At 37.5% G+C, this 57671-nt stretch carries 51 protein-coding genes and 2 pseudogenes (2 of these 53 running past the window's edge); 28 read left to right on the forward strand and 25 right to left on the reverse strand.

Translation table 11 applies throughout. From position 1 onward, the window contains the following. The 3 genes from KP713_RS02280 to KP713_RS02290 form a co-directional block, all read left to right on the forward strand. Positions 1-1058: the 3' portion of a hypothetical protein gene (locus KP713_RS02280; protein ID WP_215769738.1), read on the forward strand. The gene continues 181 nt to the left of window position 1, outside the view; only the last 1058 of its 1239 coding nucleotides appear in the window; the start codon falls outside the window, past its left edge; it ends in the stop codon at positions 1056-1058. 55 nt (positions 1059-1113) lie between these two features. Continuing rightward, positions 1114-1368, forward strand: coding sequence for a hypothetical protein (locus tag KP713_RS02285; protein WP_215769739.1), 255 nt, complete (start codon positions 1114-1116; stop codon positions 1366-1368). A gap of 257 nt (positions 1369-1625) precedes the next feature. Beyond that, on the forward strand, positions 1626-3095 hold the full coding sequence (locus KP713_RS02290) for a surface lipoprotein assembly modifier (RefSeq protein WP_215769740.1): 1470 nt from the start codon (positions 1626-1628) through the stop codon (positions 3093-3095). Positions 3096-3136: 41 nt separating this feature from the next. Here the strand turns inward: KP713_RS02290 and KP713_RS02295 are convergent, their stop codons facing one another. Next, on the reverse strand, positions 3137-4579 hold the full coding sequence (locus KP713_RS02295) for a YdgA family protein (protein WP_215769741.1): 1443 nt from the start codon (positions 4577-4579) through the stop codon (positions 3137-3139). 313 nt (positions 4580-4892) lie between these two features. Here KP713_RS02295 and dnaK point away from each other — a divergent pair, with 313 nt between their 5' ends. From dnaK to hda, 6 genes are all read left to right on the forward strand, one after another. After that, positions 4893-6800 (forward strand): molecular chaperone DnaK, encoded by a 1908-nt coding sequence (gene dnaK / locus KP713_RS02300; protein ID WP_215769742.1) that lies wholly within the window; start codon positions 4893-4895, stop codon positions 6798-6800. Positions 6801-7033: 233 nt separating this feature from the next. Continuing rightward, positions 7034-7438 carry a GyrI-like domain-containing protein gene (locus KP713_RS02305; protein WP_215769743.1) on the forward strand — a complete coding sequence of 135 codons (405 nt, stop codon included), beginning with the start codon at positions 7034-7036 and terminating at the stop codon, positions 7436-7438. Positions 7439-7500: 62 nt separating this feature from the next. After that, complete coding sequence (gene dnaJ, locus KP713_RS02310) at positions 7501-8649, forward strand: molecular chaperone DnaJ (RefSeq protein WP_215769744.1); 1149 nt, start codon at positions 7501-7503, stop codon at positions 8647-8649. Positions 8650-8827: 178 nt separating this feature from the next. Further along, on the forward strand, positions 8828-9454 hold the full coding sequence (gene upp, locus KP713_RS02315) for a uracil phosphoribosyltransferase (RefSeq protein WP_215769745.1): 627 nt from the start codon (positions 8828-8830) through the stop codon (positions 9452-9454). Between the two features lie 105 nt (positions 9455-9559). Then, positions 9560-10801 carry a nucleobase:cation symporter-2 family protein gene (locus tag KP713_RS02320; protein ID WP_215769746.1) on the forward strand — a complete coding sequence of 414 codons (1242 nt, stop codon included), beginning with the start codon at positions 9560-9562 and terminating at the stop codon, positions 10799-10801. Between the two features lie 69 nt (positions 10802-10870). Beyond that, a complete protein-coding gene (gene hda, locus KP713_RS02325; protein ID WP_140583761.1) occupies positions 10871-11566 on the forward strand; it encodes a DnaA regulatory inactivator Hda in 696 nt (231 codons plus the stop codon). 29 nt (positions 11567-11595) lie between these two features. Here hda and yciH read toward each other — a convergent pair whose 3' ends face one another. From yciH to purB, 14 genes are all read right to left on the reverse strand, one after another. After that, positions 11596-11916: a stress response translation initiation inhibitor YciH gene (yciH, locus tag KP713_RS02330; RefSeq protein WP_048954308.1), complete on the reverse strand. Its 321-nt coding sequence runs from the start codon at positions 11914-11916 to the stop codon at positions 11596-11598. Positions 11917-11921: 5 nt separating this feature from the next. Further along, complete coding sequence (gene pyrF / locus KP713_RS02335; protein ID WP_215769747.1) at positions 11922-12614, reverse strand: orotidine-5'-phosphate decarboxylase; 693 nt, start codon at positions 12612-12614, stop codon at positions 11922-11924. A 23-nt stretch (positions 12615-12637) separates the two neighbouring features. Further along, positions 12638-13828 (reverse strand): lipopolysaccharide assembly protein LapB, encoded by a 1191-nt coding sequence (lapB, locus tag KP713_RS02340; RefSeq protein WP_215769748.1) that lies wholly within the window; start codon positions 13826-13828, stop codon positions 12638-12640. Then, positions 13828-14121 carry a LapA family protein gene (locus tag KP713_RS02345; RefSeq protein ID WP_215769749.1) on the reverse strand — a complete coding sequence of 98 codons (294 nt, stop codon included), beginning with the start codon at positions 14119-14121 and terminating at the stop codon, positions 13828-13830. The genes lapB and KP713_RS02345 overlap by 1 nt, the downstream gene beginning before the upstream one ends. Before the next feature lie 81 nt (positions 14122-14202). Further along, positions 14203-14484, reverse strand: coding sequence for an integration host factor subunit beta (locus tag KP713_RS02350; RefSeq protein ID WP_065264606.1), 282 nt, complete (start codon positions 14482-14484; stop codon positions 14203-14205). A 121-nt stretch (positions 14485-14605) separates the two neighbouring features. Beyond that, complete coding sequence (gene rpsA, locus KP713_RS02355; RefSeq protein WP_005630739.1) at positions 14606-16255, reverse strand: 30S ribosomal protein S1; 1650 nt, start codon at positions 16253-16255, stop codon at positions 14606-14608. Between the two features lie 96 nt (positions 16256-16351). Beyond that, positions 16352-17029, reverse strand: a complete 678-nt coding sequence (cmk, locus tag KP713_RS02360; RefSeq protein WP_215769750.1) for a (d)CMP kinase — start codon at positions 17027-17029, stop codon at positions 16352-16354. A 55-nt stretch (positions 17030-17084) separates the two neighbouring features. Then, complete coding sequence (locus tag KP713_RS02365; protein ID WP_215769751.1) at positions 17085-18242, reverse strand: amidohydrolase; 1158 nt, start codon at positions 18240-18242, stop codon at positions 17085-17087. A gap of 8 nt (positions 18243-18250) precedes the next feature. Continuing rightward, entirely contained in the window at positions 18251-19573 is a 1323-nt protein-coding gene (locus tag KP713_RS02370; RefSeq protein WP_215769752.1) for an MmgE/PrpD family protein, read from the reverse strand. A gap of 10 nt (positions 19574-19583) precedes the next feature. After that, a complete protein-coding gene (locus tag KP713_RS02375; RefSeq protein ID WP_215769897.1) occupies positions 19584-20336 on the reverse strand; it encodes an amino acid ABC transporter ATP-binding protein in 753 nt (250 codons plus the stop codon). Between the two features lie 18 nt (positions 20337-20354). Beyond that, entirely contained in the window at positions 20355-21026 is a 672-nt protein-coding gene (locus KP713_RS02380; protein ID WP_215769753.1) for an amino acid ABC transporter permease, read from the reverse strand. A gap of 66 nt (positions 21027-21092) precedes the next feature. Continuing rightward, the gene (locus KP713_RS02385; RefSeq protein WP_139990288.1) at positions 21093-21890 is read right to left on the reverse strand and encodes an amino acid ABC transporter substrate-binding protein; all 798 of its coding nucleotides are present in this window, start codon (positions 21888-21890) and stop codon (positions 21093-21095) included. A gap of 18 nt (positions 21891-21908) precedes the next feature. After that, complete coding sequence (locus tag KP713_RS02390; RefSeq protein WP_048954075.1) at positions 21909-22427, reverse strand: GNAT family N-acetyltransferase; 519 nt, start codon at positions 22425-22427, stop codon at positions 21909-21911. Next, positions 22427-23788 (reverse strand): adenylosuccinate lyase, encoded by a 1362-nt coding sequence (gene purB / locus KP713_RS02395; protein WP_139990287.1) that lies wholly within the window; start codon positions 23786-23788, stop codon positions 22427-22429. Before purB ends, KP713_RS02390 begins: the two co-directional genes overlap by 1 nt. 276 nt (positions 23789-24064) lie before the next feature. Between purB and KP713_RS02400 the strand changes: the two genes are divergently transcribed. The 5 genes from KP713_RS02400 (at position 24065) to KP713_RS02420 (ending at position 31603) form a co-directional block, all read left to right on the forward strand. After that, positions 24065-25660 carry a lactate permease LctP family transporter gene (locus KP713_RS02400; protein WP_215769754.1) on the forward strand — a complete coding sequence of 532 codons (1596 nt, stop codon included), beginning with the start codon at positions 24065-24067 and terminating at the stop codon, positions 25658-25660. A 68-nt stretch (positions 25661-25728) separates the two neighbouring features. After that, the gene (locus KP713_RS02405; protein WP_106013375.1) at positions 25729-26460 is read left to right on the forward strand and encodes a (Fe-S)-binding protein; all 732 of its coding nucleotides are present in this window, start codon (positions 25729-25731) and stop codon (positions 26458-26460) included. Position 26461: 1 nt separating this feature from the next. Next, positions 26462-27874, forward strand: a complete 1413-nt coding sequence (locus tag KP713_RS02410; protein WP_048954079.1) for a LutB/LldF family L-lactate oxidation iron-sulfur protein — start codon at positions 26462-26464, stop codon at positions 27872-27874. Between the two features lie 5 nt (positions 27875-27879). Further along, complete coding sequence (locus tag KP713_RS02415; protein WP_048954080.1) at positions 27880-28578, forward strand: LutC/YkgG family protein; 699 nt, start codon at positions 27880-27882, stop codon at positions 28576-28578. A gap of 178 nt (positions 28579-28756) precedes the next feature. Further along, positions 28757-31603 (forward strand): TonB-dependent receptor domain-containing protein, encoded by a 2847-nt coding sequence (locus KP713_RS02420; protein ID WP_215769755.1) that lies wholly within the window; start codon positions 28757-28759, stop codon positions 31601-31603. Positions 31604-31699: 96 nt separating this feature from the next. Here the strand turns inward: KP713_RS02420 and KP713_RS02425 are convergent, their stop codons facing one another. From KP713_RS02425 to dsbC, 4 genes are all read right to left on the reverse strand, one after another. Continuing rightward, positions 31700-32389 carry a 5'-methylthioadenosine/adenosylhomocysteine nucleosidase gene (locus KP713_RS02425; protein ID WP_215769756.1) on the reverse strand — a complete coding sequence of 230 codons (690 nt, stop codon included), beginning with the start codon at positions 32387-32389 and terminating at the stop codon, positions 31700-31702. Next, positions 32389-33093 (reverse strand): thiol:disulfide interchange protein DsbA/DsbL, encoded by a 705-nt coding sequence (locus tag KP713_RS02430; protein ID WP_215769757.1) that lies wholly within the window; start codon positions 33091-33093, stop codon positions 32389-32391. Before KP713_RS02430 ends, KP713_RS02425 begins: the two co-directional genes overlap by 1 nt. Next, the gene (gene recJ / locus KP713_RS02435) at positions 33086-34813 is read right to left on the reverse strand and encodes a single-stranded-DNA-specific exonuclease RecJ (RefSeq protein ID WP_215769758.1); all 1728 of its coding nucleotides are present in this window, start codon (positions 34811-34813) and stop codon (positions 33086-33088) included. The genes KP713_RS02430 and recJ overlap by 8 nt, the downstream gene beginning before the upstream one ends. A 286-nt stretch (positions 34814-35099) precedes the next feature. Then, entirely contained in the window at positions 35100-35789 is a 690-nt protein-coding gene (gene dsbC / locus KP713_RS02440) for a bifunctional protein-disulfide isomerase/oxidoreductase DsbC (protein ID WP_215769759.1), read from the reverse strand. A gap of 132 nt (positions 35790-35921) precedes the next feature. Between dsbC and prfB the strand changes: the two genes are divergently transcribed. Both prfB and lysS read left to right on the forward strand, forming a co-directional pair. Continuing rightward, a protein-coding gene (prfB, locus tag KP713_RS02445; RefSeq protein ID WP_252346289.1) for a peptide chain release factor 2 occupies positions 35922-37020 on the forward strand; the annotation gives its coding sequence in 2 pieces (ribosomal slippage) (positions 35922-35996 and positions 35998-37020; 1098 coding nt in all). A 112-nt stretch (positions 37021-37132) separates the two neighbouring features. Further along, positions 37133-38641, forward strand: coding sequence for a lysine--tRNA ligase (gene lysS / locus KP713_RS02450; RefSeq protein ID WP_050838325.1), 1509 nt, complete (start codon positions 37133-37135; stop codon positions 38639-38641). Positions 38642-38726: 85 nt separating this feature from the next. Here the strand turns inward: lysS and mdh are convergent, their stop codons facing one another. Further along, positions 38727-39662 carry a malate dehydrogenase gene (gene mdh / locus KP713_RS02455; RefSeq protein ID WP_005634845.1) on the reverse strand — a complete coding sequence of 312 codons (936 nt, stop codon included), beginning with the start codon at positions 39660-39662 and terminating at the stop codon, positions 38727-38729. A 207-nt stretch (positions 39663-39869) separates the two neighbouring features. Between mdh and argR the strand changes: the two genes are divergently transcribed. Beyond that, on the forward strand, positions 39870-40325 hold the full coding sequence (gene argR / locus KP713_RS02460; RefSeq protein ID WP_005638679.1) for a transcriptional regulator ArgR: 456 nt from the start codon (positions 39870-39872) through the stop codon (positions 40323-40325). Next, the gene (locus tag KP713_RS02465; protein WP_048954089.1) at positions 40325-41215 is read left to right on the forward strand and encodes a TIGR01777 family oxidoreductase; all 891 of its coding nucleotides are present in this window, start codon (positions 40325-40327) and stop codon (positions 41213-41215) included. The genes argR and KP713_RS02465 overlap by 1 nt, the downstream gene beginning before the upstream one ends. A 66-nt stretch (positions 41216-41281) precedes the next feature. Here the strand turns inward: KP713_RS02465 and purF are convergent, their stop codons facing one another. From purF to yfbV, 3 genes are all read right to left on the reverse strand, one after another. Then, positions 41282-42799 (reverse strand): amidophosphoribosyltransferase, encoded by a 1518-nt coding sequence (gene purF, locus KP713_RS02470; RefSeq protein WP_139990278.1) that lies wholly within the window; start codon positions 42797-42799, stop codon positions 41282-41284. Positions 42800-42809: 10 nt separating this feature from the next. Beyond that, entirely contained in the window at positions 42810-43301 is a 492-nt protein-coding gene (locus tag KP713_RS02475) for a CvpA family protein (protein WP_005626270.1), read from the reverse strand. A gap of 86 nt (positions 43302-43387) precedes the next feature. Then, positions 43388-43831, reverse strand: a complete 444-nt coding sequence (gene yfbV / locus KP713_RS02480; RefSeq protein WP_048954091.1) for a terminus macrodomain insulation protein YfbV — start codon at positions 43829-43831, stop codon at positions 43388-43390. Between the two features lie 220 nt (positions 43832-44051). Between yfbV and KP713_RS02485 the strand changes: the two genes are divergently transcribed. From KP713_RS02485 to pta, 3 genes and pseudogenes are all read left to right on the forward strand, one after another. After that, complete coding sequence (locus KP713_RS02485) at positions 44052-45257, forward strand: acetate kinase (protein WP_048954092.1); 1206 nt, start codon at positions 44052-44054, stop codon at positions 45255-45257. 65 nt (positions 45258-45322) lie between these two features. Beyond that, positions 45323-45649: pseudogene (locus KP713_RS09085) on the forward strand (AAA family ATPase); the annotation flags it as partial. Positions 45650-45721: 72 nt separating this feature from the next. Further along, positions 45722-46771: pseudogene (pta, locus tag KP713_RS02490) on the forward strand (phosphate acetyltransferase); the annotation flags it as partial. A 60-nt stretch (positions 46772-46831) separates the two neighbouring features. On the opposite strand, the gene grxD reads toward pta, so the two are convergent. After that, the gene (gene grxD, locus KP713_RS02495; protein ID WP_048954094.1) at positions 46832-47161 is read right to left on the reverse strand and encodes a Grx4 family monothiol glutaredoxin; all 330 of its coding nucleotides are present in this window, start codon (positions 47159-47161) and stop codon (positions 46832-46834) included. 152 nt (positions 47162-47313) lie between these two features. Continuing rightward, positions 47314-48396, reverse strand: coding sequence for a porin OmpA (gene ompA / locus KP713_RS02500; RefSeq protein WP_048954095.1), 1083 nt, complete (start codon positions 48394-48396; stop codon positions 47314-47316). 379 nt (positions 48397-48775) lie between these two features. On the opposite strand from ompA, the gene ydiJ reads away from it, so the two are divergent. The 7 genes from ydiJ to cydC all read left to right on the forward strand — a co-directional run. Further along, positions 48776-51859 (forward strand): D-2-hydroxyglutarate dehydrogenase YdiJ, encoded by a 3084-nt coding sequence (gene ydiJ, locus KP713_RS02505; RefSeq protein WP_140523123.1) that lies wholly within the window; start codon positions 48776-48778, stop codon positions 51857-51859. A 13-nt stretch (positions 51860-51872) separates the two neighbouring features. Continuing rightward, the gene (locus tag KP713_RS02510) at positions 51873-52289 is read left to right on the forward strand and encodes a hotdog fold thioesterase (protein WP_048954097.1); all 417 of its coding nucleotides are present in this window, start codon (positions 51873-51875) and stop codon (positions 52287-52289) included. Next, entirely contained in the window at positions 52286-53272 is a 987-nt protein-coding gene (hemH, locus tag KP713_RS02515; protein ID WP_139990276.1) for a ferrochelatase, read from the forward strand. Before KP713_RS02510 ends, hemH begins: the two co-directional genes overlap by 4 nt. Positions 53273-53335: 63 nt before the next feature. Beyond that, positions 53336-54193 (forward strand): co-chaperone YbbN, encoded by an 858-nt coding sequence (locus KP713_RS02520; RefSeq protein WP_215769761.1) that lies wholly within the window; start codon positions 53336-53338, stop codon positions 54191-54193. A 109-nt stretch (positions 54194-54302) separates the two neighbouring features. Further along, entirely contained in the window at positions 54303-55259 is a 957-nt protein-coding gene (gene trxB, locus KP713_RS02525) for a thioredoxin-disulfide reductase (protein WP_215769762.1), read from the forward strand. Between the two features lie 62 nt (positions 55260-55321). Next, on the forward strand, positions 55322-57082 hold the full coding sequence (gene cydD, locus KP713_RS02530; protein WP_215769763.1) for a heme ABC transporter permease/ATP-binding protein CydD: 1761 nt from the start codon (positions 55322-55324) through the stop codon (positions 57080-57082). After that, positions 57082-57671 carry the 5' end (the start) of a heme ABC transporter ATP-binding protein/permease CydC gene (gene cydC, locus KP713_RS02535; RefSeq protein WP_215769764.1) on the forward strand. 1141 nt of this gene lie beyond the right edge of the window, so the window shows 590 of its 1731 coding nt (coding positions 1-590); its start codon is at positions 57082-57084; the stop codon falls past the right edge of the window. Before cydD ends, cydC begins: the two co-directional genes overlap by 1 nt.

Raw genomic sequence — 57671 nt, forward strand, 5'->3', positions numbered from 1 at the left:
AAAAAGCAAAAGATTTGGAAGAAAAAGCCCGCTTAGAACGTGAAGCCAAAGAAAGAGCGGAAGAAGCAAAACGCCTAGAAGAAGCACGTATTCAAGCCGAGCTGAATAAAATGCCAAAAACAACGCGTGATATAAAAAATACGGGATGGCTTTCGAACATCTATTTTCCGGATAGATATTCTACATATGCAAAAGTGCCAGAACTTATAATACCAAGAGAGGCTGAGGAAGATACAGATATAGATATAAAAGAAGCTATAAAAAATGATATTCAAGAAGCTATAAAAAATGATATTCAAAAAGGAGGGAAATATGCTGGGCTACATAAAGGATCCTATAAAAGTACGACAGGCTTAGATTACCCTAAAGTTATTGAGCTTGATGATAAGTCTTTTGAGCATGGTAGTCAGAAGGTAATTGCTAAAAAAATAGACTATAAGAACAAAGATATAAATTATCTTTTTATCAATAATCCTTATTCTAGCTATGGCGCATTATTTGTTGATCGACTCAATTCAAATTTATTCGTCGAATCCTTTACTGATCAGAATTCTAATTTTAAAGCTGGTTACTATATTAAAGATGGTGTTGAGTACAATATGGAATCGTTGCAAGGAAAAACATTTGCATATAAAGGAAACATTATTGCTATAGCAAAGAGGGCTATTCCAAATACAAACGTAACAGTAAGTGATGAGCCAACAGTAGATGGTGATATTACATTTAAAATTAAATTTAAAGAAAAAGTTGATTCTAATGAATTATCTGATGTTGTTATTAATAGCAAACTTCTCGGAAATGACATAAAGCTTAAAATTACCGACTGGGAAGAGAAAAGAGATTGTTCTTTCAATACTATTTGTAGGGGTGACAATGGTGACGAGTCTATTATTTATCAAACTATGTCACTAGATATTGTAGATAAAGATGCTAATGATGTTGTTGGTAATGTTTTTTTTGGTTTTAACCAGGAATATGAGAATGGCCTCTATTCTAACAAATTGCCTAAAAATGGTTTGGTGAGTTATTTCGGTACGTTTGGTGCAACTAAGCAATAATAGTTGTGTTTGATTCAAATTGCCCATCGGGTGATAAATTTTATTAGGTGATTTTATGTTAGAAATTTTTAATTTAATTAATAATGATCTCTTCTTGTCCTTTAGTAGTTTAATTATTGGGCTTGTACTATTCTTCATATCAAGAAATAAAAATAATTCTATTAGTTTTATGTTAGGTATTGCGTTCTATATTTCAGGGATATTTATGCTAATAAATACTAAATTTATGATTGAAGAAAGCTTTGGACGTTGGTTATTAACATTTGTGGGAACAGTTTTACCATTAATGATAGGAAAAAATGATAAGTAAAATAGTTATCAAACCAATGCTTAGATTAATTAAATTTAAATAGCTAGTTATTAATCATATTAAGTTTAATTTTTAGTGAGTCAAGGATTTTATCTCATTGAGATAATATATGGTAGGAAGTCCTTTGATGTTTTAAACTGAATAGATTATTCATAGATGATTTTTGACTAGTTTATACCACTTGCATACAAGGGAAACTTTGGTTCGTTATTTTTATGACGGACTAAAGTTTTTCTTACCATGAAATATTAACTATAATGAAAAAGACAAATCTATTTTTTATCGCACTTCTCCCCACTCTTGCTTTGGCAGAAACAACAACTCCAGATATTCGTCAAACTCAAATCAAAACAGAACTTGAACCACAAATTAATGTCGCCAAACTTGAAAAACGTGAACAAAATTTACCGCACTTGGGTACAGAACAAGCCGAACAAATTCAAATTACCCTTGAGCAACTTAAACAAAACCCCGCTTTAACCCATGAATTATTAAGCCGTGCCATTTATGCCCGAAATCCAGAAATGATTAAAAATTTGCTGGAAATTTACCGCACTTTTCCAAATCGTGACCCGATTATGGAACACTTTGCGGAAGGAAAATTGGCTGCAATAACGGAAAACTATACTGTAGCCATTGATAAATATCGCGAAATTTTAGCCAAAAATCCAAATTTAAACCCTGTACGAATTGAACTGGCTATCGCTTTATTCAATCAAAAACAAGATGGGGCTGCTAAAGACCAATTTGAAAAAGCGCAAACCGCAGAGGATTTACCGCCTCAAGTTAAGCGTTTAATGGAGGCTTATTTAGAGGCTTTAAAAGAACGTGACAGCTGGAATGTGGATTTTTCTTTTAATTATGTGCGTGATACCAATGTCAACAATGTCGGCGAGGGCAAAACGGTCGTATTAAATAATGGTGGCACCTTAACGCGTTCCGAATCAATGATGCCACAAACAGCCCACGGTTTGGCATATTCACTGGATATTTCCAGAGATTTCAATTTATGGCGTTCTCATTACCTCACGGTGGGAAATGAGTTCGGGGGCAAGAACTATTGGGATAATCATGAATTTGATGATATTTCTAACCGCACTTTTGTTGGCTATGCACATAAAACCGCAAAGCAAAATTTCCGTATCAAACCTTTTTATGAAAAACGTTGGTATGGCGGCGAAAGTTATCGTTGGTCTAACGGGGCAAGGGTGGAATTTTCTCGTTGGTTAAGCACAAACTGGCAACTTTCTACTGCGGGAGAATTTTCCAAACAACGTTATTTAGACAGTACATCACAAAACGGCAATAACAAACTGATTTCCGCAACCTTACTTTGGGCAAGAACACCGAAACAGTTTTTCTATCTCGGTTCTGATTTCATGGCAGAAAGAACGAAGGTTCGTCAATATGGTTCAGACAGTAAAAGCCTACGTTTAGGTTGGGGACAAGAATGGAATTGGGGAATTTCCTCACGTCTCGGCTTATCCATAATGAAACGTGAATTTAAAGATATTGCCAAACTCGGTAATCTCAATTTGTTTTCTTTTGGAAAACGCCGAGAAGATAAAATTTACGGCGTGAATTTATCCCTATGGAAACGCGACTGGCATATTTGGGGAATTACACCAAAACTCCAACTAAGCTGGCGTAAACAAGATAGTAATATTCCAGAAATGTATTCTTACACACAGAAGAATGTGAATATGTTGTTTGAGAAAACCTTTTAATTAAATACAAAACAGGGCGATAATTTATCGCCCTGTTTTAGTTATCTCCCAAATCCCCCCATTGCAAGCATAAAGAGTACCATTTTTAGTTGCTCTTCTGGAATTGGCTTACCGTTGAGTTTCAATTCGTTATTTTCTAAAGCAAGCGTTAATGTGACGGTTTTATCTGAGTTTACGATAATGCCATTCACTTCACCATCAACAACTAATTCATTTAATCGGTGAACTAAATCTTGCTTTTGGTTTTCTGGTACAAATTTAGATAACAATGAAATCGCAGTTTCTTTATTCACATCAAAATTGATCGAAAAATCTTTGAATTGTTTGTATAAGCCGCTGCGCATTAAATCAAATTTAGGGTTCGGCACTAAAGCAATATTCAGATCCAATGCCACTTTACCTTTTTCGTCAGAAATAGAAAGAGGGGCAAATTTAATTTGAGGCTGATTATTCGCAATGGCCATGCCGGCTTGTTGTAATTTTTGCACCAATGGTTTAGGTAACGGCATATCTGAATCAGCCTTGCCTATTGCCACTAAAATGTTTAAAAGTTCTTGTAATGCATTGCCATCAATATGGTTGAATTCTACATTGTTGGTCACTTTGCCTAAGTTGTTACCGTTAATATGTAATTCATCCAGATTTGTTTTATTGATGATATTTACTGTATCACCCTCAACTTGTGTAGTTAAATTTGCTTGGCTGTTTTTCTGAATCAGAGAGAATTTTTCGCCAGTCTCTGCAGATTCGGTATTTTGCTCAAAATAGCCTATTTTGCTATTGAGGTTTCCACTATAAATAAATGGCCATTTTGTGCTTTGTAGTGAGCCTTGTACGACAAGATCTTTTATTTTAATTGATGAAGCGGTTGAAACTGCATGATTTGGGTCATTTGAATTAAATGCATCTACAGATAGCGTATAATTGCTTGGTTCATTTTTCTCTAAATCTACATTTAATACGACATTTGACCAATCAAAATCTGCCTTGGATTGCTCATTGTGATATTGCCCCGATGCAAGTTTTAATTCCGCATTACCGCTTAATGAATAATTCATTGCGACATTTAGTTGTAACGGTTTCTCTGATTTTGTGATATCAAAGAGTGCCTGAGTTGTTGCATTTTTTCCTAACAAGGTTTGGCTTGAAAAAATGGTTGGAACGAAATTCAGTTTCGCCACACGATCAAGCGGCAAAGGCCCGTGATAAAGCGTTGATGATAAAGGAATAATGATCGTTTCATTTGCCTTGTGGATTTCTATTTGATCTTGAATATGAGAGGCAAATAATCCTCTATCAAATTTTATATTTTTATAAAAAATTTTACTTTCTTCTAATATATCTGTTTTGGCAAATAGTTGATTTAACTGTTTTAGCTGATGTAAATATTCGTCCTCAGCTTTTTTCCCTGTAAACCATGCACCTGTACACCAAACGGCAGCAAGAACAACGACTACGCCTGCAGCAATTTTTGATTTTTTCATTTATTTCTTTCCTATTTTAAAGTAAAAATTTTCGCCAAATTTATCACAAATCCCTTTTTCTTGCCTGAAAATTTTTGTTTTCCCCTTGAAGTTCATCATTTGAGACTTATCTTGAAAACAAGAACGGAAATCACCGCACTTTAAGAAATAAAAAATTTTTAAAATTTTCTCTTGAAATGCGAAAGAATATCCACATCTTACAATTCGTAACAAATAGGGCTTGTAGATGTTTCAAAAATATTTGTGATAGAGGCTATTTTGAGACGTTTATAAGTTCAACCCCGAATTTTAAAATTTTTACTAGGAGTACAAAATGGGAAAAATTATTGGTATTGACTTAGGTACAACAAACTCTTGTGTAGCAGTTATGGAAGGCGACAAGGCTCGCGTAATTGAAAATGCAGAAGGTGCACGTACAACCCCTTCAATTATTGCTTATACAGATAATGAAACTTTAGTGGGTCAACCAGCAAAACGTCAAGCAATCACTAACCCGAAAAATACATTGTTTGCGATTAAACGTTTAATTGGTCGTCGTTTTGAAAGCGAAGAAGTTCAACGCGATATTAAAATTATGCCTTTCGAAATCGTGCGTGCAGATAACGGCGATGCGTGGGTAAATGTAAAAGGTGATAAATTAGCACCACCGCAAATTTCTGCTGAAGTATTGAAAAAAATGAAAAAAACGGCAGAAGATTTCTTGGGTGAATCTGTAACAGAAGCAGTAATCACTGTGCCTGCATACTTCAACGATGCACAACGTCAAGCAACTATTGATGCGGGTAAAATCGCAGGTTTAGATGTTAAACGTATCATTAATGAACCAACAGCGGCTGCATTGGCATTCGGTTTAGGTTCAAGCAAAGAGAACCAAGTGATCGCTGTTTACGACTTAGGTGGTGGTACATTCGATATTTCAATCATCGAAATTGATAACTTTGATGGTGAACAAACTTTCGAAGTGTTAGCAACTGGTGGTAACACTCACTTAGGTGGTGAAGACTTCGATAACCGTGTAATTGATTACATTATTGATGAGTTCAAAAAAGAACAAAACATCGATTTACGTAATGACCCAATGGCATTACAACGCGTAAAAGAAGCAGCAGAGAAAGCAAAAATTGAACTTTCATCAGCTCAATCTACTGAAGTGAACCTTCCGTACATCACTGCAGATGCTACAGGCCCTAAACACTTAGCATTAAATATCACTCGTGCAAAATTAGAAGCATTAGTAGAAGATTTAGTAGCAAGCTCAATTGAGTCTTTGAAAGCTGTATTAAAAGATGCAGGTAAAGGCGTGAGTGAAATTCACGACATTATTCTTGTGGGTGGTCAAACTCGTATGCCACTTGTACAACAAAAAGTGGCTGAGTTCTTTGGTAAAGAAGCTCGTAAAGATGTAAACCCTGATGAAGCGGTGGCAATCGGTGCGGCAGTTCAAGGTGGTGTATTAAAAGGTGATGTGAAAGACGTTCTTTTATTAGACGTAACCCCATTATCTTTAGGTATCGAAACCATGGGCGGTGTGATGACCACTTTAATTGAGAAAAATACAACGATTCCAACCAAAAAATCGCAAGTGTTCTCAACAGCGGAAGATAACCAAAGTGCGGTAACCATTCACGTTCTTCAAGGTGAACGTAAACGTGCGGCAGACAATAAATCTTTAGGTCAATTCAACCTAGAAGGTATTAATCCTGCACCGCGTGGTATGCCACAAATCGAAGTAACATTTGATATTGATGCAAACGGCGTAATCAACGTATCTGCGAAAGATAAAAATACGGGTAAAGAACAACAAATTCGTATTCAAGCATCTTCTGGTTTATCTGATGAAGAAATTCAACAAATGGTGCGTGATGCAGAAGCAAATGCTGATGCAGACCGTAAATTTGAAGAAGTTGTTCAAGCGCGTAACCAAGCTGACGGTATTGCACACGCAACACGTAAACAAATTGCAGAAGCTGGCGATGCATTGAGTGCCGCAGACAAAGAGAAAATTGAAGCAGCAGTCGCTGAGCTTGAAACAGCGGCAAAAGGTGAAGATAAAGCAGAAATTGAAGCGAAAATTGAAGCGGTAATTAAAGCCTCTGAACCATTAATGCAAGCAGCTCAAGCAAAAGCTCAACAAGCTGGTGGCGAGCAACCACAACAATCATCAGCAAAAGATGATGGCGTGGTAGATGCTGAATTTGAAGAAGTGAAAGATAATAAATAATTCACCGCTCTTCTTAGCATAAACAGAGGGCGTGGAAACACGCCCTTTTGGCGTATATAAATGATCCCCCTCTTTAGAAAAGAGGGGTTAGGGGAGATTTGATAGTGATATCAAATTTTCTTATGAGCTAAATTTACTTCTGCCAAATCTTCCCCCGCCCCTCTTTGCTAAAGAGGGGAGTATGTTAAAAGCGGTCAAATTTGCTCAGAATTTTGTAAATTTAAGGAATAGTTATGCCACTGATACTTTATCCATTTGCTACAATTCGTACGCATAATACAAAGGAAAATACTGCGGAAAAGATTGGACAGCTTTGGCAGAATAATTTTACAAAATTGCCTCAAAATGAGCCTTATTATGGTGTTTATCTGAATTACGAATCGGATTTTACGGGATATTATGATGTTGCTGTTGCTCAAGAAAGTAAACCTGAAGGTAATTTCTCAACCATTGAAATTGAAGATCTGACTTGGTATGAAATCTTCCCTACGACTTATGAATCAGTAGTTCAAACGTGGCAACATATTTGGAATAAGGAAAAGCAAGGCTTATTAAAACGTGCTTATAAAGTGGATTTTGAGAAATATTATCCAAATGGAAAAGTGGATATTTACATTTCAATTTGCCCACATTGCTAAAAATAGCGAATGCAAGCGGTCAGAAATGACAAAATATTTGCAAATAAAAATACGGAAACACTATGGCAAAAAAAGATTACTATGAAGTCCTTGGATTGAAAAAAGGGGCGAGTGAGAACGACATCAAACGCGCGTATAAACGTTTAGCGTCTAAACATCACCCTGATAAAAACCAAGGCAGTAAAGAAGCAGAAGAAAAATTCAAAGAAATTAATGAAGCTTATGAAGTATTAGGCGACGATCAAAAACGCGCAGCCTACGATCAATATGGCCACGCAGCCTTTGAACAAGGTGGTGGCGCAGGTGGTTTTGGTGGCGGCTTTGGTGGTGCTGATTTCGGCGATATGTTCGGCGATATTTTTGGCGATATTTTCGGTGGCGGTGGGCGTGGTCGTCAGCGCGTTGTTCGTGGCGAAGACTTACGCTATGACTTAGAAATCACTTTAGAAGAAGCTGTAAAAGGTACAACCAAAGATATTCAAATCAATACTCTTGCGCATTGTGATAGCTGTGGTGGTTCTGGGGCTGAAAAAGGTTCTAAAGTGGAAACTTGTCCGCATTGCCATGGTTCTGGTCGAATTCGTCGTCAGCAAGGTTTCTTTGTATCTGAAAGTATTTGTCCAACTTGTCATGGTAGCGGTAAGAAAATTGAAAAACCTTGTCGCAGCTGTCATGGTGAAGGACGCGTTCATAAGAAAGAAAATCTTTCAGTAAAAATTCCTGCAGGTGTGGATACAGGTAATCAACTTCGCTTAGCTGGAAAAGGTGCTGCGGGCGAAAATGGCGCGCCAGCTGGAGACTTATATGTTGTGATTCACGTGAGAGAACATAATATTTTTGAACGTGACGGTAACAACTTATATTGCGAAGTACCGATTAGCTTTGCTACTGCAGCGCTTGGCGGTGAAATTGAAGTGCCGACCTTAGATGGCCGAGTGAAACTTAAAATCCCCGCTGAAACGCAAACTGGAAAATTATTCCGCATGCGAGGCAAAGGTGTCGCGTCTACACGTAGTGGCTATGCGGGCGATTTGATTTGCCGTATTGTGGTCGAAACCCCCGTTAATTTAACTAGCAAGCAAAAAGAATTACTTCAAAAACTGGAAGAAAGTTTACAAGGTAAAGATTTAAGTAAACATGCACCAAAATCTTCAGGATTTTTAGACGGTGTGAAAAAATTCTTTGATAATTTGGGTAAATCTGATAAATAAAGATAATGAAAAAGTCCGCTTTTGCGGACTTTTTGCTTATAGCCTATCCAAATTATTATCGCTGTCCCTATTCCATTCTTGGTATTCTTTAAAATATTTTCATAAAATGCTACCTTTTTTCTTTTTTTTAATCTAGAATTCGCCAATTTGTTTTTTAAACGCCAAAAGGAGAGTAAACATGAAACTGGTTGAAGTAAAACACCCACTTGTTAAACACAAATTAGGTGTGATGCGTGAAGCTGAGATTGATACAAAAAAATTCCGTGAACTGGCAACAGAAATCAGTAGTCTATTAACCTACGAAGCAACGTCAGATTTAGAAACTGAAAAAGTAACGATCAACGGTTGGGATGGCCCAGTAGAAATCGACCGAATTAAAGGTAAAAAAGTAACGGTTGTCCCAATTTTACGTGCAGGTTTAGGTATGATGGATGGTGTACTTGAACATGTACCAAGCGCACGCATCAGTGTGGTAGGGATCTACCGTAATGAAGAAACCCTTGAACCAGTCCCTTACTTCCAAAAATTAGCTAGCGATTTAGAAGAGCGCCTTGCCATTGTTGTTGATCCGATGCTTGCAACGGGCGGTTCTATGATTGCTACCCTTGATCTTTTAAAAGCAAAAGGTTGTAAGCATATTAAAGTATTAGTTTTAGTCGCTGCTCCAGAAGGTATTAAGGCTCTTGAAGCTGCACATCCTGACATTGAACTTTACTGTGCTTCTATTGATAGCCACCTAAATGAACATGGTTACATTATTCCGGGTCTCGGTGACGCGGGTGATAAAATTTTTGGGACTAAATAATCCCAAAACAAAAGACGGTATTCATGCCGTCTTTTTTCGGTGCATGAAATATTAAAACTGTATTGACCGCACATTCAGTTAATTCAAACAGAGAGTTGAAACTAAATGACACATCAAAATTCTTCCGTGGTAGAAAACCAGAGTAAACTTAAACAATCTTTTGTTGGCCTACAAATGCTCTTCGTCGCATTTGGTGCGCTCGTTCTTGTACCATTAATTACAGGCCTTGATTCCAATACAGCATTATTAACTGCCGGCATTGGTACCCTACTCTTCCAACTTTGCACAGGAAAACAAGTTCCTATTTTCTTAGCCTCATCTTTTGCCTTTATCGCACCGATTCAATATGGTATTCAGACATGGGGGATTGCAACCACTATGGGGGGATTAGCATCGGCGGGTCTTGTATATTTAGCACTAAGTATATTGGTAAAATTACGTGGAACTGAAGCATTACAACGCATTTTCCCACCGATTGTTGTAGGCCCAGTGATTATTATTATTGGGATGGGGCTTGCCCCAGTGGCAGTTGATATGTCATTAGGCAAAAACAGTGCTTATGCTTATAACGACGCTATATTAGTTTCAATGGTAACACTCCTCACTACTTTATCTGTAGCAGTCTTTGCCAAAGGATTGATGAAACTCATCCCAATTATGTTTGGTATTACTGCGGGCTATATTTTATGCTTATTCCTTGGTTTAATTAATTTCCAACCAGTGATTGATGCGCCTTGGTTTAGCTTACCAAAATTAACTGCGCCTGAATTTAACCTAGAAGCTATTCTTTATATGTTACCAATTGCTATTGCACCGGCGGTAGAACACGTTGGCGGTATTATGGCGATCAGCTCTGTAACAGGTAAAGACTTTTTAAAAAAACCAGGATTACACCGCACTTTATTAGGTGATAGCTTAGCAACTGCAGCAGCATCTTTAGTGGGTGGCCCACCAAATACAACTTATTCTGAAGTAACTGGTGCCGTAATGTTAACCCGAAATTTCAATCCTAATATTATGACATGGGCTGCCGTTTGGGCTATTGCAATTTCATTCTGTGGAAAAGTAGGTGCATTCCTATCAACGATTCCAACTATTGTAATGGGAGGAATTATGATGCTTGTTTTCGGTTCAATTGCAGTGGTGGGTATGAGCACCTTAATTCGTGGCAAAGTTGATGTTACCGAAGCGCGTAATCTGTGTATTATTTCTGTTGTGATGACATTTGGTATCGGCAATATGTTTGTAGATGTGGGCAATGTATCACTAAAAGGCATCAGCTTATGCGCAGTTGTTGCTATCATCTTAAACCTTGTTTTACCGAAAGCAAAAAATGAAGTAGAATAAGAGTTCTTTTAAAAGGGTTAAATCCCAATTTAGCCCTTTTCTTACTTATAATCTGTAATACATAAATATTTGAATAAGCAGCTTCCCTTACCCATTCATCAAATTGATGATGCCACATTAGAAAACTTTTACAGCGATAATAATCTTTTATTGCTCGATTCTTTACGCAAAAATTCATCTGAGTTAAAACAACAGTTTTTCTATATTTGGGGAAATAAAGGTTCTGGAAAAACTCATCTGCTTAGAGCATTCAGTAACGAATATTTAATCAATCAACGTACTGCTATTTATGTACCGCTCAGCAAATCTCAATATTTTTCTACCGCAGTTCTTGAAAATCTAGAACAGCAAGAATTAGTGTGTCTAGATGATGTACAAACTGTGATCGGAAATGACGAATGGGAATTAGCTATTTTTGATCTATTCAATCGAATTAAAGCGAGCGGAAAAACGCTTTTGCTTATTAGTTCAGATAAATCGCCTTCCGCACTTTCTGTAAAATTGCCTGATTTGAACTCTCGCTTGACTTGGGGTGAGATTTATCAATTAAATTCCTTAACTGATGAGCAAAAAATTAGTGTGCTACAACATAACGCTTATCAACGAGGAATTCAATTACCCGATGAGACGGCTAATTTTTTACTTACACGACTTGCACGAGACATGCACACATTATTTGAAGCACTTGATCTACTAGATAAAGCCTCATTGCAAGCACAAAGAAATCTTACGATTCCTTTCGTTAAAGAAATTTTAAATCTTTAACAAAAAAGGCGCTAATGCGCCTTTTTTAATCATCCACCTGATAATTTAACGGTAAACCCTTTTTGCTCTAACAATTGCTTGAGCAAATCACGCTTTTCGCCTTGAATCTCAATCATTCCATTTTTAACTGAGCCACCACATCCACAACGTTTTTTTAATTCAGCCGCTAATTTTTTCAATTCCTCATCAGATAAATCTAAACCAGTTATAACCGATACTCCAGCACCTTTTCTACCACTTGTTTGTTTTTGGATACGTACAACACCGTCTCCTTTTGGGCGCACTAAGGAAACCTTTTCCTCTTTAATTCGTCCCACATCAGTTGAATACACTAAAATAGAATCTGACATCATTCTTACCTAATAGACGCGTTAATAGAACGAAGAACCTCTACTGGATTATCAGCTTTAGTAATAGGACGCCCTATTACTAAATAATCTGAACCAGCACGAATCGCAGCAGTAGGAGTCATCACTCGTCTTTGATCACCAAAATCAGCCCCAATTGGACGAATCCCTGGGGTCACTAATTTAAAGTCTTCTCCACAAGCGTTACGTAAAATTTTAACCTCTTGCGGAGAGCAAACCACACCATCCAAACCTGCGCGTTGGGTTAAATGAGCTAAGCGTAAAACTTGTTCCATTGGCGATGCATTAATCCCAATTTGTAATAAATCCAAATCTTCCATACTGGTTAATACCGTCACAGCAATAAGCAATGGCGCATCTTTCCCATAAGGTTCAAGAATTCTCTTAGCTTCTTCCATCATTCGTAGCCCACCGCTTGCGTGCAAATCGACCATCCATACCCCTAAATCAGCGGCAGATCGGACCGCTCTTGCTACCGTATTTGGAATATCATGATATTTAAGATCTAAGAAAACATCGAAATTACGTTGATGTAATTGTTTTACAAAATTCATACCAAGTGTAGTAAACATTTCTTTACCCACTTTTAATCGACACAAATTCGGATCAATTTGATCAACTAAAGCAAGAGCATCTGATTCTTTCTCATAATCCAATGCCACAATAATTTTACTTGTCATAATGTTACCTCACAGAGTATCAATTAATTATGTTCTTGACTTGAAACTGGTTTAATACTTTCCCATTGACGGCAAGATGGGCAATTCCACAATAGCTTATGGATTTGATAACCACAATTTGTACAACGATAAGCTGAAGTTTGCTTAATTCGTTCCCCCACCATTTTATGTAATAAAATTAGACTTTCTTTTCCACGTCCGTCTTCTGCCTCATCAATTTGATACTGCATAAAACGATGGAAAATTAAAGTACTTGGCTTTTTTGTGAGTTGCTGATAAAGCTTAGCTTGAGCAGCAGGTTTTCCATCTTTTTCTTCAATTAATTTAACTAGCGCTAACTCTACCTCATCATTATTAGTAATTTGGCCTGCACGAATTAAGAATAACTCAAAGTTATCTAACTGATTTAATTCTTCATAACAATGTTTTAAAGGTGATAAAATTTCACCAGTATAAGCTGGATTTTGCTCCAAAACATTTTCTAGTATTTTTGCTGCTTGTTGATATTGACCTTCAAGCATTTCTAAATTTGCGAGTAATAAAGAAGCACGGACACAAGAAGGAGAAACCAACAAAGCCTTTTGTAAAATACTGCATTTTTCGACCGCACTTTCAGGCTCTAAACTTTGTGAATATTCACAATAACATTGCGCAAGTTCAATATTATTCTCTTGTGGTTTGATTTTTGCGAGTTTTTCAGCAATATTAACCGCTTTTTTCCATTCTTTAGTTTTCTGATAAATCACTAAAAGTTGCTGCAAAGCATTTTCTGCAAATTCAGGTTCATCCACTAGTAAAATATAAAGACTTTCAGCTCGGTCAAAAAAACCAACCGTCATAAAATCTCGAGCAAGCTGCTGCTTAGCGAGCAGTTTTTGTTCAAAAGTATAATTTTGGCTACGATCTAAAGCCTGATGAATGCGAAGAGCGCGATCAACTTCGCCTCTAGAACGGAATAGATTGCCAAGAGTCAGTTCAGCTTCAAATTGGGAGTGGCTTTCGATTTCATTTTCGGCTTCTTGCTTTTGTAGCATATTCAAAAATAGATCTACAGCCTTATCAGTTTGATTGGAAAGTAAGAAGTTTACCCCCGTAACATAATCTCGGGAGAGTTTATTACTAATGTCATCTTGATCTTTCTTTACACTACGCTGCCCCATGTACCAACCATAGGCTGCAGCGATAGGCAATAGTAGAAAGAGTAATTCTAGCATTAGACAGCCTTATCGCGGGTAGTCGTTAATTCATGAAGTTGTAATGTTTGACGTTTAACTTGGCGTGCTAAAACTATATTCTTGAATTTTAATTTTAAATAGAAAAATCCACTAATTAACCAACCAAGAATTAACCCAAAACCAAATAAAATTGCGACAAGTGTAGAAAGTTGAAGCTGACTTTCTGCCACAATATAGTTAAAGGTTATTATTTGATCGTTATTGGCTCCAACAGTAATCGCAACAAGTACAATAGCAATAACAATCACAAAACCTAAAATATACTTAACCATAATTCCCCTCTCAACTTACGCCACTATTATGCCAAACTTTCTAATAAAAAACGACACTTACGCGCCGTTTGTACTAATGAACTATAAACAATTTACTCGTTCTTTTAATTCTTTACCCGCCTTGAAATGTGGCACTGATTTCTCATCTAATTTTACTGAATCACCTGTTTTAGGATTACGCCCTAAACGAGGCTGACGATAATGTAACGAAAAACTACCAAACCCACGAACTTCAATACGATCACCATTTTCGAGAGACTGAGACATAAACTCAAGAATATCTTTTACAATATTTTCAACCATTTTCAGAGGTAACATTGGATGCTTTTCTGATAATTTTTCGATAAGTTCTGATTTAGTCATCGTCTTTTCTCCCCTCATATTATTCAAATTAAGATTTATTGCTAATACATTATTTCAATGTATTAGCAATAAGCCCTAAAAATAAGGCTGGACATGAGCCCAGCCTTATTATGTGAATTAATTATTCACCTTTAGCTGCTTTAAATGCTTCAGCCATTGCGTTTGGAATAGCAACTTCTTCTTGTTTGTTATTCACATTTGCAACTGCTGCAGCTTCTTCAGCTTGATCTTTTGCTTTCACTGATAAGTGAACGATACGAGATTTACGATCTACACCAGTGTATTTAGCTTCAACTACGTCACCTGCAGCAACTTCATTTGTTAAATCAGCTGCGCGGATATAACCTTCAACGCCGCCCGCTAATTCAACTTTAGCACCTTTTGCATCTGCTTCAACTACTGTTGCTGATACTACAGCACCTTTTTTGTTGATTGCTACGAAGTTATTGAATGGATCTTCTTCAAGTTGTTTGATACCTAAAGAAATGCGCTCTTTCACTGCATCAACTGCTAATACTACTGCAGAAACTTCGTCACCTTTTTTGTAGTTACGAACGGCTTCTTCACCTGATACATTCCAAGAAATATCAGATAAGTGAACTAAACCATCGATACCGCCTTCAAGACCGATGAAGATACCGAAATCAGTGATAGACTTGATTTTACCAGTTACTTTATCGCCTTTATTGTGAGTTTCAGCAAATTGAGTCCATGGGTTAGCTTTACATTGTTTTAAGCCTAAAGAAATACGACGACGTTCTTCATCAATTTCTAATACCATTACTTCAACAGTATCGCCTAAGCTAACAACTTTAGATGGGTGGATATTTTTGTTAGTCCAATCCATTTCAGAAACGTGAACTAAACCTTCAACGCCATCTAAAATCTCAACAAAACAACCATAGTCTGTTAAGTTGGTCACTTTACCAGTTAATTTGCTGTTTACTGGGTGATTTTCAGCAATTGCGGCCCATGGATCTTGACCTAATTGTTTTAAGCCTAAAGATACACGAGTACGATCTTTATCAAATTTTAATACTTTAACAGTAACTTCATCGCCAACATTCACGATTTCGCTTGGGTGTTTAACACGTTTCCAAGCCATATCTGTGATATGTAATAAACCATCAACACCACCAAGATCAACGAATGCACCGTACTCAGTTAAGTTTTTAACGATACCTTTAACTTCTGAACCTTCAACAAGATTTTCTAATACTTGTTCACGTTCTTGGCTATTTTCAGATTCAATCACTGCACGACGAGAAACAACAACGTTGTTACGTTTTTGATCTAATTTGATTACTTTGAATTCTAATTCTTTACCAAGTAAATGATCTGCTTCGCGCGCTGGACGAGTATCAACTAAAGAACCTGGTAAGAATGCACGAACACCGTTTAACTCAACTGTGAAGCCGCCTTTCACTTTACCGTTGATTAAACCGATAACGGTCGCTTTTTCTTCGTAAGCTTTTTCTAATTCAATCCAAGATTCGTGACGAACAGCTTTTTCACGAGAAAGTTTAGTTTCACCGAAACCATCTTCAACTGCATCTAATGCAACATTTACAGTATCGCCAACTTGGATTTCAAGTTCGCCTTGTGCATTTAAGAATTCAGCAACTGGGATTGCAGACTCAGATTTTAAACCTGCATCAACAAGCACAAAGCCTTTTTGGATAGCTACTACAGTACCGCTAACGATTGAACCTTGACGAGTTTCAAGGCCTTTTAATGATTCTTCAAAAAGTTGAGCAAAAGATTCTGACATATAAATAATCTTCTTAATTTAAGTTAATAACATCCACATTAAAATCCATAAAATGCGGGGTTGAGGATAAATGTTTATTCTTCCTTGAACAAACAGTTAAATCGAAACTGACACCTTTTCTCGAATATAAGCTAACGCCTGATCTATAACTTCACCAATACTCAACGTTGTGCTATCCAATAATAAAGCATCATCAGCCGGTTTTAGAGGCGCGACCTCTCGATTTCTATCACGAAAATCACGCCCTTTTATCTCGGCTAAAATCTGCTCAAAGTTACCATTTATTCCTTTATTTTGCAACTGTTTATAACGTCTTTTTGCACGTTCTTCAGCACTCGCATCTAAAAATAACTTCACTTGAGCATTTGGGAATACCACAGTCCCCATATCTCTACCATCAGCAATTAATCCATCATTTTTCGCAAAATCTTGCTGAAGTTGTAGCAAAGCTGACCGCACTTCTGGAAACACGGCTACTTTAGATGCGGCATCAGCGACTTCTTGAGTGCGAATTAAATGGCTTACATTCATGCCAGCAAGCAAAATATTCACCTCGCCATTTTGAGGAATAAATTGAATATCTAAGTGACGAGCTAACTCAGCTAGTGCCGATTCATTTGTTAAATCAGTTTTACGTTGTAATGCCGCCAATGCTGTAACGCGATAAATTGCTCCACTATCCAATAACGCATAACCTAGCTTTTCTGCCAAAGCGTAACAAAGCGTCCCCTTCCCAGCACCGCTAGGCCCATCAACGGTAATAATCGTTCCCATGCTACTTATCTCTTACTTAATTATGACAATTTATCGTATTATAGAGATAAACGAGTCATTTCGCTAAAAATTCTTTTGCTAACTCATATAAGTAATAAGCGGTTGGAAACAACACCCTATCATCTACACGAAATTTAGGGTGATGTAATGCATAAGGCCCACCTGAACCTATCATAACAAATACACCTGGCACTTCTACTTGATAAAAAGCAAAGTCTTCACCAATGGGACTCGCTTCCACAATTTTAGTCTCAAATCCAATAGCACCTGCTACATTTAAAACAAAAGGCACCAACTGCTCATCATTATTTACAGAAGGCGGGCCAGCATGCCAATCTAGTTCTATTTCAACATCAAACGTAATCGCAATACCTTGCAATAACATACGTAAACGCTGTTCAATCAGAGTTCTTACATTCGCATTAAAACTTCGAACAGTTCCTTCTAAATAAGCATTGTCAGGGATGACGTTCCAAGTATTACCACTTTCAACATGAGTTATGGAAATAACCGCATTTTCATTAGCCGCAATATTTCGGCTGATAATAGTTTGAACAACACTAATAATCTGAGCAAGTACTACTATGGGATCTTTACCATCCTGTGGGCAAGCCGCATGAGCTCCCTTTGCTAAAATACGAATTTCAAAACGATCCACTCCTGCTGTTAATGCATGTGACTTGGTACCTACTGTACCTACAGGCAACGTGGGATCATTATGTAAACCCAAAATAGCATCTACATTTTGTAAAGCACCAGACTTTAATACGTTCAATGCACCTAAACCTGTTTCTTCTGCAGCCTGAAACAATACTCTAACAGTCCCCTCTAATTCATTTTGATGCTGTTTTAATAAAATTGCAGCACCAAGTGCAGCTGACATATGAAAATCATGTCCACAGGCATGCATAATACCAACTTTTTTTGAGCTAAATTCAACACCTGATTCTTCCTCTATTGGTAATGCATCTATATCTGCACGCAGCATTACGGTTTTTCCAGCTTTAAGGCCTTTAATCTCTGCCACTAATCCTGTTTGAAGTGGAAATGGTAAAATATCAATATGATGTTTTTCTAAAACTTCCCTAATTTTTGCCGTTGTTTCAAATTCTTCATTGGAAAGCTCTGGATATTGATGGCGTTCTTGACGAAATTGACGTAAAAAATCTGCCAAGATTTGATATTGTTGTGTCAATTGATTTAATTTTTCCATATTACATCTCACAATATTGATTGATAAGCTTGAATAAAATCCTGAATATTAATTCCATTTTTTAAATTGCTAATATCTTGATAAAGTTGCTGAGATAAGGAATTATTACCTATAGCTAACTCAAGTTTCTCTTTTAATTGAGTATTGGAATAAGGGTTCATAGGACTTCCTTTTGGAAAATTAGAAATGGCCTCTAAAATAGCCCCATTTTTTAACTGTACTCTAATTTTCACTTTTTTAGGATTTACTTCATTATTTTGATAAGTTCGATGAATTTTAGACATCATCTGGCAAATACATGGTTCAACTTGAGACTGCTCAAAATGTTGAAAATCCAATTTTTTATTTAGCAAAATTGAAGCTAAAATATATTCTGCAGAAAATTTTCCCTGGCTAGTAATATCTACTTTTTGATAAATTAATGCAGCATCTGAATTAACATAAAAACAAATCTCAATTTGAAGAATATCACTTATATTTGAAATCTTGTTTCTTAACTCATAAGAAATATCAGCAATTCCTGCTGCAGCAGAACAATAAGGATAATTTTTAAACCAAAGCTGGTGAATTTGCCAATTTTTCTCCCAATCATATCCCCAGTCTTCAACCGAATATTGGTCGCCCAATAACATAAAAAAACCAATTTTTTCATCAAATGGATTTTGTGGTAAAGACAAGCCTGTTTTAATCCAATCAATAGATTGAATCGCATTTTGTGCAGCAATTCCTGCATGTAAAGCCTTAATAGGAGAACCAAACACAAAACGCATTCCTGACGATTGTGTTGCAGCCAAAGAAATAGCATCCGATAGAAAAAAATATTGGTGTAAATAGCCTATAGCACAAGTTGCGGCAATTCCTCCTAAAGTGATTGTACTATGCCATCCCCTGATATAGAGTTTAGGATTTAGTATCTGACCCAAACGGGCCATAACCTCTACACCGATAACATAAGCAGTTAAAAAACGTCTACTGTCAATTCTCTGTATACTTTTGTCAATGCTAGCAAAAAGCGCACTTAAAATCACAGATGAAGGGTGTCCACGTACAGTCGCATGCACATCATCATAATCTAAGTAATGTGCTTGAAAACCGTTAAATAAGGCAGCCTGTCTTGCGGTCACTAACTGTTTTTGTCCAATTAACCATGCCTTCTTATTTCCTCCCTCTAGTATAATCCAATCTTTAAATTGTTGTAATTCAACTTGATTTTTAGCTTGGAGTGAAGATGCAAAATAATCTACAACCCCTCTTGTAGCCTGTTTTAATGTATCTTGTTCATTAATTAAGGGGGTATTTAGAATTTTATTTGCCAATTCTTGTGCATTCATTCCCCTCCCCCTAAATATAAAATTCAATGGGATCTGAAAATTGCTTTACAAAACGTTTTGTTTGTTCTTGCTTAGGAAAATCAATAAGCTGCTTAGCAGGTCCTTGTTCTATGATGTTTCCATCTGCCATAAAAATAATACGATCAGCCACATGTTTTGCGAATTCCATTTCATGAGTAACAATAACCATTGTAATTTTTTGTTTAGCTAACTGTTGTATCACTTGTAAAACTTCATTTACACGCTCTGGATCCAACGCAGATGTAGGCTCATCAAAAAGCAAAACTTTAGGTTTTACAGCCAAAGCACGAGCTATCGCAATACGTTGTTGCTGCCCACCAGAAAGCGTAATAGGATACTGGTGGGCCTGCTCGGAAAGTCCGACCCGTTTTAGTAAATCCAAACCTAATTTTTGCGCTTCAATTTTACTCATTTTCTGATTAACCAACGGCGTTAGTGTAATGTTCTCAAGTGCAGTTTTATTTTTAAATAAATTATAACTTTGAAACACCATTGCTGATTGATGACGTAATGAGATTTCATCCCGACGAGAATGCTCTTTAACATCAAACTCTTTAGATGCTATTTTAATTTTCACTTCATCAGGTTTTTCCAATAAATTTAAACACCGTAATAAAGTAGATTTCCCTGATCCTGAAGGTCCAATAATTGCGACAACCTCCCCTTTTTGAATAGATAAATCAATTGATTTTAATACTGTATTTTTTCCAAAGGATTTTGAAAGTTTTTCAACAGAAATCATTGTAGTCATAATACATCCTTAACGTTTATAAGGGGAAGATAAAGCCACTTCCAATCGTTTTTGGGCCCAAGAATAAAGAACAACCACAAGCCAATAAACAATACCTACAGCTAGATAGGTTTCAAAGAATTTATATGATTCTACCGTTAATAACTTACCTGCAGCTAATAATTCTGGCACCCCAACAAAGAATGCTACTGATGAATCCTTTAATAAAGAAATAAACATATTCCCTATACTTGGTAAGGCATTAACAAAAGCCTGAGGTAAAATAATATGACGATAAACATTTATAAGAGATAATCCCATCGCCATACCTGCCTCTTTCTGACCATTGTCTACAGACTCTAAACCTGCTCGAAAAATTTCGGCCAAATAAGCTGAATATTTCAAACTAAAACAAAGTAATGCAGCGTTCATTGCTGACATTTCTTTTAAACTAGGAAATAACTGTGGTGAACCATAATAAATAATAAATAACAACACTACTGTTGGCATCCCACGAAACAATGAAATATATAAAGCAAGTACCCCATCTATCATAAAACTTTTATTCACACGAATTAGAGCAATAAATAAACCAATAAAAATTGCTATAAAAATTGACACTACCGCAATAAATAATGTAGTTGGCAAATATGAAATAATATTAGGAAAAACTGAAATAAAATATACAAAATCAAAACTCATATATAATCCATTAGGTAAAACCAAGAAATATCCTATCAAAAACCGGGAGGTTTAACCTCCCGATTCTTATTTATCTGATGCAGTAATATCCTCGCCATAATATTTAATAGAAAGCTCTTTTAATTTCCCACTTTCTTTTAATTTCTTTATAGCTTGGTTAAATTCTTTACGTAGTTCTTCTCCTTTTTCATTTTTAGCAAATGGAAATGCTACTTCTTCAATTACTAATGGTTCTCCTACTAATTTAAATGGTAAATTACCGCGTTTAATCTCAGCCAATAAGATTGGTTTAGAATTTATATAACCATCAACACGTTTATATACCAAATCATACATTGCACCATCGCGAGTTTCATAAGTTTTCACATTTACTTCATTATTAGGAAAGCGTTTCTGCAAATTTTTCAAATGATTAGAACCCAATACCCCTGAAATCGTTTTTCCTTTAAAATCATCCAAAATATTAATTGTGCTATTATCTTTATGAGCTACAAGTTGACTACCATAATAACTGTAAGGTTGTGTAAAATCATATTTAGTTTTACGCGCCTCAGTTACTGCGACTGCATTAGCAACAGTATCTAAACGGCCTGAATCAAGTTGGCCCATAAGCCCTGAAAATTCAGCTGTCGTCCATTCAATGGTATAGCCTAATTCTTTTGCTATTGCCTCAGTTGTCTCTACATCAAACCCAACTAATTTACCATTCTGTTTAAAACCATTTGGATAACTTTGTCCAGTAGATCCTATTTTTAATATCTTAGGTGAAACTATCTTTGAGCTATCATTGTCCTTATCATTACAACCAGCTAAAACAACTGTTGTTGCTAAAATAGTGAAAAGTGCGGTATGTTTTAAAATCATTTTTAACTCCTTATTTAATTAATGATGATGTTTTTGATACTCTTGAAATAATGTTGTGTTTAAAATTTTTCGATAATAAATTGTAGTATGATCATCGGTTAAATTTGCTTTTCCGATTTCTTCAAAACCTTGTTTTATATAAAAGGAATTTAACCAAGGATGATTTTCTGCAGTACCTAGTGTCACAAAAGGCACTTTAAGTTGCTTTAGTAAAATATTCTCCTCTGTCCACTTTATAAGCTCTACTGCTAGCCCCTGCTTTTTATAATCTGGATGGGTTGCCAACCAGCCAATATGAGGTACACCATAAGGTCCTGGATTATTCCCCCAAGGCAAACGTAAACTAATAGAACAAACAAGATTGCCATCAATAAATCCACCAAAGACTAAATTAGCGCATAAATGCTGCTCAATTTCAGACTTAGAAACCGTTGATGCAGAAAAATGAATTCCTAAAGCTAATATAGGTTGATAAGCACGATGTAATAAACTTTGATATGATTCAATATCAACAAGCGTTAGTGTTCTAATATCCATTAATCTAATAACCCCGATAGCTCTGCATAACGAATAACGATATCTACTTTATCTGGAGCACTTCCTAAATAATTTTGTGGAACAAGCCATTCTGTTATTTCAGACTCATTAAATTCTTTCTTAATAATAGGGTTTTCTAACAATACATCTTTAAATGATCGAGCTTCTTCAAAAGCTTTCATTGAACATTCATATACTAAGCTATGACTACTTTGTTTTCCTAAACGTTTACCTAATTCAAACATCACTTTTTCAGAAAGAAGTAGCCCATTCTGCAACTCCAAATTTTTTAACATTTGCTCAGCATTCACTTTCATTCCGCGTAAAATAGATAAACCAATTTGTAATTGAGCTGAAAGATAAATATTCATCTCAGGCAAAGCAATCCACTCTGCTCGCCAACTCATGGCATCACGTTCGTGCTCAACTCTCATTGATTCATGAATTAATGCAACACTTTTAAAAATAGGTGAGGTAAGGCTAGCCATTCCCTCTAATGCAGCAGGATTCCGTTTATGAGGCATTGTTGATGAACCAATTTTTCCACTAGAAAAAGGCTCCTCAATTTCATTAATCTCTGTACGCATTAAGTTGTAAAACTCATTAGCAATTTTACCCAACGTTCCACTGATTAAGGCTACAACCGAAGCATATTCAGAAAAGCGATCCCGTGCGGCTTGCCATCCGATATTCGGTGCATTTAATCCTAATAATGCTAATGCTCTCGCTTCCACTTCAGGACCTTTTTTACCAAATGATGCATAAGTACAGATCGCACCACTAATATTGCCGACCAACACACGATCACGAATCTCATTTAAACGTTGCAAATGGCGAACAAATTCATCTAACCACACCGCTAATTTAAAACCAAATGTTGTTGGTAAAGCTTGCATTCCATGAGTCCGCCCCACCATAGGTAAATATTGATATTTTTTAGCTAATGTCTTTAATTCTTGCGCAACAAGACGTGTATCACGTAGTACAATCTCAAAAGCTTCTTTTAACTGAAGCACTGTTGCCGTATCAACAATATCTTGTGTTGTCGCGCCATAATGAATATATTCCCCGGCATCACCGGATTGACGCTGTAAAGCATTAATGGTCGCCATAAAAGTATGTCTTAAGCGAACAGCTTCCTCTGCAAGTTCATTAAAATTAAGCGCCTCAACCTTCACCAATTGAGCAATTTTATTTGCCGCTTCTGATGGAATAACCCCTAATTCCCCCTCAGCTTTTGCTAAAGCAATTTCGACTTCAATTTGCTTACGAAAACGATTTTCCTCTGACCATATAGCTCTCATCTCAGGAGTACCAAAATTATTCCCTAATGTAAGAAAATCAATTACATGTGCTGCCATTTTGCTTCCCTTTTATAAAATAACTAATTTGGAATGACGATGATTCTATAAATCTTTTATCTCCCCATCTAATAATTAATCCCCACATCATATTCCATTTTAGTCTATTAAGATTTTAATCAGAGAAGATTGGTAATAAAAATGTAAAAAATGAAAATAAAATGTTAATTTTTTATGAGATATTGATCACATTTTCCCCAAAGAGGTATATTCTTTTATGCCTAAATCCATACAATGCACGAGTCTTTTTTATTATAAATTTAAGGATATTTTCTAATGTCTTTTGTTCTGAGTATTTTTCCTATTGTTTTGCTAATTTATCTAATGGTAAAACGAAATGCCTTGCCTTCTTATGTCGCATTACCTTGGATTGCAACATTAGTAATGGGTGTCCATCTTCTTCACTTTAATACTGATATTGTCACAATTAGTGCCAATGTTGTTTCCGCTATTATTGCTGTACAAACCCCAATTACAGTTATTTTTGGCGCGATCTTATTTAATCGCTTTTCAGAAATTTCAGGTGCGACAGATACCATGCGTAAATGGCTAGGGAATATTAATCCCAATCCTGTAGCTCAATTAATGATTATCGGTTGGGCATTTGCTTTTATGATTGAAGGAGCAAGTGGTTTTGGTACACCTGCAGCCATTGCGGCACCTATTTTAGTCGGGCTAGGTTTTCATCCATTAAAAGTCGCCATGTTGGCACTAATCATGAACTCCGTCCCAGTCTCTTTTGGGGCTGTGGGAACGCCTACATGGTTTGGTTTCGGTCCACTAAAACTATCAGAAGATATAATTTTGGAAATTGGTTCTATTACAGCATTTATCCATTCTATTGCCGCATTTATTATTCCATTATTAGCATTACGAGTCTTAGTAAGTTGGAACGATATTCGTAAAAATATTCTATTTATCTATATCAGTGTCTTTGCCTGTGTCATTCCTTATTTCTTACTTGCCCAAGTTAATGATGAATTTCCATCATTAGTAGGCGGAGCAATTGGTTTATTTATTTCTGTATGGGCTGCAAATCGCAATATTGGCTTAACAAAAGTAGAAAATAGTCTGGATAATAATGCGGTAACAACTAAGCAAGTAATGAAAGCATTATTCCCAACAGGTTTATTGATTGCATTCCTAATCATTACACGTATCCATCAATTACCTTTCAAAGCAATGATGAATGACGCTACAATGTGGTTCTCAACAACCCTAGGATCATTAGGTACATTTGAAATTAGTAAAGGATTAATCTTTACCTTAAAAGATATTTTTGGTTCTGATGTATCATCAAGCTACAAATTGCTTTACGTACCAGCGTTAATTCCATTTGTAATTACAGTTTTAATTGCAATTCCTATATTTAACGTCTCAATTAGCAATGTTAAAAACGTTTTTGCTTCAAGTTTACAACAATCAAAAAATCCATTTATAGCCTTAATGGGAGCCTTGGTTATGGTGAACTTAATGTTAGTCGGAGGCGAACACTCCATGGTGAAAATTATTGGTCGCACCTTTGCAGAAATATCCGGCAGTAACTGGACAATTTTCTCTTCTTTCTTAGGGGCTATAGGGGCATTCTTCTCGGGATCAAACACCGTATCTAACCTAACATTTGGTAGTGTTCAACTTTCTACAGCAGAAACAACAGGAATTTCAGTAGCACTAGTCCTAGCTTTACAATCTGTTGGAGGCGCAATGGGAAATATGGTATGTATTAATAATATCGTTGCTGTCAGTTCAGTATTAAATATTTCTAACCAAGAAGGTACCATTATTAAGAAAACCATTATCCCTATGATGATTTACGGTATTATTGCGGCACTCTGTGCGCTGTACTTAGTACCTTTACTTTATAATCTATAAATTTACTTGGAAAAATGACCGCACTTTTGCGGTCATTTGTTACTTTTCTCTTACTGGAGTGATTAAAAATGAACGTAAATTTCTACGTAACCTGCATTGCAGACGTAGTAAAAAGTGGTGTGGCCAAAAACACCGTTTTACTGCTTGAGAAACTCGGTTGCAATGTTACTTTCCTTGAAAAACAAGGTTGTTGCGGGCAGCCTGCATTAAATAGTGGCTATACAAAACAAGCCATCCCAGGCATGAAAAACTTAGTCGAAACCTTTGAAGTAAACGATTACCCAATCGTAGCACCTGCCGGATCTTGTGTTTATGCGATCAAAAATTACCCCAACTACTTCACTAACGCAGGAGAATTAGACTGGGCTAAACGTGCCCAAAAAGTAGCTTCGCGTTTCTGTGATTTAACCGATTTTATCGTGAATAAACTTGGAATAACTGATATTGGTGCCTATTTGCCAGGTAAAGCGGTTTATCACCCTTCTTGTAGCCTTACACGTAAACTGGGCATCGTAAATGAGCCTATCGCACTGTTAAAAAATGTGAAAGGATTAGAGCTGCTTCCTATTCATAATCAACAAACCTGCTGTGGCTTCGGTGGAACTTTCTCTGTGAAAATGGCGGAGATTTCTGGCGAAATGGTGAAAGAAAAAGTTGAGCATATTGAAGAGGTTGAACCGCAATATTTAATCGGTGCAGATGTAAGTTGTTTATTAAATATTGGTGGTCGTTTACAACGCGAAGGCAGTAAGATCAAAGTGATGCACATTGCGGAAGTATTAATGCAAGGGGAGAAATAAGATGTCATTGAAAACCAGTAATCTTCCTTTTAAAGCGCGTGTCGATCATGAAGTACATAACACTATCATGCGTAAAGCGGTTGTGAAAGCCCAAGAAACGATTGGGGCTAATCGACAAAAAATGGTGGACGAATTAGGTCATTGGGAAGAATGGCGTGATTTATCTAAACAGATTCGTAACCATGTTTTAGCTAATTTAGATGCTTATTTGTATCAATTGAGCGAAAAAGTGATGGAAAATGGCGGTAAAGTGTATTTTGCTGAAACGGCCGAAGAAGCGAGTGCTTATATTCGCAAAGTCGCATTAGAGAAAAATGCGAAGAAAATCGTAAAATCCAAATCCATGGTGACAGAAGAAATCGGTTTAAACGAAGTGCTTGAAAAAGAGGGCATGCAAGTGATCGAAACCGATTTGGGTGAATATCTATTACAAATTTCAGGTGATAAACCATCCCATATCGTTGTGCCTGCAATCCACAAAGATCGTCACCAAATCCGCAAAGATTTATCTGAAAAACTCGGCTATGAGGGCGAGGAAACACCTGAAGATATGACTCGTTTTGTACGTGAAAAAATTCGTCAAGATTTTTTAGAGGCTGATATCGGTATCAGTGGTTGTAACTTTGCTGTAGCGGAAACCGGCTCAGTTTGTTTGGTGACAAACGAAGGTAACTTACGTTTAGCGACGACCTTACCAAAAACACATATTGCCGTGATGGGAATGGAGCGTTTAGCGCCAACTTTCCAAGAGGTGGATGTGTTAATTACGATGCTTGCTCGTAGTGCGGTAGGTGCAAAATTAACTGGTTATAACACTTGGTTAACTGGTCCTCGTCTTACTGGTGAAACTGACGGTCCTGAAGAATTCCATTTGGTTATTGTGGATAATGGCCGTTCAGATATTTTAGCGTCTGAATTCCAAGAAGTTTTACGTTGTATCCGCTGCGGTGCTTGTTTGAATACTTGTCCGGCATATCGTCAAATCGGTGGTCATGGGTATGGTTCTATTTACCCAGGTCCAATTGGTGCAGTAATTTCTCCATTACTAGGTGGCTATGATGAATTCAAAGAATTGCCGTATGCTTGTTCTTTATGTAATGCGTGTAATTCGGTCTGCCCGGTGCGTATTCCATTAGCACAGTTAATCTTAAAACACCGTGAGAAAATGGTAGAGTTAGGTAAAACTCCCGCAATGGAACGTTTATCTATTTTTGGTTTCACCACAGCCAATGCTAACCCAACGCTATGGAAAACAGGTGTGAATATCGGTGCGAAATTAGCGGGTAAGCTGATCAAAAATGGGAAAGCACCAATTACATTTGGGGCATTGGGTGAATGGACAAAAGCACGAGATTTACCACAAGCAGATGGCGAAAGCTTCCGTCAATGGTTTAATAATAGAGAGAGAGGGTAATAAGCATGGATTTACAAAATCGCGAAAATTTTCTTAATAAATTAGCGGCGAAAATGGGTAAAGCCCGTGCTATCGTACCTGAACCGATGGAAGCACCTGTCAATACGTACCCTACTGAGCGTTTAACCCATTTAAGTGCGGTTGATTTAGCGAATGAATTTACCAATTCTGCTAAAACCATGATGGTGGACGTAAATGTGTGTAAAGAGTCTGATGCAGTGCAAACTTTACTTGCTCTTTGTGAAAAATATGGTGGCGGTGATGTTGTGCTTAATTCCGATGAAAGATTGAGTGCGCTTGGTATTCCTGCGGCGCTTGAAGCGAAATATACTTGTCATACATGGTCACCAGAAACGGCACAAGATAATATTAGTTTTTCTGAAAAAGCTAATCTTGGTGTGGTTTATGCAGAATATGGTTTGGCGGAAACTGGCGGAATCGTCTTATTCTCTAGCGCAGATCGTGGACGTTCAGTGAGTTTATTACCTGAAAAATCGATTGTTGTTGTACGTAAAAGCCAAGTACTTCCACGTGTTGCACAAGTGGCGAAGGTATTACACGATAAAGCACAACAAGGCGAGCGTATGCCATCTTGTATCAATATTATCTCAGGTCCAAGCTCAACGGCGGATATTGAATTGATTAAAGTGATTGGTGTCCATGGACCCGTAGCAAAAATCTATTTAATAATTGATGATCTATAATGCAGAAAGGGGTAAATGCCCCTTTTTCTTTCCCCTATCAAGACATTTTTCTACCTTCATCTGAAATTAGTTTTTTTCATTATTTTTTGTTATTTCATTAATTTTATTAAATTACCTCTTGAGTTTTTTAGTTAAAATGAAATAATGATAATCTTTCTCAATAAAAAAGGATATGATAATGAAGAAAGTTATTAAATTAAATTTAATCACACTCTGCTTAATCAATACCCTAAGTGTTTCTATCGTTGATGCAAAAGCTGAAGAAACATTAGATCAAATTGATGTAGTAGAAAAAAATGTCGCCAACGATAAAAAACCTTTTACGGAAGCGAAAGCAAAAAGCACCCGAGAGCATATTTTTAAAGAAACCCAAACTATCGATCAAGTTATTCGAAGTATCCCTGGTGCTTTTACTCAACAAGATAAAGGCTCTGGCGTAGTTTCTGTGAATATTCGTGGCGAAAATGGGTTAGGTCGTGTCAATACAATGGTCGATGGGGTTACACAAACCTTCTATTCCACCTCAATGGATTCAGGTCAATCAGGTGGTAATTCTCAATTCGGTGCATCGCTTGATCCTAACTTCATTGCTGGTGTCGATGTCAATAAAAGTAACTTTTCAGGTTCTAATGGCGTAAATACCTTATCTGGTAGTGCCAATTTTAGAACGCTAGGTGTTAATGATGTTATTACTGATGACAAACCATTTGGGCTTATCGTAAAAGGAATGACGGGGAGCAATGCAACTAAATCGAATTTTATGACAATGGCTGCAGGCAGAAAATGGCTTGATAATGGTGGTTATGTTGGTGTGGTATATGGTTACAGTCAACGTGAGGTGTCTCAAGATTATCATATCGGTGGAGGAGAACGATTGTCTTCGCTAGGACAAGATATTCTTGCTAAAGAAAAAGAAGCCTATTTCCACAATGCAGGTTATGTTTTAAATTCAGCTGGACAGTGGACACCTGATTTAAACAAAAACCATTGGTCTTGCAATGCACCTAATCCAACATTTCATGGAAGTACAGAAAAAACGACAAGCTCTAATGATTTAACAGGAGAAACAGAAACAATATGGACCGATTCAAATTGTATTACTCATATTGAAAAATCCAATATATACGATCCTGAAGAAACAGAGACCAGTGTAAAAAATATTTATAAAAATCAAGCTAGAAAAAATATTCTACAACAATTAGGAGCAGGAAAAAAACCTGAGGATATTGAAGAGCTCCAAAAAGGTGATGATGGAATTGAAAAAACTGACAAATCATTTGAACGTAATAAAGATCAATATAGTGTCGCTCCTATTGAACCAGGCAGCTTACAATCTCGCTCACGTAGCCATTTGTTAAAATTTGAATATGGAGATGATCACCATACTCTAGGAGCTCAACTACGCACATTGGATAATAAAATTGGTTCTCGCAAAATTGAAAACCGTAATTACCAAGTCAATTATAACTTCAATAATAACAACTATCTTGATCTTAATTTAATGGCAGCACATAACATTGGCAAAACCATTTATCCTAAGGGTGGCTTTTTTGCTGGTTGGCAAGTTGCAGATAAACTTATCACAAAAAATGTGGCAAATATCATTGATATTAATAACAGCTATACCTTCTTATTGCCAAAAGAAATCGATTTAAAAACCACATTAGGGTTTAACTATTTTACTAACGAATACAGTAAAAACCGTTTTCCAGAAGAATTAAGTTTATTTTATAATGATGCTTCACATGATCAAGGTAACTACAGTAATTTAGGACGATTTAAAGGTAGTCGTAATTTACTGCCACAACGTTCAGTGATCTTACAACCTTCAGGTAAGCAGAAATTTAAAACAGTATATTTTGATACCGCACTTTCTAAAGGAATTTACCATTTAGACTATAGTGTCAATTTTACGCATTATGCATTTAACGGTGAGTATGTAGGTTACGAAAATACACCAACACAAATTAATGAACCGATTTTGCATAAATCAGGTCATAAAAAAGCATTCAATCATTCTGCTACATTAAGTGCAGAACTGAGTGATTATTTTATGCCATTTTTTACTTATTCACGAACACACAGAATGCCGAATATTCAAGAGATGTTTTTCTCTCAAGTGTCTGATGCTGGAGTGAATACGGGATTAAAACCTGAGCGAGCTGAAACTTATCAACTTGGCTTTAATACCTATAAAAAAGGCGTTTTCACTAAAGAAGATGTATTAGGTTTAAAATTAGTGGGCTATCGTAGTTTTATCAAAAATTATATTCATAATGTATATGGTGTATGGTGGAGAGATGGCATTGTTCCTGACTGGGCTTCTGAGAATGGATTTAGATTTACCATTGCTCATCAAAATTATAAGCCAATTGTGAAAAAGAGCGGTGTTGAATTAGAAGTAAATTATGACATGGGACGTTTCTTTGCAAATCTGTCTTATGCATACCAACGAACAAATCAACCAACCAATTATGCAGATGCGAGTCCACGTCCTAACAATGCGTCAAAAGAGGATATTCTGAAACAAGGTTATGGTCTATCCCGTATCTCAATGCTACCTAAAGATTATGGAAGATTAGAACTTGGATCTCGCTGGTTTGATCAAAAATTAACTCTTGGTATCGCAGCACGTTACTATGGGAAAAGTAAACGAGCAACCATTCAAGAAGATTATATTAACGGTTCTCAATTTGAATTAAATACGAGCCATGAACGAACTTATTATGCAATCAAGAAAACAGAGGAAATTAATAAACAACCGATTATTTTAGATTTGCATGTAAGTTATGAACCTGTTAAAGATTTAATTATCAAAGCTGAAGTACAAAACCTACTAGATAAACGTTATGTTGATCCTTTAGACTCAGGCAATGATGCTGCTTCACAGCGCTATTATTCAAGCTTAAATGATTCAATTTGTAGTAAAAATAATACTTGTGAAGATGGGGGAAAAGATAAATCTGTACTTTATAACTTTGCACGTGGAAGAACTTATATTCTGAGTTTGAACTATAAATTCTAATTGGCTCATACAAAAAGGCATAGCTAATAAGCTATGCCTTTTAAATAATATTTATGATTTAATTGTAAAATTTATTATCTGATTAAAAGATTATTACTAGAGTCTATCAATCATCCCTAATACTAATGACGAAGACTGTTTTGCAGCCAACGGTAAGAACTCTTCAAAAGACATACTTGCTTCACCATCTCCTCCATCAGAAATTGCTCGAACCACCACAAAAGGCACATTAAAAGCATAGCAAACTTGTGCAATCGCTGTGGCTTCCATTTCAACCCCCGTCACATTCGTGAAGTCAGCTTTTATTTGTGCAATTTTGTCTTCACTATTAATAAAACTATCGCCAGAGCAAATTAAACCACGTTTTACTGATTGTCCTTGCTTTTCTGCAATTTCTTGAGCGAGGTCAGCTAGTTTTTTATCCGATAAAAATGCTGCGGGATTAGCGGGCAACTGCCCTTTTTCATAACCAAAAGCTGTCACATCCACATCGTGATAGCGTGTTTCATCAGAAATCACAATATCCCCCACTTTCAAGCCTTTTGCTACCCCACCTGCAGAACCGGTATTGATCACAAAATCTGGCTTGGCTAATTGCAACAATGCCGTCGTGCCAATTGCAGCTGCCACTTTGCCAATACCTGATTGCAACAATGCAATATCTTTACCATTAATTTTGCCTTCAAAAATGACCGCACTTGCTACTCGAGTTTCAGTTCTCCCTGCCATTAAATTTTTTAAAATTTCGACTTCTTGCGCCATTGCACCAACAATTCCGATTTTCATCACTTTTGTTCCTGTTCTATTTTATTTACCAAAAAATCTAACACTGCCACGCTATAATCATCGTTATAAAGCGTACTCGCCGTGAGTACATATTTTCCCCCAATGACAACGTAAGGATAGGTAAAAACACCATATTCTTCCGTCAATTCAATCGCATCTTGAATTTGTTCTTTTACTCTTTCTGAATTTTCAGTTTGAATAAATAACTGCTTATCTAGCTCTTGCTCTTCCGCCCATTGTTGAATTTTATTTGTCGCAGACAACTCTGCATAACGGGATTTTTCTGAAGTTTCAAATAATAAAACATTAGATAATTCACCCGCACTTAGTGCTTGCAAGGTATAAAAAACGCGTGCGCTAAACTGACTATCCGCAGTTGCAATAGGATATTGCTCCAACGCAACTTTATTTGTTCGCATTTGACTATAAAGCTCTAAAATATCTTGCGCTGATGAACATACGCGGCAATCGTAATCAAAAAAGAATTGAATACGTATTTTTTTGTCTGCTCTAGGCGCTTGTTCAATAGGCTCTTGATAAGAAAAATAATCCCGCCCATCTTCAAAATGCATGACATCAGAAGATGGTAAGTGCGGTGGATTTTGAGTAGAAAATTCTTTTTGATTTACTTCGGCTAGAACCGATGATGTAAACCCAAATAAGCCTAATACGAATAATCCATAAAATTTCAAAATATTACTCATCAATCGCTTCAATATATTCCACTAAAAGCTGTACATTTCGGTTACCACGAAACTCATTAACATCCAATTTATATGCAAATCTTGCCTGTTTAATTGAAAGATCAGGATACAATCTTGTGTCAATATTAAACGCAACCGCATCTAATAAAGGCCCACCTTGTTTTGGTTCCACTAACATTTTGAGATGGTTTTGATTTTGTCCAATTGCACGCTGGTCTAAAATTTTAAATTCGCCATCAAAACAAGGCTCTGGGAAAGCTTGTCCCCAAGGGCCTGCTGATTTTATTAGTTCCGCCGCTTCAAGATTAAATTCATTTAAATTTAATTCGCCATCGGTCCAGATTACACCTTGTAAATGTTCTTCATCAAGCCAATCGGCAACGGTTTGATTAAAAATATGTTGGAAATCATCAAAGTGTTCTTCTCGAAGGCTTAATCCTGCAGCCATCGCATGGCCACCAAATTTTAAAATCATATTAGGATGTTGCGAATGAATACGCTCTAAAACATCACGCATATGCAAACCTTCGATAGAACGCGCAGAACCTTTCAAGATTCCCTCACCATCTTTCGCGAAGGCAATGACTGGACGGTGATATTGTTCTTTAATTCGAGAGGATACTATTCCCAACACACCTTGATGCCAATTTGGTTGATAAAGTGTAATCCCCGAAGGTAACTCTTTAAAAAGTGCGGTGAGATTTTGGCAAATTTCTAACGCCTCAAGCTTCATGCCAGCTTCAATTTCTTTACGCGTTTGGTTGAGTTGATCAAGATCTAAAGCCAATTCTCTGGCTTTTAGCATATCGTCCGCCAGTAAAAGCTCTACTCCAATCGACATATTGTCTAAACGCCCCGCTGCATTTAAACGAGGTCCGATACAAAAACCGAGATCACTTGAAGTAAACTGTTCAACATTACGGTTAGCCACTTCTGCTAATGCAACAATACCTGGGCGGCAACGCCGTGCACGAATCCGCATTAAGCCTTGATAAGCAAGGATACGATTATTTTGATCTAAAGGCACCACATCCGCAACAGTACCCAATGCTACTAGATCGAGCAAGTCAGTAAAATTAGGTTGTGTTTCTGCAGTAAAAATACCCAGTTCACGAAATTTTGCTCGTACGGCTAACATCAAATAAAACGCAACACCAACGCCCGCTAAGGATTTTGAAGGGAAACCACACTGGCTTAAATTAGGATTAACAATAGCATCGGCTAGCGGCAAAGTTTCGGGAGGTAAATGATGATCCGTCACTAAAACACGGACACCTTTCTCTTTCAAAAATGCAACGCCTTCAAAAGATGAAACGCCATTATCCACCGTCATTAATAGCTGAACGCCCTTTTCAATCGCCATTTCAGCCACTGGAATACTCAAACCATAACCTTGTTCAAATCGATTTGGTACGAGATAATCCACATCCGCAAAACCAAGTTGTCTTAAAGCCAGCACACTCAATGCTGTACTGGTTGCACCATCAGCATCAAAATCCCCAACAATCACTATTTTTTGCTGTTGTTGGTAAGCTTCCACTAATAAATTTACCGCTTGTTCAATACCATATAACTGATTTGGATTCAGCATTGATTTTAAAGTGCGGTCTAATTCTTCGGTGTTTTGAATATGGCGTGCGCGATAAAGACGATCTAATAACGGATGGTTTGAAACAGAATTTCCAACTGGAATTTCACGGCGTTTGATAAGTTTTTTCACTGGATATTAATTCATATCTAAAAGCAAAAAGCTGTTGAAATCAACAGCTCTTTTATCTATACTTTTCCCGTCGGTCAGGGCTTTTAACCCTGAATGCTGACAGGGGTTAAAAGCCCTACTGACCATTAGTCTAACTATTGTGTCAGCTAAGGATTTTAATAATGCCTAAATTATGTAGTTATATCATAGTCTTCGTATTGTTAATGCTTTTAAGCTCCCCAGCATATTAAGCATAACCGACTAAATACAAGGGGTAGGCATCTGCCCCTTGCTTTTCATTATAAAATCATTTCGCGGTTTCTTCAAGTGCACTCAATAAATCAGCAGGTTTTAAATAACCGCCAATAAGCTCACCCGTTGAGGTAACAATACTCGGTGTGCCATTTATGCCAAATTGTGCGCCTAATTCATAATGTTTTTTCACAACATTTGGGATTTTAACTTCTTTCGGTAAATTACCTTTTTCAGCTTCGTTTAAAGCAAAAACAGGATCTTTAGCCGTCCAAATTGCTTCCATTTGTTTTGCAGTTTGGTTATTCATGCCCGCACGAGGGAAAGCTAAATAACGCACGGTAATACCAAGATCATTATATTCTTTTAATTGCTGATGTAATAAATGGCAATAATGGCAAGTAATATCCATAAATACCGTCACAACATGCTTTTCATTTTTAGCGGGATAAACAATCATCTCATTTTTATAAGAATTAAGTTTATCCACTAAAATTTTACCCGCCACATCAACAGGACCATTATTTGTGAGCTCGTAAAGTTTACCTTGGAAAGCATATTTTCCATCTTCCGTCACATAAAGTACGCCTTGATCTGTGACGGCAGTTTTGATGCCTGAAATTGGCGAGGATTTAACATCAATATTTGATGCACCAAGAGACTGTAATTTGCTTTTAATAGTGGCATCGTTTGCCATTGCATTAGCCGCAGCCACGCATAAAAGTGCGGTAAAAATTTTCTTCATTTTTTGTTCCTAAATTAGCTTGAGTAAGAAAGTCTGAAATTATAGAGAGATTGCTAATTTCTGCAAGGTCAAACTATCCAAAAATCAGAAAATAGCATATAATTCCACACTTTATCACACAGTGAATTTATTATGTTTGAAATCAATCCTGTAAAAAATAAAATCACCGACTTAACCGATCGCACTTCGGTGCTTCGGGGGTATCTTTGACTTCGATGCCAAAGTTGAGCGTTTAGAAGAAGTCAATGCCGAATTAGAACAGCCGGATGTTTGGAATGATCCAGATAAAGCCCAAGCGCTTGGTAAAGAACGCGTTTCTTTAGAACAAGTTGTAAATACCATCAAAAATTTAGAACAAGGCTTAGAAGATGTTGATGGGTTGTTAGAACTTGCCATCGAAGCACAAGATGAAGACACCTTCAATGAAGCAGTTGCTGAATTAGATGAACTCGAACAACAACTCGAAAAATTAGAGTTCCGTCGAATGTTTAGTGGCGAACATGATGCTTGCGATTGCTATGTGGACTTACAAGCTGGTTCTGGCGGTACGGAAGCTCAAGATTGGACAGAAATGTTGCTCCGTATGTATCTCCGTTGGGCTGAAAGCAAAGGTTTTAAAACTGAACTGATGGAAGTATCTGACGGTGATGTAGCTGGATTGAAATCGGCAACGATTAAAGTGACCGGTGAATATGCTTTTGGTTGGTTACGAACAGAAACTGGTATTCATCGTTTGGTGCGTAAAAGTCCATTTGATTCCAATAACCGTCGTCACACATCGTTCAGCGCGGCATTTGTCTATCCTGAAATTGATGACGATATTGATATTGAAATCAATCCTGCTGATTTACGTATTGATGTTTATCGTGCATCAGGGGCAGGTGGGCAGCACGTAAACAAAACTGAAAGTGCGGTGCGAATTACCCATATGCCAAGTGGTATTGTTGTACAATGTCAAAACGATCGTTCACAGCACAAGAACAAAGATCAAGCGATGAAACAATTAAAAGCAAAATTGTATGAGCTTGAATTACAGAAGAAAAATGCGGATAAGCAAGCAATGGAAGATAATAAATCCGACATTGGTTGGGGAAGCCAAATTCGCTCTTACGTATTAGACGATTCACGCATTAAAGATTTGCGTACTGGCGTGGAAAACCGTAATACGCAAGCCGTATTAGATGGTGATTTAGATCGATTTATTGAAGCAAGTTTAAAAGCTGGGCTTTAAGCATGATTTGCTGGATGAGTAAAGACGCGTTACTTATCCCATCATAAAAAATAACCCAAAAGTGCGGTTATTTTTGAAGGTATTTTTAAAGTTAAAATTAAAGGTAAACAATATGTCAGAACAAGAAGTTAAAGAATTAGATCTCAATGGTGAAATGCTCGTTCGTCGTGAAAAATTAGCCGCATTACGTGCAAAAGGTAATGCATTTCCAAACAAGTTTCGTCGTGATGCTCTCGCACAAGATTTACACAATCAATATGATGCAGAAGACGGTGAAATATTAAAAGAGAAAGGCATTGAAGTACAAGTTGCTGGCCGTATTATGACTCGCCGTGCAATGGGCAAGGCGACGTTTATCACCATTCAAGATATGAGCGGTAAAATCCAGCTCTATGTTGCACGCGATAATTTGCCTGAAGGTGTTTATAAAGATGACGTTGGTACCTGGGATTTAGGTGACATCGTTGGCGTTAAAGGCACTTTATTTAAAACAAAAACCGATGAACTCACCGTGAAAACCACTGAAGTTCAACTATTAACCAAAGCACTTCGCCCATTACCAGACAAATTCCATGGTTTAACCGACCAAGAAGTTCGCTATCGCCAACGTTATTTAGATTTAATTTCTAACGAAGAATCTCGCCGCACTTTTATTATTCGTTCTAAAGTTGTCGCGGGTATTCGTGAATATTTCATTTCTAAAGGCTTTATGGAAGTGGAAACGCCAATGTTACAAGTGATTCCAGGCGGTGCATCTGCGCGTCCTTTCGTAACCCATCACAATGCATTAGATGTGGATATGTATTTACGTATCGCGCCTGAACTTTATTTAAAACGCTTAGTCGTTGGTGGATTTGAACGAGTATTTGAATTAAACCGTAACTTCCGTAATGAAGGGGTTTCTGTTCGTCATAATCCAGAATTTACCATGCTTGAATACTATCAAGCGTATGCGGACTACCATGATTTAATGGATAACACCGAAGAACTGCTTCGTAAATTAGCGATTGATATTCTTGGTACCACTATTGTGAAATACGGTGAATACGAATTTGATTTTGGTAAACCATTCGAACGTATTACGTTACACGATGCAACCATTAAATATGGTGCAGACAAAGGGATCGTAAAAGAAGATTTATATGACTTTGATCGTGCAAAAGCCACGGCAGAACGCTTAGGTATTGAAGTACAAAAATCTTGGGGTTTAGGCAGCATTGTCAATGCAATTTTTGAAGAAGTAGCTGAACATCACTTAATTCAACCTACATTCTTAATGGCTCACCCTGCGGAAATTTCGCCACTTGCACGTCGTAATGATGAAAATCCAGATGTAACAGATCGTTTTGAGCTCTTTATCGGTGGTCGTGAAATCGGTAATGGTTTCTCAGAGTTAAATGACGCGGAAGATCAAAATGAACGTTTTGATGCACAAGTGGCTGCGAAAGAAGCGGGCGATGATGAAGCAATGTTTAAAGATGAAGACTTTGTTGTTGCGCTAGAACACGGCTTACCACCAACAGCCGGTGAAGGTTTAGGTATCGACCGTCTAGCAATGCTTTATGCAAATGCACCATCAATTCGTGATGTTATCTTATTCCCTGCAATGCGTCAGAAATAATAAAGATACAAACAAAGCCACCATTTGGTGGCTTTTTATCTAAACATGAAAAAGGGAGCTAACGCTCCCCTTATTTTTTTAATGATTAACCATTAATAAATTTTTCACCTAATTCAATATCTGCACGTAAAGTCGGCAACATATTTTCTAAGGCTTGTTGTTCAAAATTGCTTAATGGGCCAATTGGTAAAATTTCTTCTACGCCTTCTTTGCCTAAACGAACTGGTTGAGAGAAGAAACGAGCATATTTGCCATCACCTTCAACATAAGTACATTCAACAACTGTCTCGCCACTCAATCCTTTCACTAAAGAACGAGCGAAACGCGCTGCAGCTTGCGCCATTGAAAGCGTTGCAGAACCCCCACCAGCTTTTGCATTGACCACTTCTGTACCTGCATTTTGGATACGTTTTGTTAATGGTTCGATTTCATCTTCATTCCACTCAGCATATTGAACTTGAGAAAGTAATGGAAGAATAGTCACACCTGAGTGACCACCAATAACAGGAACGCTCGTACGAGAAACATTTAAACCTTTTAATTCAGCCACAAAGGTTTCAGAACGTAACACGTCTAAAGTTGTCACACCAAATAATTTACGTTTGTCATAAACGCCTGCTTTTTTCAATACTTCTGCAGCAATCGCAACGGTAGTATTTACTGGGTTAGTAATGATACCAACGCATGCTTTCGGGCAAGTAACCGCGACTTTTTCAATTAAACCACGAACAATGCCTGCATTAATGTTAAATAAATCAGAGCGGTCCATACCAGGTTTACGCGCAACACCAGCAGAAATTAATACAACATCCGCACCTTCAAGTGCAGGCGTTGGATCTTCACCAGAAAAACCTTTCACATTCACTGCAGTTGGAATATGGCTCACATCCACTGCAACACCTGGGGTAACAGGGGCAATATCATATAATGCTAAATCTGAACCAGCAGGCAATTGAAGTTTTAGTAATAACGCTAATGCTTGACCAATACCGCCTGCGGCGCCTAATACTGCAACTTTCATAAATACTCCTTATGTGTTAGTTAATTTAAGATGACCTGATTTTAAAATTTTCATCTCACAATTACAAACAGAGAAATATCATTCTATGATCTAGTTCACATTTCTGAGGTAATTTTTTCCTTCTCTTTGCTTTTATTCACATTCAAGTTGCTGAAAATGAATTTTTATGCAATTCTTATGCAAATTTTTGACTATTGAAAAATAAAAATGACTGACAATTTAACTCGCGCTTTTAAAGAATTACTCAATCAAGAACGCTTTGGCTCTCAAAGTGAGATTGTCGATGCCTTAAAAAAACAAGGCTTTACAGGCATTAATCAATCAAAAATATCAAGAATGCTCACCAAATTTGGCGCTGTTCGCACCCGTAATACCAAAATGGAAATGGTCTATTGCTTACCAGGTGAATTAAGTGTTCCTAATACCAGTAGTCCATTAAAAAATCTTGTATTAGACGTTGATTACAATGATATGTTAATTGTCATTAAGACTTCTCCAGGTGCGGCACAACTCATCGCTCGCTTGCTCGATTCAATTGGAAAATCAGAAGGCATCTTAGGCACTATCGCAGGCGATGACACAATTTTTATCACACCAACGCGTGGTACAAAAATTGTCGATTTACTCAAAAATGTTCAACGTTTATTTGAAAACGCGCTGTAATGAACATTTTATTAACTGGGGGCACGGGACTTATCGGCAAAGCACTTGTTGAACAACTCTGCTTACGCAATGAACAAGTGACGATCTTAACGCGCTCAAGTACGCCGCACACTATCTCAAAGCAAAAAAATATCAAATTTATTACCGCACTTTCAGAACTCGATTTACAAGAACAGTTTGATGCCATCATCAATCTTGCTGGTGAGCCGATTTTTCATAAAGCTTGGACGACAAAGCAAAAATCTATTTTACGAGAAAGTCGTTTAAGCCTTACCACTCAACTAGTTGAATTCATCAATCAGTATCAACAACACCCTATTTTTATTTCAGGTTCAGCGACTGGAATTTATGGCGATCAAGACGAACAAAAAATTACCGAAACAAGCAAAACAGCAAAAACCTTCACCGCACAATTATGCCAAGATTGGGAAAATATTGCGCGACAAGCTAATGGGAGGGTTTGTTTGATTCGAACAGGCATGGTCTTTTCTAAGAAAGGAGGTGCCCTTGCTCAAATGTTGCCTTTATACAAATGGGGACTTGGTGGCAAACTAGGCAATGGAGAGCAATATTTTCCCTGGATTGCTTTGGAAGATATGGTCAATGGCATTTTATTTTTACTCGATCATTCAGAGTGCCAAGACTCATTTAACTTCACCGCCCCGAATCCTATAAAACAGCATAAATTTAACCGCACTTTGGCTGGAATATTAAAGCGCCCTGCCTTTGCAATCATTCCCAAATGGATATTACATTTCATTCTTGGCGAACGAGCGAATCTATTACTAGAAAGCCAAAATGTTGTGCCTGAAAAATTACTCAACGCTGGATTCCAATTTCAATATTCTGATTGCGAAAACTATCTAAAAGATATCCTAAAAAACAAATAAAAAAATCACCGCACTTTTTTAATGCGGTGATTTTTTATCAGACTAAATATCTCGCCTTATCGCCATTTATTGTTCATTATAAATTTCAAGATTAGATGCTTGTTTTTCACGTTTTTTCTTTGCACTGTCGTTCCGTTGACTTGCAATTTTTTCTAAATATTTTGGCGTGATATCGCCTGTAATATATTCGCCAGTGAATACTGAACAATCAAATCCTCGAATAGCCGGATTTTCTAATTGAACAGATTCGGTAAGTGCGGTCAGATCTTGGAAAATTAGTTTATCTACGCCAATCAAATGCGCAATTTCATCAACATTTCGACCGTAAGCGATCAGTTCATCGCGACTCGGCATATCAATACCATATACATTCGGATAACGAATTTCTGGAGCAGCAGAGGCAAAGTAAATTTTCTTCGCGCCAGCTGAGCGAGCCATTTCAACAATTTGCTCAGAGGTTGTACCGCGAACGATAGAATCGTCCACCAATAAGACATTTTTATCTTTAAATTCAGCTTTAATGGTATTCAATTTGCGACGAACAGAACTAATACGCTGCGCTTGTCCCGGCATAATAAACGTACGACCGACATAGCGATTTTTCACAAATCCTTGGCGATAAGGTTTCCCTAGTACACGAGCTATTTGTAACGCAATATCTGTGGAGGTTTCAGGAACGGGAATCACCACATCAATATTATCAATTTCATCCGCCCATTGTTTTGCAATTTTTTGTCCGAGTTTTTCCCCCATGTGAACACGTGCAGCATAAACAGAGACACCATCAATTGTTGAATCTGGGCGTGCAAAATAAACATACTCAAAAATACAAGGATTTAGCACCGCACTTTCGGCACATTGTTGCGAATAAAGCTCACCATCAAACGTCACATAAATAGCTTCACCAGGGGCAATATCGCGAACAAAGTCAAAACCCACAATATCTAAAGCAACTGTTTCAGAGGCAAACATATACTCAGTTTTGCCATTTTCTTCGCGTTTACCCAACACTAAAGGACGAATACCAAAAGGATCACGAAACGCAACCATGCCATGCCCAATAATCATCGCTAAACAAGCATAAGCACCACGAACATCGTTGTGAGTTTGACTAACAGCATTAAAAATATCTTTTGGATCAAGTTTCTCTTGAGGAATGTGATCAAGGTGATTTGCAAGAATATTTAGAAGAAGTTCGGAATCTGAATTAGTGTTTACATGACGGCGGGCAGTTTTAAAGACCTTTTCTTTTAACTCCACTGAGTTGGTTAAATTGCCGTTATGCACCAAAGTGACACCATAAGGAGAATTCACATAAAAAGGCTGCGCCTCTGAGACGCTAGAACTCCCTGCTGTAGGATAGCGAACATGCCCCAACCCAGCATTTCCTTGCAACCGTAGCATATGCTCTTGATGGAACACATCACTCACTAAACCGTTAGCTTTGCGTAAGCGGAAACGATTTTCATCGTCAACCGTCACAATGCCCGCAGCATCTTGCCCACGATGTTGCAAAAGCGTCAATGCCGCATAAATAGATTCATTAACCGGACTTTGGCTAACAATACCGACAATACCACACATTTTGTGTTCCTTATTGATTAAGCGTTGGATTTAAAAAACTTGAACTAGCCTGAAGTTGTTGAAAGAACCATTCAATAATAAAACCAAAGTGCGGTATTAATTGAGATTCTTTCCACCAATCAGTTTGTTCAAAATTGGTGAAGGTATCCATGAAAAATAATAACGCAGCGACAATCAGTGCACCGCGCACTAAACCAAAAATCGCACCTAAAACACGATCAGTGCCGCTTAAACCAGTTTTATCTACTAATTGGCTAATCACATAATTTACTATGGCACCCACGATTAAAGTCAGTACAAATAAAATCCCGATCGCGGTTCCATTACGAATATACATTGATTCAATTTGCGTAAGATAAGCTGCAAGATAAGGATAGAACTGGCTTGCTACAATAAATGCTACAACCCAGCTACCGAGTGAAAGCACTTCGCGAACAAAACCGCGTAATAAACTGACAAGAATAGAAAAAGCGATAATGCCAATAATAATGTAATCGATCATTAAATAATCTCTCAATAAAAAACGGCCGTTTAAAACGACCGAGGTATTTTACAAAAATAAAGCCAAAAAGAAAACGTTTGCGTAAACTAAATTTCCTGCCAAAAAGCACGTTCAAATTTGCTTTGAGCTTTCTTTAAGACTTCTGCTAAATGTTGGTATGTCGGTTGATCTTGCACAAAAGGCAAGGGTTCATGTAGTTGTTTTAAGCGTTCGCAAATATCATAAAACCATACCGCACTTTGATTTTCTAATGGCGAATTCGCACGCTTACCAAGCCAATAAAGACCTTGAAAAGGAATAAGCAAGGCAAAAAGTGAGGTCAAAATTGCAATAGAAAAGGCCATCAAATCATTTTTTGCATAAATCTGTTGCCACACCACTGCAAATACAGCAACAAAGGGCATGAATTTTTGTGCAAAACTCGTGGCTTTCATAATACGGTTTTCAGGGAAAATCATGCCTAACTTAGCCTCCTGCGGCCAAGTATTAAGATAAACTTGTCCCTGTTTTAAAATGGAAAAAAATGCCATAAAAATGCTCGTTAAAATAACCGCACTTATCATACCCCACTTTATATTATTTTGTCACCTTACCCAAAAAGTTTAAATTTTCAAAAAATTTAATAACCTGATGAATTTTTATGCATAGACGAATTTATTTTATTTGTCAAAAAGTGTATCCTATGTCCGATTTTTTCAGTCCATTCAACTGAGTGGATTTTCATTAACTTTAATCAAATATAGGGTTCCTATGTCAAAACTTGTTCTAATCCTTAACTGTGGTAGTTCTTCATTAAAATTTGCAATCCTTGATCCAGCAACAGGTGAAGAAAAATTATCTGGTTTAGCTGAAGCATTTTTCCTTCCAGAAGCTCGCATTAAATGGAAACTTAACGGTGAGAAAGGGAGCGCAGATTTAGGTGCAGGTGCAGCACATACTGAAGCACTTGACTTCATTGCATCAAACATTATGACTGATGAGCTTAAAAACTCAATCACATCGATTGGTCACCGTATCGTTCACGGTGGTGAAAAATACACTCAATCCGTTGTAATCACAGATGAAGTGGTTAAAGGTATTGAAGATGCAGCACAATTTGCCCCACTTCACAACCCTGCTCACCTAATCGGTATTCGTGAAGCCTTTAAAACCTTCCCACATTTAAAAGATAAGAATGTTGCCGTATTTGATACTGCTTTCCACCAAACTATGCCTGAAGAAGCATTCTTATATGCGCTTCCATATTCACTCTATAAAGAGCACGCTGTTCGTCGCTATGGTGCTCACGGTACTAGCCACTACTTCGTTTCTCGTGAAGTCGCTGAATATGTAGGTAAACCTGCAGACCAAGTCAATACGATTATTTGTCACTTAGGTAATGGGGGGTCTGTTTCTGTTGTTCGTAACGGTAAATGTATTGATACATCAATGGGCTTAACTCCGTTAGAAGGTTTAGTAATGGGCACTCGTTGTGGTGATATCGACCCTGCAATAGTATTCTACCTATACAAAAACTTAGGTATGTCAATGGAACAAATCGAAGAGACTTTAGTGAAAAAATCCGGTCTTTTAGGTTTAACTGAGGTAACCAGTGACTGTCGTTATGCAGAAGATAACTACGACGATCTGTCTAAGCCTGAAGCAAAACGTGCATTAGACGTCTATAGTTACCGTTTAGCAAAATACATCGGTGCTTATATGGCGGTATTAGGCGATGATCACTTAGATGCCATTGCATTTACGGGTGGTATCGGTGAAAACTCCGCTCATGTTCGTGAATTAGCATTAAATCACTTAAAATTATTTGGTATTAAAGTGGATAACGAACGCAATCTTGCGGCACGCTTCGGTAAAGATGGCGTAATCACTACTGATGATTCTGCATTTAAAGCGATTGTACTTCCAACTAATGAAGAGTTAGTCATCGCTCAAGATACCGCACGTTTAGCGGGCTAATCAACTTCCATCAAACCTGCTGAAAAATCAGCAGGTTTTTTTCATTTATTAAAAGGTATATCAAAATGACTAAAGCAGTTATTCTTATTCCAACTAGCACAGAAGCCAATTTAGCATCAGCATTACAAATCGCTAAAACAACAAATGCGGTTATATTCAATGCAGTAGAAGATGTAAAAGCCGCTCAAGCATTCATCGCAAATAATCAAAAAGACGTGTTGTTAGAAAAAATCGTTGCTGATTTCCAAGCATTAAATGCAAATCTAGTGGTTGTTAAAGGTGTTCAACCTTCAGCTCAAGCGCCTTTTGCAAATAGCTTAAACTTTGCGATTGCGCAAACCTTAGATGCACAAATCATCTTAGTAGCAAACAATGAAGAAAGCACATTAATAGAAGCCGTTGCTTCAGAATTTGGTGGTGTGAACAACGCTGATATATTAGGTGTATTTGGTGCACAAGCAGGAAAAATTAAAACCTTCGATGAACAAGCATTAGTTGCGGCAATCTCTGCACCACTTGCTCGTAAAGCACGTATTTCTCCAGCTGCATTCCGTTTCAAATTAACTGATTTAGCACGCAAAGCAGGCAAAACTATCGTATTACCAGAAGGTGACGAACCTCGCACTGTTAAAGCGGCTGCAATCTGTGCTGAACGTGGTATCGCAAAATCAGTATTATTAGCGGATCCTGAATCAGTGAAAAAAGTCGCAGCAGAACAAGGCGTGACTTTAAGTGCTGACGTAACAATCATCAATCCAGCTGACGTACGCGAAAACTACGTTGCTCGTTTAGTTGAATTACGTAAATCTAAAGGCTTAACTGAAGAACAAGCTCGCGCACAATTAGAAGACACCGTTGTATTAGGCACCATGATGTTAGAAGCTGGCGAAGTTGATGGTTTAGTTTCTGGTGCCGTTCATACAACGGCAAACACTATTCGCCCACCGATGCAAATCATCAAAACCGCGCCTGGCAGTTCAATTATCTCATCTGTATTCTTTATGTTATTACCAGACCAAGTATTAGTCTATGGCGACTGTGCGGTAAATCCAGAACCTACAGCGGAACAATTAGCTGAAATCGCAATCCAATCAGCCGAATCTGCAAAAGCATTTGGTTTAGAACCAAAAGTGGCAATGCTTTCTTATTCAACTGGTACTTCTGGTGCGGGTCAATCAGTCGAGAAAGTAAAAGAGGCAACCCGTATTGCACAAGAAAAACGCCCTGATTTATTAATTGATGGTCCATTGCAATACGATGCAGCTGTGATGAAAGATGTGGCAGCTTCTAAAGCACCAAATTCTAAAGTAGCGGGTCAAGCAAATGTATTTGTATTCCCTGATATCAACGCGGGTAATATCGGCTATAAAGCAGTTCAACGCTCTGCTGATTTAGTTGCGGTAGGTCCAATGCTTCAAGGTATGCGAAAACCTGTTAATGACTTATCTCGTGGCGCATTAGTCGATGACATTGTTTACACTATTGCATTAACTGCAATTCAAGCAACACAATAGTCTAAACAAGCTAAAAAAATCCCGCACTTTTAAAAGAATGCGGGATTTTTTATTGATTAATCAATTTTGTGCATGTTTTGCAGAAACTTCATTTAATAAAGTTTGCAACTCCCCAGATTGATACATTTCCAAAATAATATCACACCCACCAATTAACTCTCCCTCGACCCATAGTTGTGGGAAAGTAGGCCAATTCGCATAAACAGGCAATTCAGCACGAATATCAGCATGTTGTAAGATATCAACATAACCAAAAGGTACTTTACAATTCATCAGTGCTTCTACTGCTCGCGCCGAAAAACCACAAGATGGTAATTTAGGTGAGCCTTTCATATAGATAAGAATTGGATTTTCACTAATTTGTTTTTTAATTTTGTCTAAGGTTTCCATAATGTTCCCCACGAATAAAAGAGGATTGAATTCTACCACAAGTTAAAACTTGAGTGAAATTCTAGGATTATTATCTTAATAAAACAAAAGGCCTAAACCGAAGTTTAAGCCTTTTTTTCTGTATTTAATCTTTCGTTAAACGAATACTAAAATTATTTAGTACCGTTAACTGCGATTTCAACACGACGGTCTGGTGCTAAACAAGCGATAAGCGCTTTACGACCTTTAACTTGGTCACAAGTTGCGCCAGTCACTGGATTTGCTTTACCGTAACCAGTTGCAGAGATTGCGTTAGTTGCTACGCCTTTTTGTACTAAGTAGTTAGCTACTGTGTCTGCACGACGTTGAGAAAGTTTTAAGTTACCAGCATCAGAACCGATACGGTCAGTGTAACCAGCAACAGCTACTTTAGCACTGTTGATTTGTGCGATTTCACCGTAGATACCATCTAAAGTTGCTTTAGCTTGTGGTTTTAAGTTTGCTTTACCAAAAGCGAAAGTTACATCAGAGTTTAAGTTGAAAGTTTTGCTTACAACTTCAGGAGCCATAGCTGGTGCAGCTACTGCGCCTTGACCGAAACGGTAAGAAACGCCAGCGTTGATAGAACCAATCCATGGGTTGTAATCTACAGAGCTATTGTGAGCATTTTGAGTACGGAATTTACCTACGCGAGTTAACCATTGGTATTCTAAACGAACTGCTAACTCTGGTAATACTGCATATTCTGCACCGACTGCGAATAAACCAGAGGTACGTAAGCTGTGACGACCTTCTTCGTGATCACGAGCACCATTTGTCTTATCGTAGAATTTATAGTCAGAACGTACTAAAGCCACACCTGCTTTACCGTAAACATCTAAACCATTTAACACTTCGTAGCTACCTTTAAAGCTTAAGTGAGTACCGTGGTTAGTGTGTTTAGCAACAGTTTTACCAGCTTCACGCGCTTTTGCACGACCAAAATCATCGTAACCTAATTCCACTGCTAAACCTAAGTTATCACGATTTAAGATTTGGTAACCACCAAATACACCATAAGTGAAAGAATTACGGTTATAACCATAATCATTAACACTTAATTTGTTAGCAATAACACTGTTTTTGTTAATACCATCGTGGAAAGATGCTTGACCTGCTTTAACACCTGCATAGAAAGTGTTTTCTTGTGGTGCAGCTTGAGCTACTGAAGCCGCTGCTAAACCAGCAACTACTAATGCGATTGCAGTTTTTTTCATTTTGATGTCCTCTATTTAGTCATCGTTTATTAATAAGAAAAGTTTCCTTGCTTATAATGGAACTTTTAGGGAAAGTTACACTCAAAGCATTTGCTTAACTAGGGTTTTGAATTTGCCCTATTGTTACCTTTTGACAAATTCAATTCCTTTGTTTACGCCAAAGGAACGTTCAAAAGTGCGATTATTATCCTATAAAAATTCAAAAGATCAAATTTTTTTGAACTTTTTGTTTATTTTTTATCCAAAAATACACTATTCTTGACTAATTTACTCCACAAAACGCTTCTTCAAAACGCTCAAAATCTAATTCGACATTGTGCGCTCCTTAAGATATTATCGAGAACACCCTGTATTTATAGCTTTAAATGAGTTAAATGCTATGTTGCCAAGTCTAAATCGCACTCCACAAATTGAACAAGATGTCCTTAACTATCTCCAAGCACTAAAAAAACAACATTTTGAAGGGGATATCGCTACAAATTATGCAGATAGATTAAGTCTTGCTACGGATAACAGCGTTTACCAACAGCTTCCTCAAGCGATTCTTTTTCCGAAAACTGTTGCTGATATAGTACGTATAACCAAATTGGCAAATTTACCTGAATATCAATTCCTCACCTTTACTCCTCGTGGTGGAGGCACTGGCACAAATGGACAATCCATCAATAACAATATAATAGTGGATCTTTCTCGCCATATGACTGCTATTTTAGAACTCAATGTCAAAGAACGTTGGGTTCGTGTACAAGCAGGCGTAGTAAAAGATCAACTTAATCAATTTTTAAAACCACATGGTTTATTCTTTGCCCCAGAGCTATCCACCAGCAATCGAGCAACGTTAGGTGGAATGATTAATACGGATGCCTCTGGGCAAGGTTCATTGCAATATGGTAAAACCTCTAATCATGTTTTGGCATTACGCGCAGTATTAATGAACGGTGAGATTTTAGATACCAGTGCTGTCAATTCTGTTGATGTTTTAGAAAACATCGATACGCTTGAATTAAGTGATAGTAGCAAAAGACTCCATCAAACCATTGCACAACACTGTAAAGAAAAAAGAGCGGCAATCATTAAAGATCTGCCACAACTTAACCGTTTTTTAACGGGATACGATCTGAAAAATGTATTTAATGAAGATGAAAGTGAATTTAATCTCACCAGAATTCTCACTGGTTCTGAAGGTTCTCTCGCATTTATTTGTGAAGCCAAACTCAATCTTCTGCCTATTCCGCAGTATCGCACGCTCATCAATATTAAATATCGTTCTTTTGATGCAGCATTACGCAATGCACCTTTTATGGTGAAAGCCAATGCGCTTTCTGTGGAAACCGTTGATTCCAAAGTCTTAAATCTCGCTAAACAAGATATTATTTGGCACTCGGTGAATGAACTTCTTACAGAAGATGAAGAAGATCCAATTCTTGGTTTAAATATTGTGGAATTTGCTGGTAATAATAAAGAAAAAATAGACCGCCAAGTCACCGCACTTTGTCGCTCACTTGATGAAAAAATCGAACACAACCAAGATCACATTATTGGCTATCAAGTTTACTCAGATTTACCTTCTATTGAACGTATTTATGCAATGCGCAAAAAAGCAGTAGGCTTACTTGGTAACGCAAAAGGCGCAGCCAAACCGATTCCGTTTGTAGAAGATACTTGTGTCCCCCCAGAAAATCTTGCGGATTACATTAGTGAATTTCGCACTTTATTAGACAAGCACCATTTACAATATGGCATGTTTGGTCACGTGGATGCGGGCGTATTACACGTTCGCCCAGCGCTTGATTTATGCGATAAAGAACAAGTGAAATTATTCAAACAAATTTCAGATGAAGTCGCCGAACTTACGATTAAATATGGTGGATTACTCTGGGGAGAGCACGGAAAAGGCGTGCGTTCCCATTACGGCGAAAAATTCTTTACCCCAGAACTCTGGCACGAACTTCGTTATATCAAAACCTTATTCGATCCAAACAATCGTTTAAATCCCGGCAAAATCTGTACGCCTTTGGATTCCGAAGAGGAACTTTATTCTATTCTTTCGCCAATGCGGGCTGATAAGGATCGCCAAATTCCTATCCAAATACGAGATGAATTTAAGGGGGCGATGAACTGCAATGGAAACGGTTTATGTTTCAATTTTGATGAACACAGCATCATGTGCCCATCGATGAAAGTCAGTAAAAATCGTGTATTTTCGCCGAAAGGTCGCGCAGCTATGGTTCGAGAATGGCTTCGATTGATGGCAAATGAAAATGTTTCGCCCGAACAATTAGACTTCTGTAAAACAGAAATAAAATTAACCGCACTTGTGAAAAGACTAAGCAATACGGTTCAAAAATGGCGAGGGGATTATGATTTTTCTCACGAAGTGAAAGCTGCAATGGATACTTGTCTTGCTTGTAAAGCCTGTGCTAGTCAATGCCCGATTAAAATTGATGTACCAAGTTTCCGTGCGAAATTCTTTCATTTTTATCACAGCCGCTACTTACGCCCAGTAAAAGATCACGTTGTGGCAAATTTAGAAATCGCTGCGCCTTATATGGCAAAGCAGGCAAAATTCTTTAATTATTTTACCAAGCTAAAAGTCACGCAAACATTAGTGGAAAAAACACTAGGCATGACTGATTTGCCCTTGCTTTCTGAACCCAATTTGCAACAACAGCTGGTGGAAATTCATTATCAAGGCAAATCCTTGGAAGAATTGGAAGGTCTAAGTGCGGTAGAAAAAAACGATATTTTATTTATTGTGCAAGATCCTTACACATCTTACTATGATGCGAAAGTGGTACGCGATTTTGTTATGCTTACGCAGAAATTAGGCTTCACACCAATTCTGTTGCCATTTAAACCAAACGGCAAAGCAATGCACATTAAAGGTTTCTTAAAACGCTTTAGCAAAACAGCACAAAACCAAGCCGAGTTTTTAAATCGAATGGCAAAATTAGGCATTCCACTTGTAGGCGTTGATCCAGCCATCGTGCTGTCTTATCGAGATGAATACAAGGAAGCACTACAAGAAAAACGTGGCGATTTCCACGTTCTCACTGCTCACGAATGGTTAAAACAACGCTTACAAAATACGACATTACAAGATAAACTGAAAAACATCGCAAAAACTGACCGCACTTCCGATTGGTATTTATTCCCGCATTGTACGGAATCTACCTTTATGCCGAACAGCCCAAAAGAATGGCAAGAAATTTTTGGAAGATTTGGGCAACAACTGAATGTAGAAAAAGTAGGATGTTGCGGTATGGCAGGTGTATTTGGACATGAAGTGCAAAATCAAAAAATGAGCCGAGAAATCTACGATGTATCGTGGCATAAAAAACTGCACGGAAAAGATCCGCACTTTTGTTTAGCAACCGGTTATTCTTGCCGCAGTCAGGTAAAACGTTATGAACATGTGGTGCTAAAACACCCTGTGCAGGCATTATTAGAAATTTTAGCGTAATGAAAGGAATATCATGATTTGGCAAAAAAACTTCACGCTCGAAAACTTAAATCAACTTTGCTCCAACAGTGCCGTTAGCCATCTTGGCATTGAAATTTCTGCTTTTGGCGAAGATTGGATTGAAGCGACAATGCCTGTGGATCATCGTACAACCCAACCTTTTGGTCTATTACATGGCGGAATATCTGTTGCATTAGCAGAAACGATAGGTTCATTGGCTGGATACCTTGCAATAGAAGAAAATAAAATTGCAGTGGGACTTGATATTAATGCCCATCACCTACGTTCAGTAAAGCAAGGCATTGTTACAGCAAAGGCTACGCCTATTAGTTTAAATAGAAATATCCACGTATGGCAAATTGACATTCGTGATGAACAAGATAAACTTTGCTGCGTTTCTCGACTTACACTTTCTATTCTAAACTTATGATAGCAAATCAAAAAATAGGGATTATTTTAGCCAATTTAGGGACACCCGATGCGCCCACCTCATCTGCTATATCCCGTTATTTATGGAAATTTTTAACCGACCCAAGAGTAGTCGATTTATCTCCTTACAAATGGTATCCATTACTCAAGGCTGTTATTTTGCCATTACGTTCAAAACGTATCGCTAAAAATTACCAAGCAATTTGGACAGAGCAAGGTTCGCCTTTACTTGCCATTTCACGACAACAAAAAGATGCATTACAAGCCTATTTAAATAAGCAAAATATTGATGCTCAAGTAGAAATTGCGATGACATACGGCAACCCATCAATGCAAAGTGCGGTGAAAAATTTACTTAAAAATAAAGTTGAACGAATTATTGTACTCCCCCTTTACCCACAATATTCTAGTACAACAACAGGCGCGCTATTTGATGCCTTTGCCCATGCCCTTAAAGAAGAGCGGGGAATGGTACCGTTCGATTTTATTCATTCTTATCATGTTGATGAAAATTACATTAACGCCTTAGCCAATTCCATAAAAGCGCGGTTAAAACCCGATGAGTTTTTGCTATTTTCTTATCATGGTATCCCATTACGTTATGAAAATATGGGTGATTACTACCGTGAACACTGCAAACAGACAACGCTTGCTATTGTAGATAAGTTGGGATTGACCGAAAACCAATGGGGAATAACCTTCCAATCACGTTTTGGGCGAGAAGAATGGTTACAACCTTACACGGATAAATTTCTCCAAAATGCAGCATCACAAGGTATTCATAAAATAGCCGTCATTTGCCCAGGTTTTTCGGTTGATTGTTTAGAAACTATTGAAGAAATTGATGAGGAAAACCGCGAGAATTTTCTCACTAATGGCGGACAATTTTACCAATATATTCCGGCACTCAATGCAGAACCACAACATATTGAAATGATGGGAAAACTGCTCCTGGCAAAAATCTTTCCCTCATTGAAAGAGTAAAACATTTCTAAAATCGACCGCACTTTGTTAAAATCAGCCATTATTTTTTCACAAGGATAAAACATGGCTGATTTTCCTTTTATCGTTGACATCAACGAACAAAATCTTACTGAAGTACTGCAACAATCCTTAGAAAAACCACTTATCATCAATTTTTACGCACCAACGCATAAAGAATCCGCGGATTTTTTGGCGCTACTTGAGCAAGTTGCAGAACAATATCAAGGACAATTTGTTCTTGGAAAAGTAAATTGTGAAAAAGAGCAAATGATTGCCGCACAATTCCGCATCCAAGCGTTGCCAACCACCTATTTGTTTAAAGAAGCACAGGCATTAGATGCATTTCCAGGCGCGCTTGATAAAGCGTCATTAATCCAACGACTAAGCATTATTTTACCGAAAGAAGAAGATTTAAAATTCCAACAAGCATTAGATTTCTTGCAAGTAGAAAATTATGAGGCAGCATTGCCATTATTGAAAGATGCATGGGAACTTTCTGATAAGAAAAATAGTGATGTCGCCCTGCTCTACGCTGAAACCTATATTGCAATGAAAAAAACGGAGCCAGCACAGGAAATTCTAAAACAAATTCCATTGCAAGATCGTGATAGTCGTTGGCACGGATTACAAGCACAAATTGAGCTACAAATTCAAGCAGCCAATACACCTGAAATCCAACAATTACAGGACGATTATGCTAAAAACCCAACAGCTGAAATTGCAATAAAACTTGCTGTACAACTTCATCAAGCTGGACGAAATGAAGAAGCGCTGACACTACTTTTCGGTATTTTAAAAACTGACTTAGGCGCGCAGAATGGTGAAGTTAAACAACAATTTTTATCCATTTTAAGTGCAATGGGCAATGCTGATCCGTTAACAAATAAATTTCGCCGATTGCTTTATTCACTGCTCTATTAATCGAAAAGTTTATAATTGATAAGGTGTATGGAACAATTTCATACATAGCAATCATTAGAATAGGCTTGAATTTAATTAATTCTCTCTTTACGAAAAACAAGGATTCTTTATGTCAAATATCAAACACGCAAAACTTTTAATTTTAGGCTCAGGTCCTGCTGGTTATACAGCTGCCATTTATGCGGCACGTGCAAACTTAAAACCAGTATTGGTGACGGGTTTGCAACAAGGCGGCCAACTTACTACCACAGATGAAATCGAAAACTGGCCGGGTGATTTTGAGATGACTACCGGTTCAGGTTTAATGCAACGTATGTTGCAACATGCAGAAAAATTTGAGACAGAAATCGTCTTCGATCATATCAATCGCGTAGATTTATCTTCTCGTCCATTCAAACTTTTTGGCGATGTACAAAATTTCACTTGTGATGCGTTAATTATCGCAACAGGCGCCTCTGCACGCTATATTGGCTTACCTTCAGAAGAAAACTACAAAGGTCGTGGGGTTTCTGCTTGTGCAACCTGTGATGGTTTCTTTTATCGTAATAAGCCGGTTGGTGTCATTGGTGGTGGAAATACTGCGGTAGAAGAAGCGCTTTACTTAGCCAATATTGCAAGTACAGTGCATTTAATCCACCGTCGCGATAGCTTCCGTGCGGAAAAAATTCTTATCGAGCGTTTATACAAAAAAGTAGAAGAAGGAAAAATAGTTCTGCATACTGACCGCACTTTAGATGAAGTGTTGGGTGACAACATGGGCGTAACCGGATTACGTTTAGCCAACACAAAAACTGGGGAGAAAGAAGAACTCAAATTAGATGGCTTATTCGTAGCGATTGGTCACTCGCCAAATACGGAAATTTTCCAAGGGCAACTAGAATTAAATAATGGCTATATCGTTGTAAAATCTGGTCTTGAAGGAAATGCAACAGCCACCTCTGTGGAAGGCGTATTCGCAGCAGGCGATGTAATGGATCACAATTATCGCCAAGCCATTACCTCTGCGGGAACTGGTTGTATGGCAGCATTGGATGCAGAACGCTATTTAGATGCTCAAGAAGCATAAATTCTCTAACTAATTCCCCTCTTTTTAAAAGAGGGGAACTTTTTCTATATCACGATAAAACTATGAACAAACTTCGCCAAAAATATTTACAAAAATGGCTTCGCGCACAACAAGAACCTATCAAAAAATTAATGCGCGCAAACATTGTCCTAGCTACGCTTTCTGCACTAATTTTAGTCGCGCAAACTTATTTTCTTGCAACTTTGCTCGATAAACTGATTATGCAAAATGTGCCTCGTGATGAACTCATTCCTTATTTTCTCTGGCTAATTATCGGCTTCGGGATGCGTGCTATTATTTTATGGGCAAGAGAAAAAATTGGTTTCCGAAGCGGACAATTATTGCGCAACCATATTCGTCAAAAAATTCTGGATAAAATCCATCTTGTCGGCCCCGCAACAATCAATCAAAAACCAGCTGGAAGTTGGGCAAGCATTATGTTGGAACAAGTTGAAAATTTACATAATTTCTATGCCCGTTTTCTGCCACAACAAAGTCTTTCAGCCATTGTTCCAGTCGTTATTTTAATTGCTGTATTTCCGTTGAACTGGGCTGCAGGCTTAATCTTAATGATTACCGCACCGCTTGTTCCTCTGTTTATGATCATTGTCGGTATTGCTGCGGCTGACAACAGCCAAAAAAATATGGATACCCTTTCTCGCCTAAGTGCCCAATTTTTAGATCGCTTACGCGGCTTGGAAACCTTGCGTCTTTTTAACCGCACTTCTGAACAAACAGCGCATATTGAAAATGCCACTGAAGATTTCCGTGAAACCACAATGGATGTGCTAAAACTCGCTTTTCTCTCTTCTGCTGTATTAGAATTTTTTACCTCTATTTCCATTGCCCTCATGGCGGTCTATTTTGGTTTTAGCTACTTAGGTCAAATTGAATTTGGTACCTATAATGCACCGCTTACACTTTTCACCGGTTTCTTTTGTTTAATTCTTGCACCTGAATTTTATCAACCCTTACGCGATCTGGGCGCTTATTACCACGACCGCGCAGCGGGTATTGGTGCAGCAGAAGCCATTGTTGATTTCTTAGAATCCGATTATTTAACCGTTCATCAAAATGAAAAAACAATTTCTTTGGAAAGTGCGGTTAAAATTTCTGCCGAAAATTTAGTAGTACTTTCGACACAGGGTTCAGCATTAACCAAGCCGTTAAATTTCCAAATTCCAGCAAATCACAATGTTGCGCTTGTAGGACAAAGTGGTGCAGGGAAAACCTCATTAATGAATGTAATTTTAGGCTTTTTACCTTATGAGGGGTCTCTCAAAATTAATGGACAAGAACTTCGCGAAAGCAATCTATCTGACTGGCGCAAACATATTGCTTGGGTAGGACAAAATCCATTACTCTTACAAGCTACAATTAAAGAAAATCTTCTTCTTGGTGATATTCAAACAAGCGATGAGAAAATTCACCACGCTTTAAGCCAAGCCCAAGCCACCGAATTTACAGATAAACTCGGTTTAGATTATGAAATTAAAGATGGAGGATTAGGCATCTCTGTTGGGCAAGCCCAACGTCTTGCTATTGCACGTGCATTATTACGCAAGGGTAGCCTACTATTACTTGATGAGCCAACAGCCAGTCTCGATGCCCAATCTGAAAATCTCGTCCTTCAAGCATTAAATGAAATGAGTTGCTACCAAACAACATTAATGATTACACACCGCATTGAAGATTTAAAACAATGTGATCAAATTTTTGTCATGCAGCAGGGCGAAATTGTCCAACAGGGGATTTTTACTGAATTACAAAATGAAGGTTTCTTTGGAGAACTTCTTGCACAACGAAAACAGGATATCCAATAATGCGCACATTACTTCCGTTTATACGTTTATTTAAATTCGCCAAATTTCCTCTTATTTTAGGCTTGGTGCTGATGATTTTAGGATTGGGATCCAGCATGGGCTTGCTTACCGTTTCAGGCTGGTTTTTAGCCGCTACAGCCATTGCAGGACTAGGAACGCTATTTAACTTTTTCTACCCTTCAGCCAGTGTGCGAGGTTTAGCTATCGGACGAACCGTCATGCGCTATTTTGAAAAAATAGTAACACATGATGCAACATTCCGCATTTTGTCAAAATTACGCGTACAAGTATTTGAAAAAATCATTCCTTTAAGCCCAGCAGTATTAAATCGTTATCGCAACAGCGATTTGTTAAATCGTTTAGTGTCCGATGTGGATACACTTGATAGCCTCTATTTACGTTTACTTGCACCATTTTTCACTGCTGCATTTGTAATCATTGCCATGACGATTGGACTCAGCTTTGTCAATATTACACTCGCACTTGGTTTAGGCTTATTTTTGTTAATTTTATTAATAATTATCCCAACTGTTTTCTATCGACTAGGACAGCAATTTGGTGAACGCTTAATCCAAGCACGCGCGACCTA

Source organism: Haemophilus sp. SZY H36 (assembly GCF_018829625.1).
GTDB lineage: Bacteria > Pseudomonadota > Gammaproteobacteria > Enterobacterales > Pasteurellaceae > Haemophilus > Haemophilus haemolyticus_K.

What these genes read in the sequence shown, in the direction of transcription:
- upp (WP_215769745.1), top strand. Translation starts at nt 8,828, where the DNA reads ATGAAACTGGTTGAAGTAAAACACCCACTTGTTAAACACAAATTAGGT.
- ydiJ (WP_140523123.1), top strand. Translation starts at nt 48,776, where the DNA reads ATGTTGCCAAGTCTAAATCGCACTCCACAAATTGAACAAGATGTCCTT.
- KP713_RS02420 (WP_215769755.1), top strand. Translation starts at nt 28,757, where the DNA reads ATGAAGAAAGTTATTAAATTAAATTTAATCACACTCTGCTTAATCAAT.
- trxB (WP_215769762.1), top strand. Translation starts at nt 54,303, where the DNA reads ATGTCAAATATCAAACACGCAAAACTTTTAATTTTAGGCTCAGGTCCT.
- argR (WP_005638679.1), top strand. Translation starts at nt 39,870, where the DNA reads ATGACTGACAATTTAACTCGCGCTTTTAAAGAATTACTCAATCAAGAA.
- KP713_RS02370 (WP_215769752.1), bottom strand. Translation starts at nt 19,573, where the DNA reads ATGAATGCACAAGAATTGGCAAATAAAATTCTAAATACCCCCTTAATT.
- dsbC (WP_215769759.1), bottom strand. Translation starts at nt 35,789, where the DNA reads ATGAAGAAAATTTTTACCGCACTTTTATGCGTGGCTGCGGCTAATGCA.
- KP713_RS02385 (WP_139990288.1), bottom strand. Translation starts at nt 21,890, where the DNA reads ATGATTTTAAAACATACCGCACTTTTCACTATTTTAGCAACAACAGTT.
- KP713_RS02380 (WP_215769753.1), bottom strand. Translation starts at nt 21,026, where the DNA reads ATGAGTTTTGATTTTGTATATTTTATTTCAGTTTTTCCTAATATTATT.
- KP713_RS02285 (WP_215769739.1), top strand. Translation starts at nt 1,114, where the DNA reads ATGTTAGAAATTTTTAATTTAATTAATAATGATCTCTTCTTGTCCTTT.
- KP713_RS02510 (WP_048954097.1), top strand. Translation starts at nt 51,873, where the DNA reads ATGATTTGGCAAAAAAACTTCACGCTCGAAAACTTAAATCAACTTTGC.
- KP713_RS02425 (WP_215769756.1), bottom strand. Translation starts at nt 32,389, where the DNA reads ATGAAAATCGGAATTGTTGGTGCAATGGCGCAAGAAGTCGAAATTTTA.
- KP713_RS02320 (WP_215769746.1), top strand. Translation starts at nt 9,560, where the DNA reads ATGACACATCAAAATTCTTCCGTGGTAGAAAACCAGAGTAAACTTAAA.
- KP713_RS02475 (WP_005626270.1), bottom strand. Translation starts at nt 43,301, where the DNA reads ATGATCGATTACATTATTATTGGCATTATCGCTTTTTCTATTCTTGTC.
- KP713_RS02430 (WP_215769757.1), bottom strand. Translation starts at nt 33,093, where the DNA reads ATGAGTAATATTTTGAAATTTTATGGATTATTCGTATTAGGCTTATTT.
- KP713_RS02305 (WP_215769743.1), top strand. Translation starts at nt 7,034, where the DNA reads ATGCCACTGATACTTTATCCATTTGCTACAATTCGTACGCATAATACA.
- dnaK (WP_215769742.1), top strand. Translation starts at nt 4,893, where the DNA reads ATGGGAAAAATTATTGGTATTGACTTAGGTACAACAAACTCTTGTGTA.
- cydD (WP_215769763.1), top strand. Translation starts at nt 55,322, where the DNA reads ATGAACAAACTTCGCCAAAAATATTTACAAAAATGGCTTCGCGCACAA.
- KP713_RS02365 (WP_215769751.1), bottom strand. Translation starts at nt 18,242, where the DNA reads ATGGAAAAATTAAATCAATTGACACAACAATATCAAATCTTGGCAGAT.
- KP713_RS02290 (WP_215769740.1), top strand. Translation starts at nt 1,626, where the DNA reads ATGAAAAAGACAAATCTATTTTTTATCGCACTTCTCCCCACTCTTGCT.
- purF (WP_139990278.1), bottom strand. Translation starts at nt 42,799, where the DNA reads ATGTGTGGTATTGTCGGTATTGTTAGCCAAAGTCCGGTTAATGAATCT.
- purB (WP_139990287.1), bottom strand. Translation starts at nt 23,788, where the DNA reads ATGGCAGCACATGTAATTGATTTTCTTACATTAGGGAATAATTTTGGT.
- KP713_RS02345 (WP_215769749.1), bottom strand. Translation starts at nt 14,121, where the DNA reads ATGGTTAAGTATATTTTAGGTTTTGTGATTGTTATTGCTATTGTACTT.
- KP713_RS02485 (WP_048954092.1), top strand. Translation starts at nt 44,052, where the DNA reads ATGTCAAAACTTGTTCTAATCCTTAACTGTGGTAGTTCTTCATTAAAA.
- KP713_RS02350 (WP_065264606.1), bottom strand. Translation starts at nt 14,484, where the DNA reads ATGACTAAATCAGAACTTATCGAAAAATTATCAGAAAAGCATCCAATG.
- ompA (WP_048954095.1), bottom strand. Translation starts at nt 48,396, where the DNA reads ATGAAAAAAACTGCAATCGCATTAGTAGTTGCTGGTTTAGCAGCGGCT.
- KP713_RS02375 (WP_215769897.1), bottom strand. Translation starts at nt 20,336, where the DNA reads ATGATTTCTGTTGAAAAACTTTCAAAATCCTTTGGAAAAAATACAGTA.
- KP713_RS02465 (WP_048954089.1), top strand. Translation starts at nt 40,325, where the DNA reads ATGAACATTTTATTAACTGGGGGCACGGGACTTATCGGCAAAGCACTT.
- pyrF (WP_215769747.1), bottom strand. Translation starts at nt 12,614, where the DNA reads ATGACAAGTAAAATTATTGTGGCATTGGATTATGAGAAAGAATCAGAT.
- yciH (WP_048954308.1), bottom strand. Translation starts at nt 11,916, where the DNA reads ATGTCAGATTCTATTTTAGTGTATTCAACTGATGTGGGACGAATTAAA.
- cmk (WP_215769750.1), bottom strand. Translation starts at nt 17,029, where the DNA reads ATGGGAACGATTATTACCGTTGATGGGCCTAGCGGTGCTGGGAAGGGG.
- KP713_RS02400 (WP_215769754.1), top strand. Translation starts at nt 24,065, where the DNA reads ATGTCTTTTGTTCTGAGTATTTTTCCTATTGTTTTGCTAATTTATCTA.
- KP713_RS02295 (WP_215769741.1), bottom strand. Translation starts at nt 4,579, where the DNA reads ATGAAAAAATCAAAAATTGCTGCAGGCGTAGTCGTTGTTCTTGCTGCC.
- KP713_RS02405 (WP_106013375.1), top strand. Translation starts at nt 25,729, where the DNA reads ATGAACGTAAATTTCTACGTAACCTGCATTGCAGACGTAGTAAAAAGT.
- KP713_RS02415 (WP_048954080.1), top strand. Translation starts at nt 27,880, where the DNA reads ATGGATTTACAAAATCGCGAAAATTTTCTTAATAAATTAGCGGCGAAA.
- mdh (WP_005634845.1), bottom strand. Translation starts at nt 39,662, where the DNA reads ATGAAAGTTGCAGTATTAGGCGCCGCAGGCGGTATTGGTCAAGCATTA.
- lysS (WP_050838325.1), top strand. Translation starts at nt 37,133, where the DNA reads ATGTCAGAACAAGAAGTTAAAGAATTAGATCTCAATGGTGAAATGCTC.
- yfbV (WP_048954091.1), bottom strand. Translation starts at nt 43,831, where the DNA reads ATGGCATTTTTTTCCATTTTAAAACAGGGACAAGTTTATCTTAATACT.
- KP713_RS02410 (WP_048954079.1), top strand. Translation starts at nt 26,462, where the DNA reads ATGTCATTGAAAACCAGTAATCTTCCTTTTAAAGCGCGTGTCGATCAT.
- dnaJ (WP_215769744.1), top strand. Translation starts at nt 7,501, where the DNA reads ATGGCAAAAAAAGATTACTATGAAGTCCTTGGATTGAAAAAAGGGGCG.
- rpsA (WP_005630739.1), bottom strand. Translation starts at nt 16,255, where the DNA reads ATGTCAGAATCTTTTGCTCAACTTTTTGAAGAATCATTAAAAGGCCTT.
- lapB (WP_215769748.1), bottom strand. Translation starts at nt 13,828, where the DNA reads ATGCTAGAATTACTCTTTCTACTATTGCCTATCGCTGCAGCCTATGGT.
- KP713_RS02390 (WP_048954075.1), bottom strand. Translation starts at nt 22,427, where the DNA reads ATGGATATTAGAACACTAACGCTTGTTGATATTGAATCATATCAAAGT.
- grxD (WP_048954094.1), bottom strand. Translation starts at nt 47,161, where the DNA reads ATGGAAACCTTAGACAAAATTAAAAAACAAATTAGTGAAAATCCAATT.
- KP713_RS02520 (WP_215769761.1), top strand. Translation starts at nt 53,336, where the DNA reads ATGGCTGATTTTCCTTTTATCGTTGACATCAACGAACAAAATCTTACT.
- hemH (WP_139990276.1), top strand. Translation starts at nt 52,286, where the DNA reads ATGATAGCAAATCAAAAAATAGGGATTATTTTAGCCAATTTAGGGACA.